This is a genomic window from Sphingomonas sp. SFZ2018-12, assembly GCF_022496715.1.
Classification (GTDB): Bacteria; Pseudomonadota; Alphaproteobacteria; order Sphingomonadales; family Sphingomonadaceae; genus Sphingomonas.
The window spans coordinates 115,482-157,784 of sequence record NZ_WTFM01000005.1 but is presented as its reverse complement, the minus strand read 5'-3'; the positions used below and the strand labels follow the sequence as shown (position 1 = coordinate 157,784).

Below are 42,303 nucleotides of genomic sequence, written 5' to 3'. Positions count from 1 at the left end.
TGCCACCACGACCGCTTGGCCGGGTTGTCGAAAAGTCGCCGTCCCATTCACCCACCTCGTCATCAGATCGGAGGCGATATGGTCATCCACAAAAACGCAGAACAATGTGCGAACTTCGGACGGTTACCTGCCGTCCAAGCGCGCCATCGGAAAGGAAACGAGGAGTTGGCCGGGAAGGGAAAGGGGAGAGATTTATGAGGGCAAGATAAATGCCAGGGCACTTCCGCCTCCCAAGCTCTTGATACAGCTTGGTTTTCGCCGTGCTACCCCGTCGGCCAGCGTGCCGCGTGAAGCATATTTCTCAGTGATTTCAATGCTCTTTGTGGTACCATGCCGCCTTGCTGAGCGGCATTTGCTCTATGTACATGCTGTTGCGACTTACATGTTCGCCATGGTGGAGATCGCGATCATCAACAAAACATCGGCCTCTGAACCGCACTCGCTGGCGGCAATCGCGAAGCGTGTGCGTCCTGGCGACCTTCAGCAAAAGGCGGCATGGATGGAACGCCCGCTCGCTAATTTCTTTGCAGACCGTATAAATAGCGAAGAGATTTGCCCGAATTCTATTGAAACCTTGATCGATGTGGTTCGGTCGGTTTCGCTGCTGGCAGTGCATCGCGACCGGTTTGACTCGCCGCAGCGGTTTCAAGCCGCCGCAGCGACGCTGATCGACGCGGTATCTCAAGGCCTGACTAGACGTGAGGCACATTCATGACCGCCGAAAGCCGTGTTGCTCGCGCCTTCGGGTTAGATGAAGTGGGCTGGGCTCGCCACGCCAATCCGTGGAGCGGGTGGACCCGGTTCACGACCTGCCTACCGCTGCTCGTGCTCGCCATCTGGAGTCGCGTCTGGCTGGGCTGGTGGTCGCTTGCGCCCATTCTTCTGGCGCTGCTTTGGATATGGCTGAACCCACGCGCATTCGGTCCCGTTCGTGACGATCGCGATTGGATCGCCAAGGGCGTTTTCGGCGAACGGTTATGGTCAAACAGGCATCGTGTCGCGGTACCGAACCGCCACAAGGTCATGCCAAATGTGCTCAATATCGCATCTCTGATGGGGTTTCCCTTCGTGGTTTGGGGTCTCGTCACGCTCGATCTCTGGCCAACGGTTTTCGGCATAGCCGTGATAACGATCGGAAAGCTCTGGTACATTGATCGCATGGCCATCCTCTACGAAGACATGATCAGCAGTCATCCGGAGCTCCGCTATCGGCCACCCCAATCATATGCGGTATCGACCGGGCGGTGACAGCTTCTGGAAGCGAGCAAGATCGTTACGAACCGCATTTTAGGGTCAAGAGCCGCCGTTTGTGTCGATCCAAGGCTGAGAGGCGGCAATGCGCCCTCATCTCGGTCATTGCGGCTCGCCCGCTCACTGCCTGGAAGCGGATATAGTTGCCTTTCACCAAGGGGACGGGGTTTGGGACATTCTGGCTGTCCAATAGCAACTTCGACGACGGCGGGTTGTGCCGAGAGCCGACAATTCTTGATTATTGAGAGGGATCGCCAGAAAGCTTCGGATGATTTTTCGATGACTCCAGGGTCGTGAAAAGCTGTCTGCGTACGGCGGGCATCCTTGTTTTTGAAGCGCGCCGCTCTTGAACTGGCGTGCTGTTGAGCCTCCTAGGCAATGCGATTGTCTCGACCGTCTAGACGCATTCAGCTCTCGTAGGTCGCGCCGCACGAGCAGCTTGAGGCCGATCTGCCCGAGCGCCAGGCCTTGATTCTTGATCGAAACATAAACATAGTCTTTAGATGGCAAGAACCCGCGAATTTGATCTCACCGCTGCGCTCGATCAGGCGATGCGCGTTTTCTGGCGCAAGGGATATGCGGCAACCTCGATGTCCGACATCTACGCCGCCACGGGCCTCAAGCCGGGCAGCATTTACGCCGCGTTTCGTGACAAGGAAGGCCTGTTCCAGCAGGTGTTCGAACATTACGCGAGCTTCTTCCGGACCACCCTTCCGACGGACACCGAGGGTTTGGCGGCGATTCGCGCCTGGATCACGCTCCAGGCCAAGCTCGCCTCGGACGATTCCGACCGCGCGGGCTGCCTGATCATCAACACCGTGGCCGAACGCGAGGTCCATTCCGCAGCCACACAGGCGCTAGCTCAAGGGCGGATGCGCGAGATCCGAGACTTTTTCGTCCGTAATCTGATGATCGCCGCGACGGCGGATGATCTGCCGCCGGAAACCGACCTCGATCTGCGCGCTGATGCTCTGGTCGGCGCGGTCGTGAGCATCATGACCCTGGGGCGCGCCGGGGCGGATGCGTCCACCATCAAGCATGTTGCAAAGGCAGCGCTGGAGCCCTTCGCATTCGAAAAATGATCGATCGTTCATTTTATATATTGATCGATCGATCCTGAATACCTAGATGGGCGAGGCGGCGATGGGCCGCCTCGCTTGCGAAGGAAATCATCATGCACGGACAGAACGTCGTCGTGATCGGCGGCAGCAAGGGCATCGGGCTGGAAGTCGCCCGTCAGGCACTGGCGCGCGGTGCGCGCGTCACCATTGCGGCCCGCGGGGAAGCGGCGCTTGCGGCCGCCGCCGCAGCCATACCCGGACTCGAAACCGCCGTTGTCGACGCCGCGGACGCCGCCTCGGTCCGCGCCCTGTTCGCGCGCTTCGACACGGTCGATCACGTCTATCATTCGGCCGGCACCTTTGTCGGCGGCCCTGCAAGCGGTGACGTCGCCGCCTATCGAGCCGCGATCGAGCCGCGCATCTTTGGCATCGCGCATCTCGTCGCGGCGACCGAGGGCAAGATTCCGGCTGGTGGCTCGATCACCCTGACGGGCGGCGTGTCTACCGACCGTCCGGCCAAGGGCGCGTGGATCACCAATGTCGGCACAGCCGCTGCCGAGCAGAGCGCCCGCGCGTTGGCCCTTGATCTAGCCCCTGTGCGGGTAAATGCCGTCGCCCCCGGCTGGACCGACACGCCGATGTGGGAAGGCCTGTTGGGCGAGGATCGCCACGCCGCCTTTGCCGATGTCGCCGCCAGGCTGCCGGTGGGCCATATCGCCGCCGCGGCCGACGTCGCCGGTGCGGTGCTGTTCCTGATGAACAACTGCTCGGTCACCGGCGAGATCGTCCATGTCGATGGCGGCCACCGGCTGATCTGACGCTGAATCGCATCAACGCTGAGGATGACGAACATGCGTTACCGTTTGCTTGGTCGCACCGGCCTTTATGTCTCCGAGCTTGCGCTTGGGACGATGACCTTTGGTGGCGGGGATTTCTGGCGCTCCATCGGGGAGCTCAATGTCGCCGCCGCCATGCCCATTTTGCGCGATGCGTTCGATGCGGGGATCAATCTGATCGATACCGCCGATGTCTATGCCCATGGCCGCTCGGAGGAAATTCTGGGCCAGGCGATCCGTCAGCTTGGCCTGCCGCGCGACGAGCTGATCCTTGCGACCAAGGCCTATGAACGGGTCGGCCCCGGCCCCAATGCCGGGGGCTCCACCCGCCGCCATCTGATGTGGAGCGTGGATCAGAGCCTCAGGCGGTTGCAGGTCGATCACATCGATCTGTTCCAGCTGCACGGGGTCGATCCGGTCACCCCGCCCGAGGAAATTGTCGACGGGCTGGCGGCGCTGGTCCGGTCGGGCAAGGTGCGCCATATCGGCCTGTGCAATCATCCCGGCTGGCAGGCCGAGCGCCTGATCGGCATTGCCGCGCGCACCCATGCACCGGCGGTTGCCGCCAATCAGGTCTATTATTCGCTGGCCGGCCGCGATGCCGAGCGCGAAGTGCTGCCACAGGCCGAGGCTGCCGGGCTCGGCATCCTGGTATGGAGTCCGCTCGCGGGCGGGCTGCTGTCGGGCAAGTTCGATCCGCTCGCGCCCGAAACAGGTCCGGCGGATGCGCGGCGCACGGCTTTCGACTTTCCGCCGGTCAATCGCACCCGCGCTGCCGCGGTGATCGCTGCCGCCCGCCCGATCGCGGCGGCGCACGGAGCCAGCATCGCGCAGGCTGCGCTCGCGTGGTTGCTCACGCGCCCTGCCGTCACCAGCGTCATCATCGGTGCCAAGCAGCCCCCACAGCTGGGTGACAATCTGGGCGCGGTCGAACTCGCGCGCGCTTTGACCGCAGAAGATATCGCGGCGCTCGATCAGGCATCGCAGCTGCCGGGCGAATACCCCGGCTGGATGGTCTCCTATCAGGCCGCAGGCCGCGCTCCGGGCGGCAAACGACCGCCAGCCTGAGGTCCGCTCGCCCTTTTTCCATTTCGGTGCGCGTCCGCTCCCGCACGTGCCGACTGTCCCCGAGGGAGCGCCCCCAAGGAGAACCCCCATGAAAGATCTCTACGTCGCCCGAGTCAGCATCACCCACGGCCGCGACGGCACGGCACGCTCCGCCGACGGCAATCTCGACGTCAAGCTGGCGTTCCCCAAGGAACTGGGCGGCAATGGCGTGGGCACCAATCCCGAACAGCTTTTTGCCGCGGGCTTTTCGGCCTGCTTCGCCAGCGCCATCCGCTTCGCCGCCGGGCAGATGAAGCTCGATGCCGGCGAGGTCAGCATCGACACCGCCGTCACGCTGTTCGTGCGCGAGGATGGTCGCTATGGCCTGCGCGCCGACTTTGATGTCAGTGTTCCAGGCCTTTCCGGCACGGATCGCGACGCGGTGATCGCCGAAGCCAAGCGAATCTGCGCTTACACCAACGCCACATCGGGCAATGTCGAGACGCGCTTCACCATCAAGGATGCGTGACGCGATCCTGTCATTGATCTTCAAATATCGCTAGTTACTGCCAGTCGGCGCGCGCAGGGCGTCCCGCACCGCCGGCTGGCAGCGCCTTACAGACGAGGTTTCCGATGCCAATCACTGCCCCCTTGCGCCGCGCCATGCTGCTTGCAGCGATGCTTCCCTCGCTGGCCATGGCGCAGGAACCCCAGGTTATGCGTCTCGAGGCGACAACCGCCGAGGTCGGTATCGAGATCGACGGCAATCTGCTCGGCAATTGGCAGCTCGATCCGAACAGTTATCCGCGCGATATCGCGCTGCCGGTCGAGAAGGCGGAGCCTTCGACCATTTGTTTCCTCAACGAAACACAGCGCGCCTGTGCCGATTTCATCCCCAACCAGTCCCGACCGCTCGAGATTGCGTTCAAGGGCGCACGGATCGCTACCGTCATCCGCGCTCAGCGCAACACGCCGCCGGCCGTATTCGATGCCGCCTACCAGGCGGCGTATCGCGGAAAGACCGTCGTCGAAGTGCCAGAAGTCTATGAACTGGTGAACATCGCCATCGCAATCTCGCCCTTTGGGCAGGGAGATCGCGACATGGTCTATCACGACAGCCCCTATTACGCGGCGGTCCAGACTCATTTCGCCCCTTTCGTCGATCATCCGCTCATCAAGCGGGTGGACGCCATGCTGCGTCAGGACCGGATGGACTATTTCTCCTTCAAGATGAACGGCTATGCCTTCGTCTTCGACGCCGAGGGGCGCATCGTGCGCAGTCCGGTGTATGACCGCACCGGCTTTGCCGGATCGCTCGACAACGCGGTGCTGCCCTATCTCGAAGACCTTCAGGACTTCGCAAATGTCAGCAGCTTCCGCGCCTTCTATCGCGAGCATCAGGATCTCTACAAAAAGCAGATCCGGTTCTTCGATCATGAGGCGCAGGTCGCGCGGATCAGCAGCTGGCTGGGCGAGCGCTTTCCCTCGGTGAAGCCCTATGACGGGGTGAAGATCGTGTTCTCGCCGCTGGTCGCCTATAACCAGTCGCTCACCACGCTGGAGGCGAATGGCTATCGCGAGCTGCAGCCGCATGTGAACTATCCCTACGGTGCCAATCGTGGCCTTACGCCCCAGGGCGCCGCGATCGAGCGTTCGGCGATCCTGTTCACCGAAATGAACCACGGCTTCATCAATCCGGTGGCCGAGAAATATCGGGAGCAGATCGCCAAGGCTCTCACCGATCGGCCCGCCTGGGCTGACGATACCAAGGCTCCGGGCAATTATCCGGGGGCTGAGGCGCTGTTCGATGAATACATGAACTGGGCGCTGGTCAGTCTCTACTACCGCGATCTGATGACAGACCAGGATTTCGCCATCTCGCACGCCGCTGTCGTCGACAACATGCAGAATGGTCGCGGTTTCCTCCGCTTCGCGGCATTCGATGCCGAGCTTCTGCGACTGTACGCGGCGCGCAAGCCCGGCCAGACAATCGAAGACCTCTATCCGGCGATGCTAGATTGGGTTGCCGCACAATAGGCGAAGGTGCTGACAGTCTAATGCGCACTCGTCTCCACCGGAAGGAGCTGTTGCTTTGGGCGCGGCGGCTTAGCTTGCGATGATCTGCCACTCAGCCAGGGCGGCTGAGCGGCGCTCCTCCACGCGATTATTCGCGTGACGGCCAATGTGCTGCTTATCGCGATTGCCGAGCTCGTCCATCGCTGCCCCGTAGGAGCGCAGGCCGTCGGTGGTGATTGCGGGCTAGGCGGCAGGGCTCGAGATTTGCGGATGATCCCTCCGGGCTATCACCGCGCCCCAGGCCCTGCCTCATTCGTCTGACAGAGCCGCCAGCAGAGTTGCGGTTCTCCGTTGACGATCAAGCCGCAGCGTTGAATGACCTTAAACATGGCTGACCGACAACGAAGGACAACGATCGTCGACGTAGCGCGCGCCGTGGGGGTATCGGCGAAGTCCGTGTCCCGCGTCCTCAATGGCGAACCCAACGTCAGCCCCGACTTGCGCGACCGCGTGCGCGAAGCGGCGCGAAGCCTGAACTACCATCCCAATGCCCTTGCGCAGGCGCTGGTGCGCCGTCGGTCGTATCTGCTCGGCCTGGTCTATGAAAATCCCAGTCCGAGCTATTCGGTCGAGCTTCAACTGGGTGCGCTCGATCGGCTGAAGGATGAGCGGTATCATCTGGTGTCTCTGCCGATTCGGTCGGTGCGCGAGCATGCGGACGAAGTCGTTCCCCTGCTGCGCGCAGCTGCACTCGACGGCGTGATCCTGGCGCCGCCCGCTTCCGACCACCCGACCGTCCTGGACGCGCTGGATGCAGTCCAGCTGCCCTATGCCCGCATCGCGTCCACCACAATGCTGGAGCGGGGGCCGAGCATCGTGCTGGACGATGTCGAGGCGGCGCGGACCATCGCCGAGCACGTGATCGGGCACGGCCATCGGCGGATCGGCATCATCAAGGGCAATCCCGCCCACCCGTCCAGCATGGCACGCACGCTGGGCTATACGCAGGCAATGGCGGGGGCGGGGATCGAGCTTCGAGCCGACTGGGTCGAACAGGGCTTCTACACCTTCGAATCCGGATATGAGGCGGCGCAGCGCTTGCTCGCCCGCGCCGACCGGCCAACCGCGATCCTGGTGCAGAATGACGAGATGGCAGTCGGCGCGCTGATGGCGGCGCGCGAACTCGGCCTGGCGCTGCCCGAACAGCTGTCCATTGTCGGCTTCGACGATTCGGAGGTATCGCGCGTTGCCTGGCCGCGGCTCACCACGATCCGCCAGCCGGTCTATGACATGGCGGTCAGCGCAGTCGACGTGCTCATCCGGCAGTTGAGCGGTGAACCGTCCCAGACTTTGACCGCGCACCGCTTCGAGCTTCTCGTCCGCGATTCCGTGGGGCCGCCACCGCCAGCGAACGGGCAGGCTTAACGCGCGCCCATTGCCTGGCGCTGGACGAAATTGGGCCGGCGCGTCTCCGCCGGGTTGAGCAGGCGATCGAGCAGCGCGTCATGTGTCGGCGCTGCGTTTGCATAGGTTCGCATCGCCGCGCCGAGCTGGCGCATCAATGCGCGGATCTCGGCGTTGTCGGGGATGTCGACAAAGGGATCGTGCGCGTCCGGCCGCAATCCCATGCCGACCGCCACGAACCACCAGCTGATGTCGGCGAACAGCTCGCGACGACGCGACACGATCCGGCCGCTCGCCGTGAACAGATCGATTTTCTCGGCAAGGCTGTCCGGCAGGGTCAGCGTGCGCATCCGGTCCCAGAACGGTTCGCCGAACCGCCGATTGGGCACGTAATGCAGCAGCAGAAAGTCGCGGATATGCGCATATTCCAGGTCGACCTCACGGTTATAGGCGCGGGCGAGCGGTGGTGCCATCGTCCGGTCGGGCCAGTAATCCAGCAGGCGGTACAGGCCGGTATGGATCAGGTGGATGCTGGTGGACTCGAGCGGCTCAAGAAACCCGGCGGACAGCCCGATGGCGACGCAGTTACCCACCCACGCGCGCCGCCGGTGACCTGCGACGAACCGCAGGAAACGCGGATCAGCCTCGGCCGGTCCCTCGATCCGGGCAAGCAGGGCCGCTGCAGCATCCTCGTCGGACAGGTGCTCGCTTGCATAGACATAGCCGTTGCCGACGCGGTGTTGCAGCGGAATGCGCCACTGCCACCCGGCCGTGCACGCAGTGGCCGTGGTATAAGGCGGGCGCCCGACGCGGTGGCGGCTGGGTGCGGCGACGGCGCGATCGCACGGCAGCCAGTGACGCCAGTCATGATAGCCCGCCGCCAGCGTTTCTTCGATCAACATGCCGCGAAAGCCCGAGCAGTCGATGAAGAGGTCGGCTTCCAGCCGCTCGCCGCCCTCCAGCACTAGCGCCGCGATCCCCTCGCCGCCGTGGCGGGCGCCGTCGCGCTCGCCGCCCATCACGCGCCGGTCAAGCCGCACGACGCCGCCACGCTCCGCCACTTCACGCAGATAGGCCGCCACCAGTCCCGCGTCGAAATGCAGCGCATAGGCGAGCCCGCCGCCCGGGAAGGCGCCATCCGGCGGCGGGAACGCGAACTTGCCCGCTTCCGCCAGTGCGATGGCGGGACAAACATCAGCCAGTTCCTCCGTGCCGCCATCGGCGACGTTGCGCCACCACAAATGGTGGAACGGCCGCTCGTTGACCGTCAGCCCGAAGGTGCCGAACGGATGCCAATAGGCGTGACCCAGCTCAACCCAGTCGCAGAAGCGGATGCCCAGCTTCATCGTCGCGCCGGTGCGGCGGATGAACTCCACCTCGTCGATGCCGCAGAAGCGAAGGAACTCGAAGATCGGCGGGATGGTCGCCTCCCCGACGCCGACCGTCGCGATGCTCGACGATTCGATGAGGGTGATCGTCGTCCCGCTGCCTTCCAGGCGCTTGGCGAGCAATGCGGCGGCGGACCAGCCAGCGGTCCCGCCCCCCAGGATGACGACCGATCGCAGCGCCTGCCCGTCCCTCATGTCCCAGCCCTTCCGCTATCTTCGCCACGCATCGGGCGAGCCGCTGGCGTGCGACTCGCCGTCCGCGCGGACGGTCAGAAGTTGAAGCGTACACCTGCGTAGATGCGCCTGGAGCCGGATTCGAAGCGAAGCGGCAATTCCCGGAACTGGAGAAACGCGGACTGATCAGACTTGGTGAGGTTGATGCCTTCCATGAACACGTTGAACATCGGGGTCACCTGATAGCTGATTTGCCCGTCGAGCTGGCCGTAAGGGCGCTGATAGATGCCTAGCGTCCGCGTCGTTCCGCCGTCGGAGAACCCGAAATTGCCCAGATAGGCCTCTGATCGCCAGGAATAGGACGCCCGCGCCGCAAAGCCGTAATTCTCGTAATAAATCTGGCCGTTGGCGGAGTGGCGCGACACGCCAGGCAGGGGCAACCCTTCATCAAAGTCGTTGAACCCGTCGGTCGAGGTGTCGGAGAAGGTGTAGTTGGCGGTGAAGCCGATCCCGAACGGGAAGGCATATTGCGCCGCGACCTCGAACCCGCGCACCTGCCCGCCCGTGCCGTTCACCGGTTGCGCAACCGGGCCCAGTCGGCCGCCGGCCTGATCGCTGACGAATGTGGGGACCGTCTGAGTGACAATGAAGGAATCGACTTCCTTCCAGAACCCGGCAATGGACAACAGGCCCTGGCGGCCGAAATAATACTCATAGGCGGCGTCGAACTGATAGGCCCGGTAAGGCTCCAGCTCAGGATTGCCGCGGCTGCCGCTGGTGAAGGTGAACAGATTGGTCTGCGGATCGCGCGTGAAGTCGGTCGCGAAGCCGCGGCCAAGGCTGAACAGGTCCTGGCGCGCGACGACCCGGGCCGCCGAGAAGCGCACCTTCTGCCGGTCGTCGATACTCGCCACGACGTTCAGGCTCGGGAGGAAATCGGTGTAGCTGCGGTCGAAGGTGGTTGTCTCGAAATCGCGGACCACGCCGTTCCAGCTATCCGTCCCGAAATAGACCGGGTCGGCGACGCCCTGGTTCTGATCAACCCTGAGCTTGGTGTCGACGATGCGGACGCCGACATTGACATGGTAGGGATCGTCCTCGCTGCCGATATCAGCCATTACATAGCCGGACCGCGTTTCCTCACGCACGAAGAAGCTTTGGATCGGATCCTCAAAGAACGCGAACGGCTTGTCAGGGAAAAGCCCCTGGATCCAGGCGAGCGCGTCCGTCATCTGGGCGCGGTTCTGGACGAGCACCTGATCGCCCTGGACCACGCCGCCGCCGGCGAAATTCTTGATGAGCTCCACCCGATCGGGTGCGTCGGTGAACGTCTGGAACGGCGTCATGACTGGCGGCGAGTTGCCGAACCGGTTGTCGCAGCCGCGCTGCTGCGGGTTCTGCTGCGCAACCGGGATTTCGCAAGCCTTGAAGCCGATCGCACCGTCGAGGAAGTAGGTATAGGGCGTCCAGTTGTACCCGAGCTGCGAACCGTCGGGCTCACCCATGCCGCTGATGTCGGCGAGATAGCGACCCGAGGTGAAATCGATGTTGCGCCGCCCATACCGGAACCCGGCGCTGACGGTGATGGCATTGGTGTCGCTGTCATCGATGTCCCAGGCCATGTCGGCACGGAATGACTGGCCGTCGATCTCCGACCGATCGCCAAAGGCCCAGTGCGACTTGAAGTACCCATAGGCGGGGTTGGTGAACAGGTCCTGCGGACTGCCCGGTGCGATCCCGAACGATGGAAACTTCCCATCGCGGTTGTCATAGGTGAAATCGAAGGTGGCGGGCGCTGCGGGGTTTGCGGGCTGGTGTGAAAAGCCGGTCGGGCTGGATGGGTTCGCGGTCGGCACGGCATAGGCGGTGTAGCGCACGTCATTGTTCGCGACGTTGCGTGTCAGGTCACCCTGTGAGTAAGTCGCGGCGACGTTCAGCCGGAAATTGCGCTTGTTGTCGAACTTGACGGTGAACTGCGCATTGTCCGACGTGGTGTTCGAAACATCGACGAACGAGATCGCTTCGGCCGACTGGGCGCGCATCGTGCCCTGTTGGAGGACGCCGTCGTCGTCGATCGAGAACCCGCCCTGGAGGCCGCGCGCCTCGCCCTGCGCGAACGGGAATTTGAGCGACGCTTCTCGCGTGTCGACCTTGTAGTCCGAGTGAAAGAACTGGCCGGCGAGTTCCAGCTCGTCGGTCGGCCGCCAGGTGACGCCGAGCGATCCGCCCCACCGCTCCCGGCGAATGTCGCGGTCGGTGACATAGCGATATTCGGGGGCGTAATAGTTCGGCACGGTGGCCGAATCGACTCGGTTGGCGAACGCCCAGTTGCCGCGATTTTCGCCGCCGAGCACATTATTGTGCTGGTTGACCCGGTCATAGCTCAGCGACGCGATGATGCCGAAACGATCGTCAAAGTTGTAGCCCACCACCAATGCGCCGGTGGGCTTCCAGCCGCTGATCTCGCTGCCCTTGTTGACGCGCGCGTTGCCACCCAGCGTCAGGCCCGGCTTCAGGTCGAGCGCGCCGCGAGTTTTGAGGTCGATGATGCCGCCGAGGCCGCCCTCAAGCAGCGACGCGTTGGGCGATTTATAGACGTCCACCCCGCCGATCAGCTCGGACGGCACGCCTTCGAGGCTGTCGTTCCGGGTAAAGTTACCCTCGCCGACCTTGAAGGCTTCGAGGCCGGTGACGAACAATTCGCCGTTCAACACGGTGACGTTCTGGTCCAGGCCGCGAATCCGTACCCGGGTACCCTGTCCGTTTTCCCGGTCGATCTGAATGCCGGGCAGCCGCTGGAGCGACTCGGTAATGTTCTGGTCGGGAAACTTGCCGATGTCCTCCGCCGTGACCGATTCGATGATCAGGTTGGAGTTGCGCTTGGCGTTCAACGCACTTGCAAGCGACTCGCGGAATCCGGTGACGATGATGTCCTGCGTCGCGGCATCGTCCTGCGACGCGGGCTCTTCCTGCGCTGGTGCCGTATCCTGCGGCACCGCCGCATTCGTATCCTGCGCATGTGCGGGCACGCTGCACGCGACCGCGAGGATCCATGTAGCCGATACGATGTTCAGCCGCGCTTTGAATGAAAAGCCCCTCATATATCCTCCTCCCAAGCCAGCCCCGGTCGTGCGCTGCCGGGGTCCACGCCAAATCAACGCGCCTTTTGTCCTACGTTGACATCGCATTGTCAACGCTGTCATTACAGCTCGCAAGCTTAGAGCAGAAAAAGCTGGGAGAATGGAATGCGCCGATCGGCACTGTCATTTTGCGCGATGGGGCTGGCTGTTCTGGCGAGTTTGCCGGCCGTACCGGTCGCCGCGCAGCAGGAGCCAGCCGTGCAGCCCGAAAAATGGCCGGCGCCGACCTGGCCCCGTCCGCGCGACCCTGCCGTGGAGCAACGGATCGCCGACCTGATCGATCGCATGACGCTGGAGGAGAAGGTCGGGCAAGTCATCCAGGCCGACATCGCCAGCGTCACGCCCGAAGAGGTGCGGCGCTATCATCTCGGCTCGATCCTGAACGGCGGCAACAGCGGGCCCGGCGGCGACGATCTGGCACCGCCGGCGAAGTGGCTCGAACTCGCCGACGAGATGTGGACGGCATCGGTCGATCGGACGGGCGGGCGGACGGGCGTTCCCGTGCTGTGGGGTACCGACGCGGTTCACGGGCACAGCAACATCGTTGGTGCCACGCTGTTCCCGCACAATATCGGGCTTGGCGCCGCGAATGATCCCGATCTGATCGAGCGGATCGGTCGCGCCACCGCGATCGAGATCCGCACCACCGGACAGGAATGGACCTTCGCACCGACACTGACCGTGCCACAGGATTACCGCTGGGGCCGCGCCTATGAGGGCTATTCGTCCGACCCCGCGCTGGTCAGCCTCTATGCCGACCGGATGGTCCGGGGGCTTCAGGGCGAACCGGGCGACACCCCGCTGCTCGACGGGCCGCACGTCCTGGCCAGCACCAAGCATTTCATCGCCGATGGCGGCACCACCGAGGGCCGCGACCAGGGCGACGCGGCGATTTCCGAAGACGATCTGCGCCGCGTCCACGGTGCGCCGTATCAGCAGGCGATCTCCGCCGGCGTCGGCACGATCATGACGAGCTTCTCCAGCTGGCAGGGTACCAAGATCGCCGGCCACAAGGGGCTTGTGACCGACGTGCTGAAGAAGCGCATGAATTTCGACGGCTTCGTCGTGACCGACTGGAATGCGCACGGTCAGATCGCCGGCTGCACCAATGCAAGCTGCCCACGCGCGATCAACGCCGGGGTCGACATGTACATGGCGCCCGATACCTGGCGCGCGCTGTACGACTCGCTGCTTGCCCAGGCGAAAGACGGCACCGTGCCGATCGCGCAGCTGGACGAAGCGGTGCGCCGCGTCCTGCGGGTCAAGGCCTGGATCGGGCTGCTTGACGCGCCCAAGCCATCCGAACGGGCGTTCTCCGGGCGCTTCGAGCTGCTGGGCGCGCCCGATCACCGTGCCCTGGCGCGCGAAGCCGTCGCCAAATCGCTCGTCCTGCTCAAACGCCGGGACGCCGTGCTGCCGCTTCGCCCCGGTGGCCGCATCCTGGTGGTTGGCGAGGCTGCGGACGATATCGCTCGCCAGTCCGGCGGCTGGACGCTGTCGTGGCAGGGCACCGGGCTGACCAACGCCCACTTTCCCGGCGCGACATCGATCTGGTCGGCGATCGCGAATGCCGCCCGGCAGGGTGGCGGCACTGCGACGCTTGCCCCGGATGGCCGCTGGCAGGGCCCCAAGCCCGATGTGGCGGTCGTCGTGTTCGGCGAGACGCCTTATGCCGAGTTCCAGGGCGACCTGAAGGCACTGCAGCTTCGGCCCGAGCTGCGCGGCCATGTCGAGGTGATGCGCCGGCTGAAGTCGGCGGGCATTCCAATCGTCGCGGTGATGCTCACCGGACGACCGCTGTTCATCAATCCCGAACTCAACCTGGCGGACGCACTGGTCGTCGCGTGGCTCCCCGGTTCCGAAGGCGCGGGGGTCGCCGATGGCCTGTTCGGGCGCACACCCTTTACCGGTCGGCTTCCGGCGGACTGGCCGCTTACCGCACAGGCCGACGGACCCGTCCTGTTTCGGCGCGGCTTCGGCCCGGCGCCGGCAGCGACGTGGCGGCCGCTGCCCGAGGCCTCCGGCGTGGCCGAGACCGGCGCCGTCGGCGTCTTCTTCGACGCTGGCCGACCGTCGCCGTCCTGGTCGTTCCAGATCAGCGACGCGACGGGCAACAGCACCCGCGTCACCCAGGTGCCGACCGTCGCGCCGGATAGTCGCGTGCAGGTGACGGCAGTCGATCATCTACGCCAGGAGGATGCACGTCGCGTCGCGATGGCGGGCGGTGCCGCGCAAATCGTCGAGCTGACCACCCAGATGCCTGTCGATCTGTCGCGTGAAACGAATGGCGACGTGATGCTGGTCCTGACGATTCGCGTTGAGCAGCCGTCCTCGGCACCCGTGCAGTCGCTGGTCGGCTGCGGAACCGGGTGCGGCGCAGCGGTGCCGTTGCCAGAACTGTCGCAGCCCTCGCCCAAGGGCTGGCAGCGGATCGGCATCCCCCTCAAATGCTTCGCCCGGGCCGGCGCGGACATGAGCCGGATCGACGCCCCGTTTCGGATAGCAACCGCTGGCGCGCTGACGTTCAGCCTGTCGCGTGTGGCGCTCGGGACGGATGCGGACGTGATCTCCACATGCGGCGACAGGCCAAAGTAGCTGCATCGAACGAAACCGGTCGACATGCGAACGGCGTCGAAACAATACGCACCAGTCCAACACCCGCCGTCAGTAATCGGCCGCAAATCTGTCGTCCATGCGCCCCATAGCGATTGTCTGCTTTCCGGGGCTGACTGCCAAAAGCGGCCTATCGGCTGAGGGCCCAGTAGCTGCCATCGTAGCGTCGGGGCCCGCTAAATGGCGGGAAGTGGGCCGGAACCGGACTAGCAGCTTTAGGAGCGGGCAGACCGCATCGACCGACCGCTTCCGATCCCAAAGAGGCCGCGTCGATGAACAGGAAAGTTGCAGCGCCGGGGGTGACATACGTCATGTCGTTGCGCTGACGTCGGGCACTGCTGCGCCATGTGGTGGCGGGCTAGATCGGGCTCCACAGTCAGGAGGACGATCATGCTGCCCAACCCCTCATCGACCATCGCTTCGCTTGAAGCCGCGACCAAGGCATATGGCGCGCACAGGGTGCTTGATGGTTTCGACTTCGCGCTTGAGGCCGGATCGGTCACTGCGCTGCTTGGACCCAATGGTGCGGGCAAATCCACCGTTGCGGGGCTGCTGACCGGTCGCTTGCGAGCCGATGCAGGCACGGTCAACCTCTTCGGCCGCGATCCCTCTGACCCGTTGGCCCGGGCGCGCATTGGGGTCATGCTGCAGGCGGGTGGCCTGCCCGACACCCTGACCGTGGCCGAAGCGGTCAATCTGCACGCGGGCTATTTCGCCCGCCGCCTGCCGACCGCAGCGGTGCTCGAACAGGCGGGCCTCACCGCACTGTCGGGCCGCCGCTGCGATCGGCTGTCGGGCGGCGAGGCGCGCAAAGTACAGTTCGCCATGGCGATTGCCGGGTCGCCGGATCTGCTGGTGCTGGACGAACCGACCACCGGCTTCGACCCCGAATCCCGCCGGGCGATGTGGGACGTTGTCCGCGCCAAGGTTGATGTGGGCACCGCCGTCCTGCTCGCCACGCACCATATGGACGAGGCCGATGCGCTGGCTGACCGTATCGTGGTGATCGCCGATGGCCGCATCGTCGCCGATGGCGCTCCGGCCGCGATCAAGGCGAGGGTGGCGGCGACCGCGATCCGGCTGCGCACGCGGCTGGCGGCAGACCGCTTCCGCGCGCTGCCCGGAGTGGTCAAAGCCGAGACAGTCGGCGCAGACCTTTCGCTGCTGACCACCGCGCCGCGCCTGACGCTGGAGGCCGCCTTCGCGATCGACCCGGCCCTCGCCCATTTCGAAGTCACCGGGGCAAGCCTTGAAGATGCCCTCGCCAATCTTGTCCAGTCCAACCGCACAACCGCTCTGAAGGAGGCCGCATGATGACCACCGCGCTGATCGCCCCCGCACCCGCCGTCTATGCCCGCGAAAGCTGGGCCGAGATCGTCAAGTCGGCGCGGATGCCGCAATTCATCATCCCCACCATCGCCCTGCCGCCGGCCTTCTACGCCCTGTTCGCGCTCGCGATGGGGCAGGGCAGCGCGGAAGGCGCGACCCGCGCGCTGGCCACCTTCGGGGTGTTTGCGGTGATGGGCCCGGCGCTGTTCGGCTTCGGCGCGAACATTGCTGCCGAACGGGAAAGCGGGCAGCTTGAGCTGAAGCGCCTCTCGCCCATGCCCGCAGGCGCGCAGATCGCCGCCAAGCTGGCTGCGACCGCGGCCTTCAGCTTGGTCGCCTTCGTGCTGCTTTATGGGCTGGGACTGGCGGGGGGCGTCGCCCTTACCGCATCGCAGTGGGCGATGCTCGTTTGCGTCCACACCCTCGCCATCATCCCCTTCGCGCTGATCGGGCTTGGCATCGGCTACCGGCTTGGCCAGAAAGGCGCGATTGCGGTGGCCAATATCGTGTTTCTGGCGCTGGCCGTGCTGGGGGGCCTGTGGATGCCGATTGCCGTGCTGCCCGATGCGATGCAGGCCATCGCCTGGGCCCTGCCGTCCTATCACCTTGGCGAAATGGCGCTGATGGCGGCAGGTCAGCGTGAAGCGTCCAACCTGTCGCTCCACGCCGGGCCGCTGGTGCTGATCACGCTGGCCGCTGCGCTGTTCGCCTGGACGGGCGAGAAGGCGCAGGCGAGGTAAGATGGCCAAGGCCGAGCAAAACGCGAAGGCTGGGGGCCGGGTGCTCAGGTGGGAAGCCATCGACCATCCGGCCATCTGGCTTGCCTACCTGCCGCTGTTCTTCATCCCATGGGCCATCAAGCTGCCGAGCACGGTGCAGATGATCGCAGCCGGGATTGGCTTGGCGATGTTTCTGGGGGTCTATTTCCTGTCGCTGAAGGCGGGGGGCTGGCAGCTGATCGGCTTTGCCTTGGCCGCCTTGCTGCTGTCCTTCGCGCTGGCCTTCACGGGCAGCAACTGGACGGTGATCGCGGTCTATGCGGCTGCGATGATCGCCGAACTGCGCCCGGCCTGGCGGGCGGGCCTCGGGGTTGGCGCCTTTGCGGCGGCCAGCGCGGGGCTGGCGTTGGCGACGGGGCAGCCGGCGTTTTACTGGGTGCTGGGGGTGTTCCTGATGATCATGGTCGGCATCGGCAACATCTCGCGCGGCGCCTTGCAGGACAAGAACCGCGCGCTTGCCGCCGCACAGGGCGAGGTGCGCCAGTTCGCCGCCGCGGCCGAGCGTGAGCGGATCGGGCGCGATCTGCATGATCTGCTGGGCCGCACGCTGACCCTCATTGCGCTCAAGGCCGATCTCGCCGCCCGGCTGGCTGACAGCGCGCCTGACAAGGCGGCGGACGAAATGCGCGACATCGCCGCCGCCGCGCGCGAGGGGCTGGCCGAAGTGCGTGCCGCTGTCAGCGGGATGACGGGCGCGAGCCTTATGCGTGAGATCGCCGGGTCCAAGGTGGCCCTCGCCGCCGCCGGGATCGCCTGCGAGGTCGAGGGCGAGGCCGAGGCCATCGATCCCGGCACCAGTGCAGTGCTGGCCATGGCGCTCCGCGAGGCGGTGACCAACGTGATCCGCCATTCGGGCGCGCGCACCTGCCGGATCGCGCTGATCCAGCGGGCGGGCGGGCTGGAGCTGAAGGTCAGCGACGATGGCGATGGGCAGGCGGTGCGCCCCGGCGGCGGGCTGGCAGGCCTGACCGCGCGTCTCACCGCAGCAGGCGGCGAACTGGCGGTCGAGGGCGACCCGTGCGGCACCCGCCTCACCGCGCGCCTGCCGCAAGGGGCGCTCGCATGATCCGCCTCGTGATCGCCGAGGATCAGGCGCTGGTGCTGGGCGCGCTGGCAACGCTGCTCTCGCTGGAAGGCGATATCGACATCATCGCCCGCGTCGGCGATGGTGCCGCCGCGCTCGAAGCAGTGCGAGAGCATAAGCCCGATATCCTCCTCTCCGATATCGAGATGCCGCAGATGACCGGCCTCGACGTCGCCGAAGCCATCGCGCGCGAGGGACTGACGTCTCGCGTGCTGATCGTCACCACCTTTGGCCGTGCAGGATATTTGCGGCGCGCGATGGATGCAGGCGTGCGCGGCTATTTGCTCAAGGACACACCCGCCGATGCGCTGGCCGCCGCAATCCGCAAGGTAGCCGCAGGAGGGCGAGCGATTGCGCCGGAACTAGCCGAACTCGCCTGGGACGCGCCCGCCAACCCCCTGACAGACCGCGAGCGCGATGTGCTGCGGTTGGCCGATGAAGGCCACTCGAACAAGGAAATCGCCCGCCAGCTTGATCTGTCCCCCGGCACGGTGCGCAATTATCTATCCGAAGCCTCGGCAAAGCTTTTTGCCGCCAGCCGCATCGAAGCCGGCCGCGTCGCGCGCGAAAAAGGCTGGCTTTGACGCGCGCCATGACGCTTGTCACCTGCGCGCGCTGACACCCCGCACTGCCGCCGCCGCCGCAGATGCGGCACTCCCTCAAGCAATAAGGGAGTTTGCCGATGAGATGGAAGAACGCAGCGATGGTGACGGCGGGGATTGCCGCCTTGCTGGGCGGGGCGGCGCTGTTCAAGGGGCTGGCGCCGAATCGCTACGGCCTGCCGGAGATCGAGGTGCTTGCCCCCGGCGCGACCGGCAAGCGAATCGCGCAGGGCGAGCTTTTCGGCAACTACTTTCCCGCGCAGGGCCCGGATGCCGGCCCCGGCCCGCACCCGGCGGTTCTGCTGCTCGGCGGATCGGAAGGGGGTCTGGGCAGCGGTGCGCGCCAGATGGCGCTGGCCCTGCAGCAAGAGGGCTTTGCGGTCTTCCAGATCGCGTACTTCGGCGCGCCGGGCCAGACCGATGCGCTTGAGGGGATCCGGCTCGAATTGTTCGACAAGGGGCTCGATTGGCTCAAGACCCAGCCCGGGGTCGATGCAACGCGGATTGCGGTGATGGGCGCATCCAAGGGAGCGGAGGCCGCGCTCCTGGTCGCCGCGCGCCGCTCGGATGTGGCCGCCGTGGTCGCTGGGATGCCGACCAGCGTGGCTTGGAATGGGATCAACTGGGCCAGCGGCGGGCAGAGCGACCGCTCCTCGTGGACAGCGGGCGGCAAGGAAGTGCCGACCATGCCGTTTGGCGACTGGGATCAGGCCGATGGTATCATCAGCGTCTACCGCACGATCGAGGACCCGGCGCGTCAGACCGAGGCGGACCGCGCCGCGATCCCGATCGAACGGGGCCGGGCCGAAGTGCTGCTGGTGTGCGGCGAGGCGGAAACCATGTGGCCCGCCTGCCCGATGTCGCGGCAGGTCGCCGCGCGCAGCAAGGCTCGCGCCGGTCCGCCTGTCACCGTCCTTTCCTACAGGGATGCCGGCCATTTCGTGTTCGGCCCGCCGATCGCGCGCGATCATCGCTTTTATCCGCGGCTTGGAGAATATGGCGGCAGCGTGGAAGGCAATGCCGCAGCCCGCGCCCATAGCTGGCCGCAAGTCATCGCTTTTCTGAGGCGCGCTATGGTGGATACCTGAACAACTTCGGCAAGGCTGATCCGGCGCTGGTACGTGAAGGCCGACGATCCGTTCGCGGTCGTTCGATCGGCCCACCGCAGCGCGCGCGGTCCGCAGCCAACCCTCGACGCGTCACACGGTGCCGACCTGATAATGCGGCTTGCGGACCACGAGATCATCCTTGATCGAACCGCCGACAGCGTCGCCGTCCTCTTGCTGATTATCTCCCCGCCAGCGGAGGTCGTCATCTCGTCGTTCCAGCGCAACGACATCCGCCACAGCCTGATCGGGTGCTGATCGCTGCACTGCGCAAGGCGCATGCCATACTCGGCGCAGAGCGCGGATTGCCGACCCTGGATACCGCACCGACCTCGCCCTACGACCGCAACATCCCGCGGCTCGCATTCCTCGCACCTGACATCCAGCGGGCGATCCTCGATGGACGCCAGCCGCGCCATCTCAACCTGGAAGCACTCAAGCATGTCGAGCTGCCGCTGAACTGGTCGCGGCAGCGCGAGATGCTGCGGTTCCGCAAGTAGCAGAGTGCCTTTTCCTGCGAACAAACAATCTGATATTGTCGATTAAATGCCCTGTTCGGGCGATTAACAGGAAAACGTCTTTTCTGCCGCGGAGAATACGGAAAAGGCGGAGTTTTCTCAGGCCACACCGCGAACGAACTACTCAGAACGGCCTGATCTGGGCCTCAAATTCACTTTTTTCCCCTGTTATTTCTTGTTTATCAGGGAAACCAAACCGATGCAGGGGCGGCCAGAGACGGGCCACGCAAATGCCGCTTGATATCGCGGAAGAGACGGCCAGATAGATGCGGCCATTACGGTTTGGCGATCGCAAACCGGCCTGTTCCGCGGCTTTGTAGCATTTCCCTCAAAGCGGAGACGAGTGCTGGGGGTGGGTGGCGGAGCGGGAGGGATTCGAACCCTCGATACGGTTTTGCCGTATACTCACTTTCCAGGCGAGCGCCTTCGACCACTCGGCCACCGCTCCGCATCGAACCTGGTCGGTCGCCGCATGGAGCGGGGAGAGACCCGGGTTCGCAATTCAATCGCGCTGGAAGCGGCTGCACCTATCGTGCGGGGCGGGCTTTCGCAAGCGATTGCCGCGTGCCATGCTGACGGCCATGTTCACGCTCTCGCTTGCCATGCTGCTTGCCCTGCAGAGCCAGGCCCAAGCCGCCACGCCGCCACCGGCTGCGCTCGCGCCGACCGAAATCGTCGCGGCCGCGCCGGCAGCAGAGTGGCGGGCGATCGCGCCGGATGATCTGCTGGTGATGACGCTCACGCCCGACCGCAACGGGTCGACCCGTGGTGTCGTCATCCAGCTTATGCCCGCGCCTTTTTCCCAGCCCTGGGTCGCCAACATCCGCACGCTTGCCCGTGCACGCTGGTGGGACGGGCTGGCAGTGGTGCGCGTCCAGGACAATTATGTCGCCCAATGGGGCGATCCCGATGGCGAGGACCCCGTCAGGGCCAAGCCGCTGCCGGCGGCGCTGATGAAAGCCACCGAAGCGGAATATTCGGTGCGACGCGCCGCCTTTTTTGCCTGGACGCAACATCTGCGGGAAGCTCGTGCTGAAATGGCGGGGTCCGCAACAGATACCTTGTCCATGGAAGATCGGCTCAAACGCCTAGCCGAGACATCGCGCGGCGATTCGTTCGCCTTTGATGCGGGCTGGCGCGACGGATGGCCTATCGCCGCCGACTTGACCCGGATGTGGCCCGTGCATTGTTACGGAATGGTGGGTGTCGGTCGCAATCTGTCACCCGATACCGGCAGAGGGGCGGAACTCTATACGGTCATCGGCCATGCGCCCCGCCACCTCGACCGCAATATCGCGCTGGTCGGCCGCGTGATCGAGGGGATCGAGCATCTGTCCAGCCTGCCGCGCGGCACTGGCTCGCTTGGTTTCTATGAAAAGGCGGAAGAGCGCGTGCCGATCCTGTCCGTCCGGCTGGCAAGCGAGTTGCCGACCGACGCGCAGCCCAAGTTCCAGGTGCTGGACACCGACAGCACAAGCTTTCTTCGCTATGCGGAGGCGCGCGCCAATCGCCGCGACCCATTCTTCATCCGGCCGGCCGGCGGTGCCGATATCTGCAACATACCGGTGCCGGTGCGCCGGGCGCGCTGACGTCCAGGGACGCGGGCGCACCCGGCAGGGCGATTGCGAAGGGCTATTCCGCCGCCACGCCGGCGCGGCTGAACATGTCGCCTTCGCTGCCGGGATCCTCGTTGGCGGCGGGCGCCACCTTGATCTTCTGGCGCTTGTCGAAGCTCGCCCACACCTCGTTCCAGTTGCCGCGCGTCGCCGCCTTCGAATATTCGGTCGCGCGGGTTTCGAAGAAATTGGCGTGCTCGACCCCGTTGAGCAGCGGCGCGAGCCAGGGCAGCGGATGCTCGTCGATCAGATAGATCGGCTTGAGCCCGAGCTGGCCCAGCCGCCAGTCGGCGATGTAGCGGATATACTTCTTGATTTCCTTGGGCGCCATGCCGTTGACCGGCCCCATTTCAAAGGCGAGGTCGATGAACGCATCCTCCAGCCGCACCGTCGTCTGGCACATGTCCATGATCTCGTCCTTGACCGACTTGGTCAGGCAGTCGCGTTCCTTGACAAAGGCGTGGAACAGCCGGACAATCCCTTCGCAGTGCAGGCTTTCGTCGCGCACCGACCAGCTGACGATCTGCCCCATGCCCTTCATCTTGTTGAAGCGCGGGAAGTTCATCAGCATCGCGAACGACGCGAACAGCTGCAGCCCTTCGGTAAAGCCGCCGAACATCGCCAGCGTCTTGGCGATGTCCTCGTCATTGTCGACGCCGAACTTCTGCAGATAGTCGTGCTTGTCGCGCATTTCCTGATATTCCAGGAACATGCCATACTCGCTCTCGGGCATCCCGATCGTGTCGAGCAGGTGCGAATAGGCGGCGATGTGCACGGTTTCCATGTTGCTGAACGCCGCCAGCATCATCTTGATCTCGGTCGGCTTGAACACCCGGCCATATTTGTCGTGATAGCAGTCCTGCACCTCGACATCGGCCTGGGTGAAGAAGCGGAAAATCTGCGTGAGCAGGTTGCGCTCATGCTCGGTCAGCTTCTGCGCCCAGTCGCGGCAATCCTCGCCCAGCGGCACTTCCTCGGGCATCCAATGAATCTGCTGCTGACGCTTCCAGAACTCGTATGCCCACGGATATTCGAAGGGCTTGTAGGTCTTGCGGGCTTCGAGAAGGGACATGGGATTACTCCGAGATAACTTTGGAAAAGATAATGAAGATCACAAACAGAGTGCCACAGATCGGAGATGTGACCATCAGCGTTCTGCCGCGCGATCGAATAGTCTCAACGCTCAATCTTGCGGGGATCAGCCCCGGCGCGGGCGTGCGGAACATGCCGCCAGCGAAGGAATCCCGCCATGGATTATGATCGAGCCGGCTCCAGCGGTAACCTAGCGTCATATTGGCCACCGCGATCGCTGCGACGAACGCACAAAAAATGATCGCGCTCATGACGCGCTTGCCCATAGGTAAATCAAGCCAAAGCCGCCGAGGAACAGGCCGAGCGCGGTCAGCATCATGCCGGCGATGCGGGCGGCATAGTGTGCCGGTTCGCTGCGAATGCCGAATGCGGCCGGCCGGGCGAGCAGCGCAAGGCCGCTGGTCCCGGCGACGGCGGCGACGCCGAACTGGATGGCGAGCGCACGGGTCACCGGTCGTTCTCGATCACGCGGCTGCGCCGGGCGGGCACGAAACGTTCGACATAGACAGTGCGCGACTGGCGCGCGCCGACCCCGAACACGACGATGCCCAGGCGAGCGGAAAGATGAAGCCGTGCCACAACCCGAGCAGGAACCCCGGCGCATCGGGGACGACAGCGCTCCCCACCTGCCGCGCGCATGCGGCGAGCGGGAGGAGCGCGATCATCGACACCGCCCGGGTCATTGACCGCTCGTCTCATTCGGCGCCAGCCGCCGGCTCTCCGTGACCGGTAAGCCGGCTTCGGTCGGCACATAGATCAACGTCGCGCGGCTGGATTCCAGCGCCTGAATCTGAAGGTAGCGAAGATAGCCTTCCGGTCCGCCAAGGCTGTTCTGAAGGATGGCGTTGGCTTCCGCTGCACCCTTGGCGCGCGTGACTTCTGCCTCCGCCAACGCGATCGCGCTTTCCTTTTTCGCGCGAGCCTCCAGGATCGCCACCTGGCGGGAGGACTGAGCCTCCGCCAATGCCGCCTCGCCAGCAAGGCGCTGCGAATAGACCCGATATTGGGGATAAGCGAACAGGGAGGCCAGCCCTGCCACGACGACAAGCACCGCAGCGATCAACGCGCATCCCAGGTTGCGGTCCATTGCTATCGCTCCCAGCTATCGCTCACTGGCACGCCAGGCATTCGTCGTAATCGGTGCTCTCGCCCAGATCGAACTTCGGCTTCTCGATCGTGTTGTCGGCCTCCACCCCGCCGGCGAAGCCTGCGCGCTGGACCGACTTTGAGCGCAGATAATAGAGCGACTTGATGCCCAGTTCCCACGCGCGGAAATGGAGCATCAGCAGATCCCACTTCTCGACATCGGCCGGGATGAACAGATTGAGCGACTGCGCCTGGTCGATATAGGGCGCACGGTCGCCGGCGAGTTCGAGGATCCAGCGCTGGTCGATCTCGAACGACGTCTTGTAGACATCCTTCTCCTCGGTGCTGAGGAAGTCGAGATGCTGGACCGACCCGCCCTTTTCCAGGATCGAATTCCACACCGCATCGGAATTCTTCGACTTCTCGCTGAGCAACCGCTCGAGATACGGGTTCTTGATCGAAAAGCTCCCCGACAGCGTCTTGTGCGTATAGATATTGGCCGGGATCGGCTCGATGCACGCGCTGGTGCCGCCGCAGATGATGCTGATCGACGCGGTCGGCGCGATCGCCATCTTGCAGCTGAAACGCTCCATCACCCCCATGTCGGCGGCGTCAGGGCACGGCCCGCGCTCGACCGCGAGCTGCATCGACGCCTCGTCGACCTGCGCCTTGATCTGGCGGAAGATCTTGAGGTTCCAGCTCTTCGCCATCGCGCCTTCGAACGGCAGCCCGCGCGCCTGGAGGAAGCTGTGAAAGCCCATGACGCCCAGCCCCACCGAGCGCTCGCGCATCGCCGAATAGCGGGCACGCGCCATTTCCTCGGGCGCACGCTCGATATAGTCGGTGAGCACATTGTCGAGGAAGCGCATCACGTCCTCGACGAACTGCTTGTCGTCCTTCCACTCGTCCCAGGTTTCGAGGTTGAGCGAGGACAGGCAGCACACCGCGGTGCGATCGTTGCCGAGATGGTCACGGCCGGTCGGCAGCGTGATTTCGCTGCACAGGTTGGAGGTCGAGACCTTCAGCCCCTGCTCGCGGTGGTGGCGCGGCATCGCCTTGTTCACATGGTCGCTGAACACGATGTACGGCTCGCCGGTCGCCAGCCGGGTTTCGACCAGCTTCTGGAACAGTGCGCGCGCGTCGACCTTGCCGCGCACCGACCCGTCCTTGGGGCTTTTCAGCTCCCATTCGGCGCCGTCGCGCACCGCTTCCATGAACGCGTCGGGAATGAGGACGCCATGGTGCAGGTTGAGCGCCTTGCGGTTGAAGTCGCCGGAGGGTTTGCGGATTTCCAGGAACTCCTCGATCTCCGGGTGCGAGATGTCGAGATAGCAGGCAGCCGATCCGCGGCGCAGGCTGCCCTGGCTGATCGCCAACGTGAGCGAGTCCATGACGCGGACGAACGGAATGATGCCGCTGGTTTTGCCGTTGAGGCCGACCGGCTCGCCGATACCGCGCACCGCGCCCCAATAGGTCCCGATGCCGCCGCCGCGCGAGGCGAGCCAGACATTCTCGTTCCAGGTCTCGACAATGCCCTCCAGGCTGTCGGGCACCGAGTTGAGATAGCAGGAGATCGGCAGCCCCCGGCCGGTACCGCCGTTGGACAGGACCGGCGTCGCCGGCATGAACCACAGCCGGGAGATATAGTCGTACAGCCGCTGGGCGTGCGCGGCATCGTCCGCGTAGGCCGACGCGACGCGGACGAACAGGTCCTGGAACGTCTCACCGGGCAGCAGATAGCGGTCCTTGAGCGTTTCCTTGCCGAAATCGGTCAGCAGCGCGTCGCGCGAATGATCGACCTCCACCGGGTACATGCGCGGCGCAATCGATTTTGAATCGGCGACCGGACGCGCCGTGTCGGCAGCAGCGGGCGCATTGGTGGTAATGGTGTCGTTCACGCGCTCGTCCTGCGTTTCCCTGAAATCCATGCCTTCCACCCCGTTCCTTGTCCGTTCGACTCGGGGCCTGTGCCCCATGCTATGCTCTTGGCGGGGGAAGCGCGAGAACAAAAAGTGTCCATCGCCGTGCCGGAGGGCGCGTTCGCCCTTGCCCGCGATATAGGATCGCGGACAAGCGTTTACCAGCAATTGGGTCGTTTCCCCCGTCCCAACCACTATAGATTGTGCCAACACGAATCCGGGCGCAAGACGGTAAATGACAGATCAGGGACTCGGCCATGCTCGGGGCGCATCAGCGCCGACACCCGGATTCCGCGACGCGCGGACTTCTGCGGCTTTCAGATTTTTCAAGAGAACATTGGTCGAACGAAAATAAATCGGCGACGGCGGAACGCGTCGAGTCAAACCGTGCGTCGGGCTGCAGATCAAGCGGTGCGCATCATGGTCGATGCGCCGAGCCGGGCGGCGTTGCGCAATGGCTCGACCGACCGTCGCACCCGCGCCAGGATCAGGCCGCCTTCCAGCGCCGCGATCGCCAGGTCGGCGCGCGCCGCAGCCGCTTCCTCATCATGCCCCGCCGCTTGCAATGCCGGGATCAGCCGCGCCGACCAGTCGGCATAGGCGGCCAGCACCGCTTGATGGATCAGGGCGTCTTCCGGTCCGGTTTCCTGGGCGATCACCGAAATCAGGCAGCCTTCGCGCCAGTCCGACTGGGTCAGCCAGCCCCCCATCGCGTCGGCGATCTGGATCAGGATGTTACCCGGCGCGACGCCGTCCTGCACGCGCCGGTCGATCAGTGCGGCGACCTGTGCGGCAAGGAACGCGACCGCCTCGGCGGCGAGCTGCGGCTTGCCGCCGGGAAAATGGTGATAGAGCGAGCCGCGCGGCGCGCCGGATGCGGCGATGACGTCGTTGATGCCGGTGCCGGCATAGCCACCGCGCTGGAACAGGCGGACCGCCGCGGCCAGGATACGCGCGCGCGTGTCGCGCGGTGGCTTCACGCCCGCAGCGTCGGCTCGCGTGTCACTGCCACGTACAGCGCCGGGTCCGGCCATGCGTCGTCCGCCTCCTCAAAGCGGAAGGTCTTAGGCCCGACACGGGTCGGGTCAAACCCCTTCGCCGCCCAGGCGTGGAGCGCGGGGTCATGGCCGAACCGGCAATCCGGTCGGCCGATGCGATAGGTCAGGCCCTTATAGTAGATGGGCAGCAGCGGCAGTTCGGGCGAGACGAAGGGCGGTGCGACGCTGGTCAGCGCGGCGTCCGGGCCGCAGGCGTGGATCGCGGCGAGCAGTTGCGCGCCGTCGCCGGCGGCATCGACGACGATGTCGAAGAGGGCACCGTCCAGTTCGGCGACATCGGCCATCACCTGCGCGCCATAGTCGCGGGCTATTCCCCGGCGCGCCGGGTCGGCGTCGACATAAACGGTGCGTCCGGCCCCGAGCACGACCGCGAGTGCGGCGGCGAAAATGCCGATCACCGGCACCATGCCGCCGATCACCAGCACCGTGCCGCCCGGCCGCCGCGCCAGTTGCGGGCCGACCGCGCGCCAGGCGTCGGTCGCCATGTCCGCCATGCCGATCATCGCGGTCAGATCGACGCCGGCGGGCAACGGCACCAGCATCGCGGCCGCGAACGGCACGCGCACCAGATCGGCGACCCCGCCGCCATAACCGCCGGCGCGGCCCATGCCATAGCTGGCCCCCAGCGGCACGCGCTCACACCGCCCGGTCGCGCCCGCCCGGCACATCCGGCACTCGCCGCACGAAATCTGTGCGGGCACGATCACCCGCTGGCCGATCGTCAATCGCTGCGCTGCACGCTCGCCCAGGTCGACAATCTCGCCGATAATTTCGTGGCCGATTGGTTCGCCGACCGCCAGCGGCATCCGTCCGGCGAGATACAGCGTGTCGAGGTCGCAGCGGCCCATGACGAGCGGCCGCACGATCGCGGCATCGTCGCTGTCCAGCCGGGGATCGACGGCCTCGCGCCACTCGACCCGTCCAGGCCCCGCAAAGACCAGGTGGCGCATCAGTTCGCCACCGGCGCGACCGAGGCGAGCATGACTGCGACCGGCGCGCCCCAGTCGTCGCCGCCGTCGCCGGCATGCACCTTGACCTCGACGCTCACCTGTCGCCGCCCTGCCTTGAGCACGGTGCCGACGGCGCACAATCGGGTACCGCGCGCGGCCTTGAGGAAGTGGATGGTATAGCTGGCGGTGCGGACATCACCCGCCACCGTCGCCGCGGCCCAGCTCGCCGCCGTGTCGGCCAGCGCGCCGACAATCCCGCCATGCGCTGCGCCATGATGCTGGCTGAGTTCCTCGCGCAGCTCGATCTCAATGGTCACGCCGCCGGTGTGGAGATCGACGATGCCGACCTTGAGCCAGGCATTGAAGCCCTGGCTGGCGGAAACCTGTTCCAGCGCGGCGCGGACGAGTTGGGGATCGGGTGAGGTATTCATTCCGAGTGACTAGACCGACCAGTCTAGAGAGTCGAGTCGGATCAGTAATTCATGTTGGCGCTTGACTGGTTTGACGTCAAACTATACAGGTTCGACATCGAACTTAATCAGCGAGTCGGGGAGTTGGCCTGTCGACCCGCATGACGCCGGGAGACCGCTTGTGAAAACTGATCCGATGCGCACCGAACTGCGCGCCTTCCTGACCGGCTTTATCGGCACCTTGCTGCCGCTGGTGCTGGTCATTGCCCCGACGCCTGATCCGCTTGCTGCTGGCGCCGCCCGTGGCGAGGCGGTGGCGCGATGAGCCCGCGGATCCTGTTGCTGGCGACCGCGCTGCTTCCCGGCGCTTGCATGAGCGGCGGAGCGGGATTGGGCGCGCTCGGCGGTGGGGGCGGCGTGCGCGGCGAAACCGCGTTCCGCGCGACCGGCCATGCCAGTGTGTTCCAGTCGGCGCACGCCCCCGAAGCCGTTGCGCAATGCTTTCGCGACCACGCGCAACTGCCGCCCCATGCACTGGTCGCCCCCGATCCGATCGACGGCGCGCCGCTCTATCGCCTGCGCTATCAGGATTACTGGTTCGAACAGATCGCCTTTCGTCGCAGCGCAGATGGGGGTACCCGGATCGAAATCCTGTCCTCCGCCGCCTATGACGCGGCGTGGACGGGGCGGTTCGTGCGCGACCGGCTGGAGCCGCTCGGCCGGTGCATGGGCCGCGACACCGATCAGGCCGGCACGCAACTGGCGGCACGGCGATGAGCAGCGTCCGGACGCTGTCGCGCGGGTCGCTGGGCGTGCTGGTCGCGGCGTCGCTGCTGCTGGCGGGCGCGTGCGCCTATCGCCACGAGGGGCTGGATCGCGGCCAGGCTTTTGCCGCTCGCCACTTCACCGACCGGCCGAACGTCGTTCACCCCGCCGACAATCCCCCGACCCCGGCCAAGGTCGCGCTGGGCCGCGACCTGTTCAACGACGCGCGCCTGTCGGCGGACGGCGCGCGGTCCTGCGCCTCGTGCCACCGCGCCGATCGCGGCTTCGGCGACGGCGTCGCGCGCGCGCCGGCGCGCAGTGGCGGGCAACTGCTGCGCCACACGCCCACGATCTGGAACGTCGCCCATGCGCCGTCGCTGTTCTGGGACGGCCGCGCCCCGACGCTGGAGGCCCAGGCGCTGATGCCCGTGATGGCGGGCGAGGAACTGGGACGCCACCCCGCCGCATTGATCGACCCGATCCGCGCGGATGCCGGCTATCGCGCGCGCTTCGCCGCCAGTTTCCCCGAAGAGCCCGAGATCAGCGAGGCGACCGTGTCAAAGGCGATCGCGGCCTATGAACGCACGCTGGTATCGGGCACCGCGCCGTTCGATCGCTGGGCGGCCGGAGATGCAAAGGCGATCAGCCCGGCGGCACAGCGTGGCTTCGCGGTCTTCGCCGGGCCCGGCAATTGCGTCGCCTGCCACCGCGGCGCGATGTTCACCGACGGCCGGTTCAAGGATATCGGGCTGCCCGACACCGATCTCGGCAGGGGCGGCATCACCGGCAACCGGCTTCGCGATCATGCCTTTCGCACGCCGTCGCTGCGCGAGATCGGGCAGACCGCGCCCTATATGCATGACGGCTCGCTGCCGACGCTGGCCGCGGTCGTCGATCATTATTCCGACCGGCTCGTCGAACGCCCGCTGGGCGCGCGCCGGGTGCAGCTGTCCCCCGATCAAAAGCGCGATCTGGTCGCGTTCCTGCTCACGCTCGACAGCGATCCGTCGCCCGCCGGCGATGATTAACCGAAAGGAGCCGAACCATGGCACTGCCCCGACGTCAATTCATCCGCCTCGCCGGCGGCGGCATCGTGCTGGCGGCGGGCGGTGCGGCCGCATTCGTCGCCACGCGGACGCCCGAACGCGCGCTGGAACCGTGGCGCGACGCGGCGGCGGATCACGATGCCGACCCGCGCCGGTTCGCGCTGGCCCATGCGATCCTGGCCCCCAACCCGCACAACCGCCAGCCCTGGATCGCGGATATACGCGCCCCCGGCGAAGTCACGTTGCGCGTCGACCGCACACGGCTGCTGCCGCAGACCGATCCGTTCAATCGCCAGATCACGATCGGGCTCGGCTGTTTCCTGGAGCTGATGGTCATTGCCGCCGCCGAGCGTGGCCAGCGCGTCGACCTGACGCTGTTCCCCGACGGCGAGGATGCACGCGGGCTGACCGACGGGCGGGTGGCGATCGCGCGCTTTCGTGCCGACGCCGCGGTCACCCGCGACGCGCTGTTCGCGCAGATCCTGGCGCGGCGATCGAACAAGGCGCCGTTCGACACCACCCGCCCCCTCGCCCCGGGCATGCTCGCGCCGATCCTGGCGAGCGCCCGCCACGGCCCCGCCGTCGGCGGATCGGTGGACACCCGCTCGATCGCCCGGCTGCGCGAATTGACCGTGCGGGCGCTGCGCATCGAAGTGGCGACGCCGCGAACCTATCGTGAGAGCGTCGACTTGTTCCGCATCGGCCGGGCGGAGATCGAGCGCAATCCTGACGGGATCGACTTTTCCGGGCCGTTGTTTGAAAGCCTTGCCCTCGTCGGGCAGTTCAACCGCAAGACGCTGGCCGACACGTCGTCGTCCGCCTACAGTCAGGGGATGCAGGCCGTGCTCGCCAACCCCGCCACCGCAATGGGCCATGTGTGGATGGTCAGCCGCACCAACACCCGCGTCGACCAGATTGCCGCCGGGCGCGACTGGGTGCGCCTCAACCTGGCGGCGACGCGCGATGGCATCGCCATCCACCCGCTCAGCCAGGCGCTGCAGGAATTTCCCGAGATGGCCGACCCGCATCGCGCGCTTCACGCCCTGCTCGCCCCGGGCGGCGGCACGGTTCAGATGCTGGCACGGATCGGCCACGGTCCGGTCGTGCCGCCCAGCCCGCGCTGGCCGCTCGCCGCCAAACTGGTCCGGGCATGACCGCGCACGGCCACCCGAAGGCGTCGACCGCCAGCGCCGCAGGCGAGCCGGGCGAACTCGGCCTGTTCGCCTTCTTCAACGAAATCGGCATCATCAACCAGCTCGCCTCGGCATTCTTCACCCGTCTGCTGCCGGATGGCGTCCATGTCGCGCACTTCGCGATCCTGAACCACATGGCCCGGCTGGGCGATGATCGCACGCCACAGCAGCTCGCATCGGCAATGCAGGTGACCAAGGCGACGATGACCCATTCGCTCCAGGTGCTGACGGCACGCGGCTTCATCACGCTTCATCCCGATCCCGATGACGGCCGGTCCAAGCGCGTCCGCCTGACCGACCGCGGCCGCGCCTTTCGCGACGCGGCGATCGCGGCGGTCGAAACCGGTTTCGCGCCGATCGCGGCGCAGCTGGCGGCCCTGCCGATGGCGGCGGTCACCGAAACCCTGCGCAAGGTCCGCATCGTCCTGGATGAATCGCGTTGACCCGCCCACCGGTGCCGCAGGGCCAGGGCGACATTACGACGAACGCACACCATATGGAAAATGACGGCGGGATCGGAATCGAGTGAGTGACGCAAGGATGACGGCCGTTCCCCATATCAACGCGATCGGCACGGCGGTGCCCGGCCATGACGTGCACGCAAGCTTCATCGCGTGGGCGGAGGCACGGCTGAGCGATCCGCGCCTGCGAGGGATTTTCCGCCGCATGGCCGGCCGCTCGGGCATCCGCCATCGCTGGTCGGTGCTGCCATATGCGCCCGGCGGCGGATCGCCCGTCGATCATGGCGGGTTTTACAATGGCGGCGGGGTGCCCGGCACTGCGCGGCGCATGGCCGTCTATGCCGAACAGGCCCCCGCGCTGGCGCGTGCCGCCGTCGATGCGCTGGCCGCGAAACACCCGCCGCACGATATCACCCATCTGGTGGTGGCGAGCTGCACTGGCTTCGTCGCCCCCGGGATCGATCAGCTGCTCGCCGCCGATCTCGGCCTGTCGGACCGCGTCGAACGCGTGCTGGTCGGCTTCATGGGCTGTTATGCCGCGGTCGCCGCGCTGCGTACCGCAAGCCATATCGTCCGTTCCGAACCCGGCGCGCGGGTGCTGGTCGTGACGGTCGAGCTTTCGTCGCTGCACCTGCAGTATGACGACCGGATCGAGCCGCTGCTGGCCATGCTTCAGTTCGGCGACGGCGCGGCGGCGGCACTGGTGACGGGCGATGCGGCGGGTTTCGCGATCGACCGTCGCTTTTCGCTGGCGATGCCCGACAGCGGCGACCTCATTACCTGGACCGTCGGCGATGCCGGTTTCATCATGGAATTGTCGGGCGAAGTGCCCGGCCGCATCGCCGCCGCGCTGGGCGATGCGCGGGTCCGCGATGCGATCCTGGGCGACCGGCCTGCCGACGCGATCGACGCATGGGCGGTGCATGCCGGCGGGCGATCGATCCTCGACGCGGTCGGGCACGGCCTGGGGCTGGCCGCCGATGGACTCGATCCCTCGCGCAGCGTGCTCGAACGCTTCGGCAACATGTCGTCGTCGACGCTGATGTTCGTCCTCGCCGACATGCTGGACGACCCCGCGAAGCGCCGCGGCATCGGCATGGCGTTCGGCCCCGGCCTCGCGGTCGAGGGCTTCGGCTTCCACCGCGCACCATGATGTCGCTCGCCACCCGCGCCCGGATCGAGGAACAGATGGACGCGCCCGACATCGCGCCCGCGACCTATGCCGCAGTGCTGCGCGACCTGTCGCGGGTCAACTGGTGGACGCGCACCGCCGCGCCGACGCTCGCCTTTCTCGATCGGGTCGCGCGGCCGGGCGAGCGCTTGCGCGTCCTGGACGTCGGATTTGGCGCCGGCGACATGCTGCGCGCGATCGCCGGCTGGGCCCGGGCGCGCGACATCGCGGTCGACCTGGTCGGCGTCGACCTCAACCCGCTGAGCGCCGATGTCGCGGCGGCGGCAACCCCGGCGAACGTCGCGATCGAATGGCGAACCGGCGACTATGCCGACCAGCCCGGCCCGTGGGACGTCGTGATCAGCAGCCAGGTCGCGCATCACATGACGCCCGCCCAGCTCGACCAGTTCATCGCCTTCATGGAAACGACCGCGCGGCGCGGCTGGATGATCAGCGACCTGCACCGCCACCGCATCGCGCATCTTGGCTATCCGCTGCTCGCCCGCCTGCTCGGCGTCCATCGCATCGTGCGCGAGGACGGCCAGCTGTCGATCGCGCGCAGCTTCCGCGTCGCCGAATGGCGCGAAATCCTGGTGCGCGCGGGTGTCGCGTCCTTCGCGCGCATCTCATGGCACATCCCGTTCCGGCTATGCGTCACCCGCGCGCGCTGATTATCGGCGGTGGGCCCGCCGGGGCGGCGACCGCAATCCGCCTGGCGGGGGCGGGCGTCGAGACGCGGGTGCTCGAACGCAGCACGGGGCCGCACGATACGGTGTGCGGGGGGTTTCTGGGCTGGGACGCGCTAGCGGCACTCGACCGGCTGGGCGTTTCTGCCGCCCGCCTGGGTGCGCACCCGATCCGTCGCCTGCGACTGGCGCATGGCCGTCGCGTGCGCGAGGTCGCCCTGCCCTTTGCCGCCGCGGGCTTGTCACGGCGCGTGCTCGACGAGGCCTTGCTCGCTCGCGCTTCTGCGGCGGGGGCTGGTGTGACGCGCGGCGTCAAGGTGCGATCGGTCGACCCCGATACCCGCAGCGCCGAACTGGCCGACGGCACCCGCATCATCGGCGAGGCGCTGTTCCTCGCCACCGGCAAGCATCCGTTGCGCGGCGCGCCCGCGCGCGGCGAGGCAACGCGCGACGGTGCACTGGGACTGCGCATCGGCTATGTGCCCGATGCCACGACGCGCGCGGCGCTGGACGGCGTCATCGAGCTCCATCCGTTCGACCAGGGCTATGTCGGCCTGCTGCTGACCGAGGACGGCCGGGTCAACCTGTGCCTGTCGAGCGCGCCCGCGCGACTGCGCGCGGCGGGAAGTGCGATGGCGCTGATCGGTGAGCTCGGCGGGGAATGTCCGCTGCTGGGCGAGCGCGTCGCCGGCCTCGCGGGTCAATGGTCCACGATCGCGGGCGTCCCCTATGGCTGGCGCGCGGCCGACGGTATCCACGGCGTGTTCCGGCTGGGCGACCAGGCGGCGGTGATCTCGTCGCTTGCCGGCGACGGTGTCGCCATCGCACTGCGGAGCGGCGAGCGCGCCGCCGCCGCGATGATTGCGGGGGGCGCACCGGAATCGGCACGCTATCAGCCGAGCTTTGCCCGTGAAGCAAAACGCCCGATCGCGACGGCGGGGGCACTGCGTTATGCCGCCGAACGACCGGCGCTGCGGCCGCTGCTTTTCGGCGCGATGGGGCTTGGTCTCGGGCTGGGACCCTGGCTGTCCGCCGCCGCCGCACGGCTGACCCGTATCGGATAGCCGGCGGCACTGGCCGACCCCGACCTTCGCACCCCTTGCCATCGCTGCAGCGCTGCGCCAGCCTTGACGCGACACGATAACATGGGGGTTTGCGATGCGATCGACTTTGCGGGGCGTGGCCGCCCTTTCCCTGGCTTGTGCGCTGCCGGTTCTGCCCGGCCAGGTCCAGGCGCAAACACAGGCGGGCGTCGCGGTCGAGGAACTGTCGATCGAAGACCTCCAGACCCAGATGAAATCGGGCAAGTCGACGAGCGAGGCGATCACCGCCGCCTATCTGGCGCGCATCGCGGCGATGGACCGCGCCGGGCCGACGCTGCGCAGCGTGATCGCGGTCAGCCCCGACGCGCTCGACCAGGCCCGCGCGCTCGATGCCGAACGCCGTGCCGGCAAGCTGCGCGGGCCGCTCCATGGCATTCCGGTGCTGATCAAGGACAATATCGAGACGCGCGAGCTGCCGACGACCGCGGGCAGCCTGGCGCTCAAGGACAATATGACGGGTCGCGACGCGCCGCTGGTCGCGCGGCTGCGCGCGGCGGGCGCGGTGATCCTGGGCAAGACCAACCTGTCGGAATGGGCGAACATCCGATCAAGCGACAGCATGAGCGGCTGGAGCGCCGTCGGTGGCCTGGTGCGCAACCCCTATGCGCTCGATCGCAGCGCATGCGGGTCGTCGAGCGGGTCGGGCGCGGCGGCGGCGGCCAGCCTGGCGGCGGCGACGGTCGGCACCGAAACCGACGGGTCGGTTGTCTGCCCCTCGTCGATCAACGGACTGGTCGGGCTGAAGCCGACGGTCGGCATGATCAGCCGCACCCATGTCGTCCCGATCAGCCATACGCAGGATACGCCGGGGCCGATGACGCGCAGCGTGCGCGACGCAGCGATCCTGTTCGCCGCGATGGCAGGCAGCGATCCCGCCGATCCCGCCACCGCCGATGCCGACCGGCTGAAGCGCGACTATGCCGCCGGCCTTTCCACCACGGCGCTGGCCGGCATGCGCGTTGGCGTCGTGCGGCCGAACATGCGCAAGGAGCTGGCCGAGCGGTTCGATGCGGCGCTGGCGGTACTGCGGGCGGCGGGCGCGACGCTGGTCGATGTCGAGCCGATTCGCCCCCAGGGGCTGGGCGAGGCCGAGTTCCTGATCCTCCAGACCGAGCTCAAGGCGGATTTAGACGCCTATCTGGCGACGACGCCCGCGACCGTCACCGCACGCACGCTCGACCAGTTGATCGCGTTCAACACCGCCCATGCCGCGACCGAAATGCCCTATTTCGAACAGGACATTTTTGATGGCGCGGTCAAGATGAAGGGGCTCGACGACACGGCCTATCGGGAAGCGCTGGCCAAGGCGGCGAAGCTGGCCGGGCCGGAAGGCATCGACGCGATGCTCGCCAAGGCGCGCGTTGCGCTGATCGTCCAGCCGACCACCGGGCCGGCATGGCTGAGCGACCCCGTGCATGGCGATCAATATGCAGGGCCGAGCGCCAGCCAGCTGCCCGCCGTGTCGGGCTATCCGCACCTGACCGTACCGATGGGGCTGGTCAGCGGGTTGCCGGCGGGGCTGTCGTTCATCGGACCCAGGCATTCCGAGCAATTGCTGCTCAACGCCGGCTATGCCTATGAACAGCGCGCAAAGGCGCGGGCAAAGCCCGGCTATGCCGCGACGGTGGCAACGGGCAAGGGGCTGGAGGCCGCGGCGCGCTAAGCGTGGCTCAGGACCTCGCCTGCCGGGCGACGCGCGCGTGCCAGAACGTCAGCAGCGGCACGACGCCCAGTTCGATCGCCAGCCCGGCGAGATGCCCGACCGACGGCGCGCCGACGACGACCAGCGACGCCAGCCGGCCCAGCCCGCCGGCGACGACCAGCGCCGCGAGCAGGCGAAAGCGCGGGCCGCGTCGCTCGATCGCCGGGATGCACGTCGCAAAGCCGATGCCGAGCGCGAGGAAGATGCCCGACAGATAGCGGAAATGACTGTCGAGATCGGTCGATCCCCCGCCACTGCCGAGCCAGTCCGGCCCGCGCCACAGGCTCAAGGTCGCCGCGCTGAGCGGGACGAGGCAGGTGAACGCGACCGCAAGCTGGAGCAGCCGGCGTTCGATGTCCGCCCTCACGCGCGGTCGCGTTCGAGCAATTCGGCGCGCACATGGATGGCGCGCAGCGAAATGCGCACCTCGACCAGGAACAGGATCAGGCCGGCGACCAAAGCCAGCATCGCCGCGATGAACAGCGAGGCGACGACAGTGCCGATCTTAAGCTTGACCAGCTCGGCGACGAACAGCATCGCGACGACCAGCGAGATCATGACGGCGCTGGCGACGCACAGCGACAGTGCCGCGTTGATCACCGTGATCCGCCGGTCGAGGATGCGCAATTCCCACACGTGGCGGTCATGTTCCGGCCCGGTCGAGCGCGGATGGAGCTGTTCGAGCGTGCGAACCCGGTCGACGATGCGCGCCAGCCGGCCCGCCAGCACGTTGAGGATCGCGCCCAGCCCGGCGAGCAGGAACACCGGCGCGATCGCGGTCTGGATGGTCGAGGCGACGGTCGAGATGCCGGGCGTGATGAGCATGGCTGGCGCTATGCGGTCGAAAACGCACGCGCGGCAAGCGGAATAACCGCCCGCTTCCACCCATTGGTAACGCCTGTTCGGCTAAACCCGGCGCGATGACGAAGCCAATGCCGCTCGCCCAGTTCACGCGCCTGCCGCCCGCACTGCATGTCGAGGCGCTGGCGGGCCTGTCGGGCGCGATCGACCTGGTCGCGGCGCGTGCGCCGGAAAGTCACCGTTTCCTGCGCTATGGCTGGTACGATGCGGCGATCCGCACCTATGGCGGCACCGCGCGCACGCTGATCGTGCAGTGCGAGGGCGCGCCGGTCATCGCGCTGCCGATCGCGGCCATGGGCGCGCCGTGGACCGGTTGGGCGCGCGTACCGGGAAGCTATTGGCCGTTCCGCAGCTTTCCCGCCGCCGCCGACGCCGGGCTGGCCGCGTTCGATGCGCTGCTCGGGCAGCTTGCGCGCGAAGCCGTCGTCCTGCGGCTCGGACCGATCTACGACGACGATCCCGTGCTGCACCCGATGCGCCGCGCCGCACAGGCGGCCGGATGGACGGTGATCGACCGCTTCGTCGCCGACAGCTACCGCCTAGACATGGCGGCGGCAGCGGCGCAGGACGGCGGCTGGCCACGCGCATCGACGCGCAAGAAGAACCGTTTCCACGAAAAGCATCTGGCGACGCACGGCGCGATCGAATGGTCATTCGTCACCGGCGCTGAGTGGTCGGCGGCGCGGTTCGACGCGCTCGCCGAGATCGAACGGCAGAGCTGGATCGCCACGCGCACCGACGGCCGCGACGCCAAGTTCACGCTCGACGGCCATGGCGGCTTCTGGCGCGCGGTGGCGGACGACCCGGTGATTGCCGACATGCTGTGGGCGGCGGTGCTGACGATCGACGGGCGCCCGACCGCCTTTTCCTTCGACCTCAACACCGGCGCGCTCAAATATGCGATCGCCAACAGCTACGATCCGGTGGTGGGCAAGCATTCGCCCGGCAAGCTGCTTTACTATCGCAACCTGATCCGCGCGATGGCGGACGGGATCAAGATGGTGGACTGGGGCGCTGGGGACAGCGGCTATAAGCGCACGATCGGTGCCGTCCCCGGACCCGCCATCCGCGACTGGTTGTTCGTGCGGCCCGGCGCCGCGGCATCGCTGGCACGGCTGCTGGCCGGGTGGTGGGCACGCAGCGGAAATAGCCGCCACGGCACCGCGGCGGAAGCTGAAAACTGAAGAACCGACCTGCTTGCGCGGATCAGCCGCGGTTGCGCCGATCCTGCTGGCGACGCTCGGGTCCGGCGTAGCTCGGGTCCTGCGCGACGCGGCGATCGCTGCGACGGCGTTCGTCGGACGTGCCGGTGGCGTTCGGCGTGGGCTTCGGGTCCATCACAAACCTCCTGGTGCGGGAAGCGGAGTATGGCCGAAAAAGGTTAAGTTCCCGTTCCGACCCCCGGAAGTGCCGGCCACAGCCCCGCAATGACCGTCAGGGTGCCCAGTCCCGCCGACAGCGCGACGCGCAAACGCAGCCACCATCGCGGCACCAGTCCCGCCGCGGCGAGCCGTGCGTCGACCAGCGGAGAAGCCAGGATCATCACCCCGATCGCCAGCGTCGAGGGTTGGGGCCAGGGCTGACCGATCAGCCAGGGAACGCCGCTCGCCAGCGCGATGAGCGAGGGGAGGACTGCCGCGATCCACACCCAGCCCGGCGTTTCACGCGCCGCTGCCGCCGCCAGCCCCCACCACATTCCACCCAGAAAGGTGAAGATCAGCGCCGCATAGGCATAGGCAAGGGTGATCGCGACAAAGCGCCATTGCGGATCGCCCCCGACCAGCAGCGCCACCGCGACGATTTGGGGCAACAGGCCGGCAAAGCCGAGCAGGCGGGGCATGGCGGGGATGGCGGTGACGGGGGCTGTCGCGTCGACGGGTCGGGTCATGGCGGCGACATTATCCGCGCCGATCGCGATGCAACAGCTGGCTTGAAGGACAGGCGCGTCGGCGTGGCCATAATGGGTGGCAATCCCGGCGCAGGCAGCATAGATAGCGCGCTGTATCCGGCAACCTGCGCCGCGCGGGCGGGAACGCCGCCAGCCGAGCATGCGAGAAAGGCCCTCCCGATGAGCACCCAACCCAGCGCGCTGCACATGGTCCAGCCCGACGGCTTCTTCACCCGGGCGCTCGCGGACGCCGACCCCGAAATCTTCGCGGGCGTCGCTGACGAGCTCGACCGCCAGCAGCATCAGATCGAACTGATCGCAAGCGAGAACATCGTGTCGAAAGCGGTGCTGGCCGCGCAGGGATCGGTATTCACCAACAAATATGCCGAGGGCTATCCGGGCAAACGCTATTATCAGGGCTGCGCGCCGTCCGACCGGGTCGAGACGCTGGCGATCGAGCGTGCAAAGCAGCTGTTCGGTTGCAGCTTCGCCAACGTCCAGCCGCATTCAGGGGCGCAGGCCAATGGCGCGGTGATGCTGGCGCTGACCAAGCCGGGCGACACCATCCTGGGCATGAGCCTGGATGCGGGCGGCCACCTGACCCACGGGGCCAAGGCGGCGCAGTCGGGCAAGTGGTTCAATGCCGTCCAATATGGCGTGCGCGCCGACGATCACCTGATCGACTATGACCAGGTCGAGGCGCTGGCGCGCGAGCACAGGCCGCAGCTGATCATCGCGGGTGGCTCCGCCTATCCGCGCATCATCGATTTCGCGCGCTTCCGGGCAATCGCGGACGAAGTCGGCGCGCTGTTCCTGGTCGACATGGCGCATTTCGCGGGCATCGTCGCCGCCGGGCTGCATCCGTCGCCCTTCGGTCACGCGCATGTCGTCACCACGACCACGCACAAGACGCTGCGCGGGCCCCGTGGCGGCATGATCATGACCAATGACGAGGCGATCGCGAAGCGGATCAACTCGGCGGTGTTCCCCGGCCTGCAGGGCGGCCCGCTGATGCATGTCATCGCTGCGAAAGCCGTCGCGTTCGGCGAAGCGCTGGAGCCGCAGTTCAAGAGCTATATCGCCGCGGTGCTGGAAAACGCGAAAGTGCTGGCCGCGACGCTCAAGGAGCGCGGGGCCGATCTGGTCGCGGGGGGCACCGACACCCACCTGGCGCTCGTCGACCTGCGTCCGCTGGGCGTCACCGGGCGCGACGCGGACGAGGCGCTGGAGCGTGCCGGCATCACCTGCAACAAGAACGGCATCCCGTTCGATCCGCTGCCGCCGCTCAAGACCAGCGGCATCCGCGTCGGCACGCCCGCCGGCACGACGCGCGGCTTCGGCCCCGCCGAGTTCCGCGAAGTCGGCCACATGATCGCCGACGTGCTCGACGGGCTGCGCGCGAAGGGCGAGCATGGCGATGCGGATGTCGAGGCGGCGGTGCGCGGCCGGGTGCGGGCGTTGTGCGAGCGCTTCCCGATCTATCCGGAGGCGTGATTGCGCTGCCCCTTTTGCGCGCATGACGACAGCCAGGTGAAGGACAGCCGTCCGAGCGAGGACGGCACCGCCATCCGCCGCCGCCGCCAATGTTCGGCATGCGGCGCGCGCTTCACCACCTTCGAGCGCATCCAGATTCGCGAGTTGACCGTGCTCAAGAGCGAAGGCAGCGGCAGCGAGCCGCGCCGCGAGCCGTTCGATCGGGAAAAGCTGTTGCGATCGGTGTCGATCGCGTGCCGCAAGCGCCCGATCACCAGCGTCCAGATCGACCGGCTCGTCTCCGGCATCCAGAGGCAACTGGAAACGATGGGCGACGGCGAGGTTGCCAGCCAGACGATCGGCGAACTGGTGATGGAGGGGCTGAAGGGCTTCGATTCCGTCGCCTATATCCGCTTCGCCAGCGTCTATAAGGATTTCCGCGAGGCGCGCGATTTCGAGGAGTTTGCCGGATCGGTGAGTGAGGTGGCGCGCAAGTGAATCCGCCCGCGATCGTCCTCGTCCGCCCGCAACTTGGCGAGAATATCGGCAAGGCGGCGCGCGCGATGCTGAATTTCGGGTTGACCGACCTGCGGCTCGTCGCCCCGCGAGACGGGTGGCCCAATCCGGCCGCCGGCCCGGCGGCGAGCGGCGCGGATGTGGTGCTGGAGCGCGCGCAGGTGTTCGACACGCTGGCCGATGCGATCGCCGACTGCGCGCATGTCTATGCGACCACGGTGCGCAAGCGCGGCGTGACCAAGCCGGTCGAGACGCCCGAGGTGGCCGCGCGCGCCATTCACGCTGCCGCCGGACGATCGGCGATCCTGTTCGGGCCGGAGCGATCGGGGCTGGAGACCGACGATGTTGCGGTCGCGCGGACGATCATCACCGTGCCGATCAACCCCGAGTTCGGATCGCTCAATTTGGCCCAGGCGGTGATCCTGGTCGCCTATGAATGGTCGAAACACGTCCCGAGCGGTGTCGAGGGAGGGGTTGCACTCGCCAGCCCGCCGGAGGTCGAGCTGGACCCGCCCGCGTCGCAGGCGAGCCTGGACGGCCTGATCGCCCATCTCGACGCGATGCTGGAGGGCGCGGGCTATTTCTTCCCGCCCGACCGCGCGCCCGTGACGCGCCGGACGCTGCGCACGCTGCTGACCAAGCCCGGGTGGAACGAGCAGGAAATTCGCACCCTGCGCGGGGTGCTGAGCACGCTGGAGCGGCCGCGGGAGCGGTGAGGTTGCGCTGCGTCCTTCGATACGCGCCTTCGCCAAGCTCAGTCGCTACTCAGGATGAGCGTGAAGGGATGAGGGATTGATTTCCGACGAACCGCTCATCCTGAGTAGCCGCTGAGCTTGCCGAAGCGGTGTATCGAAGGACGCAGAGCAACCTCACCGCCGATCGAACGCCTCGAACTCGTACGCGATCGACGCTTCGACCAGCCGCTCCCACAACTCCGCCACGGCAGCCTCCGGGATGCC

At 66.5% G+C, this 42,303-nt stretch carries 46 protein-coding genes and 1 tRNA gene (1 of these 47 cut by a window edge); 30 read left to right on the top strand and 17 right to left on the bottom strand.

Annotated elements, in window-relative coordinates; translation table 11 throughout:
* From GO308_RS16130 to GO308_RS16095, 8 genes are all read left to right on the top strand, one after another.
* Positions 1-715: hypothetical protein (locus GO308_RS16130; RefSeq protein ID WP_240886166.1), on the top strand; the 715-nt coding region annotated here is incomplete at its 5' end.
* The gene (locus GO308_RS16125; protein ID WP_240886165.1) at positions 712-1,248 is read left to right on the top strand and encodes a DUF6653 family protein; all 537 of its coding nucleotides are present in this window, start codon (positions 712-714) and stop codon (positions 1,246-1,248) included. The genes GO308_RS16130 and GO308_RS16125, both read left to right, overlap by 4 nt.
* A gap of 506 nt (positions 1,249-1,754) precedes the next feature.
* Entirely contained in the window at positions 1,755-2,333 is a 579-nt protein-coding gene (locus GO308_RS16120) for a TetR/AcrR family transcriptional regulator (protein WP_066548849.1), read from the top strand.
* Between the two features lie 92 nt (positions 2,334-2,425).
* Positions 2,426-3,130, top strand: a complete 705-nt coding sequence (locus tag GO308_RS16115; protein WP_240886164.1) for an SDR family oxidoreductase — start codon at positions 2,426-2,428, stop codon at positions 3,128-3,130.
* Positions 3,131-3,163: 33 nt separating this feature from the next.
* Positions 3,164-4,216, top strand: a complete 1,053-nt coding sequence (locus GO308_RS16110; protein ID WP_240886163.1) for an aldo/keto reductase — start codon at positions 3,164-3,166, stop codon at positions 4,214-4,216.
* Positions 4,217-4,304: 88 nt separating this feature from the next.
* Positions 4,305-4,724 carry an Ohr family peroxiredoxin gene (locus GO308_RS16105; RefSeq protein ID WP_240886162.1) on the top strand — a complete coding sequence of 140 codons (420 nt, stop codon included), beginning with the start codon at positions 4,305-4,307 and terminating at the stop codon, positions 4,722-4,724.
* A 104-nt stretch (positions 4,725-4,828) separates the two neighbouring features.
* The gene (locus GO308_RS16100) at positions 4,829-6,232 is read left to right on the top strand and encodes a DUF4932 domain-containing protein (RefSeq protein ID WP_240886161.1); all 1,404 of its coding nucleotides are present in this window, start codon (positions 4,829-4,831) and stop codon (positions 6,230-6,232) included.
* 354 nt (positions 6,233-6,586) lie between these two features.
* A complete protein-coding gene (locus tag GO308_RS16095; protein ID WP_346769096.1) occupies positions 6,587-7,636 on the top strand; it encodes a LacI family DNA-binding transcriptional regulator in 1,050 nt (349 codons plus the stop codon).
* Here GO308_RS16095 and GO308_RS16090 read toward each other — a convergent pair.
* The gene (locus GO308_RS16090) at positions 7,633-9,198 is read right to left on the bottom strand and encodes a tryptophan halogenase family protein (RefSeq protein WP_240886159.1); all 1,566 of its coding nucleotides are present in this window, start codon (positions 9,196-9,198) and stop codon (positions 7,633-7,635) included. The two genes, GO308_RS16095 and GO308_RS16090, sit on opposite strands and share 4 nt — an antisense overlap.
* Positions 9,199-9,272: 74 nt before the next feature.
* A complete protein-coding gene (locus tag GO308_RS16085; protein ID WP_240886158.1) occupies positions 9,273-12,278 on the bottom strand; it encodes a TonB-dependent receptor in 3,006 nt (1,001 codons plus the stop codon).
* A 144-nt stretch (positions 12,279-12,422) separates the two neighbouring features.
* Between GO308_RS16085 and GO308_RS16080 the strand changes: the two genes are divergently transcribed.
* From GO308_RS16080 to GO308_RS16045, 8 genes are all read left to right on the top strand, one after another.
* A complete protein-coding gene (locus tag GO308_RS16080; protein ID WP_240886157.1) occupies positions 12,423-14,912 on the top strand; it encodes an exo 1,3/1,4-beta-D-glucan glucohydrolase in 2,490 nt (829 codons plus the stop codon).
* A 408-nt stretch (positions 14,913-15,320) separates the two neighbouring features.
* Positions 15,321-16,244: an ABC transporter ATP-binding protein gene (locus tag GO308_RS16075; protein WP_240886156.1), complete on the top strand. Its 924-nt coding sequence runs from the start codon at positions 15,321-15,323 to the stop codon at positions 16,242-16,244.
* Positions 16,241-16,999, top strand: a complete 759-nt coding sequence (locus tag GO308_RS16070) for an ABC transporter permease (protein WP_240886155.1) — start codon at positions 16,241-16,243, stop codon at positions 16,997-16,999. Before GO308_RS16075 ends, GO308_RS16070 begins: the two co-directional genes overlap by 4 nt.
* A 1-nt stretch (position 17,000) precedes the next feature.
* The gene (locus GO308_RS16065; protein ID WP_240886154.1) at positions 17,001-18,104 is read left to right on the top strand and encodes a sensor histidine kinase; all 1,104 of its coding nucleotides are present in this window, start codon (positions 17,001-17,003) and stop codon (positions 18,102-18,104) included.
* On the top strand, positions 18,101-18,706 hold the full coding sequence (locus GO308_RS16060) for a response regulator transcription factor (protein WP_066548830.1): 606 nt from the start codon (positions 18,101-18,103) through the stop codon (positions 18,704-18,706). Before GO308_RS16065 ends, GO308_RS16060 begins: the two co-directional genes overlap by 4 nt.
* Before the next feature lie 143 nt (positions 18,707-18,849).
* A complete protein-coding gene (locus GO308_RS16055; protein ID WP_240886153.1) occupies positions 18,850-19,812 on the top strand; it encodes an acyl-CoA thioester hydrolase/BAAT C-terminal domain-containing protein in 963 nt (320 codons plus the stop codon).
* A 33-nt stretch (positions 19,813-19,845) separates the two neighbouring features.
* Entirely contained in the window at positions 19,846-20,088 is a 243-nt protein-coding gene (locus GO308_RS16050; protein ID WP_240886152.1) for a hypothetical protein, read from the top strand.
* Positions 20,082-20,330, top strand: a complete 249-nt coding sequence (locus GO308_RS16045) for a hypothetical protein (protein WP_066672729.1) — start codon at positions 20,082-20,084, stop codon at positions 20,328-20,330. The genes GO308_RS16050 and GO308_RS16045 overlap by 7 nt, the downstream gene beginning before the upstream one ends.
* Before the next feature lie 375 nt (positions 20,331-20,705).
* On the opposite strand, the gene GO308_RS16040 is transcribed toward GO308_RS16045, so the two are convergent.
* Positions 20,706-20,796 (bottom strand) — tRNA-Ser (locus tag GO308_RS16040).
* A 121-nt stretch (positions 20,797-20,917) separates the two neighbouring features.
* Between GO308_RS16040 and GO308_RS16035 the strand changes: the two genes are divergently transcribed.
* The gene (locus GO308_RS16035; RefSeq protein WP_240886151.1) at positions 20,918-21,937 is read left to right on the top strand and encodes a peptidylprolyl isomerase; all 1,020 of its coding nucleotides are present in this window, start codon (positions 20,918-20,920) and stop codon (positions 21,935-21,937) included.
* A gap of 43 nt (positions 21,938-21,980) precedes the next feature.
* On the opposite strand, the gene GO308_RS16030 is transcribed toward GO308_RS16035, so the two are convergent.
* From GO308_RS16030 to GO308_RS15995, 9 genes are all read right to left on the bottom strand, one after another.
* Positions 21,981-23,036, bottom strand: coding sequence for a ribonucleotide-diphosphate reductase subunit beta (locus GO308_RS16030; protein WP_066477928.1), 1,056 nt, complete (start codon positions 23,034-23,036; stop codon positions 21,981-21,983).
* 4 nt (positions 23,037-23,040) lie between these two features.
* Positions 23,041-23,307 (bottom strand): hypothetical protein, encoded by a 267-nt coding sequence (locus GO308_RS16025; protein WP_156454219.1) that lies wholly within the window; start codon positions 23,305-23,307, stop codon positions 23,041-23,043.
* Positions 23,304-23,507 carry a hypothetical protein gene (locus GO308_RS16020; RefSeq protein WP_066548814.1) on the bottom strand — a complete coding sequence of 68 codons (204 nt, stop codon included), beginning with the start codon at positions 23,505-23,507 and terminating at the stop codon, positions 23,304-23,306. The genes GO308_RS16025 and GO308_RS16020 overlap by 4 nt, the downstream gene beginning before the upstream one ends.
* Positions 23,504-23,635 (bottom strand): hypothetical protein, encoded by a 132-nt coding sequence (locus GO308_RS18680; protein ID WP_276616618.1) that lies wholly within the window; start codon positions 23,633-23,635, stop codon positions 23,504-23,506. Before GO308_RS18680 ends, GO308_RS16020 begins: the two co-directional genes overlap by 4 nt.
* A gap of 100 nt (positions 23,636-23,735) precedes the next feature.
* Positions 23,736-24,143 carry a membrane protease subunit gene (locus GO308_RS16015; protein ID WP_240886150.1) on the bottom strand — a complete coding sequence of 136 codons (408 nt, stop codon included), beginning with the start codon at positions 24,141-24,143 and terminating at the stop codon, positions 23,736-23,738.
* A 22-nt stretch (positions 24,144-24,165) separates the two neighbouring features.
* The gene (locus GO308_RS16010; protein ID WP_066548811.1) at positions 24,166-26,070 is read right to left on the bottom strand and encodes a ribonucleoside-diphosphate reductase subunit alpha; all 1,905 of its coding nucleotides are present in this window, start codon (positions 26,068-26,070) and stop codon (positions 24,166-24,168) included.
* Positions 26,071-26,465: 395 nt separating this feature from the next.
* Entirely contained in the window at positions 26,466-27,041 is a 576-nt protein-coding gene (locus GO308_RS16005; RefSeq protein WP_066548808.1) for a TetR/AcrR family transcriptional regulator, read from the bottom strand.
* The gene (locus GO308_RS16000) at positions 27,038-28,069 is read right to left on the bottom strand and encodes an alcohol dehydrogenase catalytic domain-containing protein (RefSeq protein WP_240886149.1); all 1,032 of its coding nucleotides are present in this window, start codon (positions 28,067-28,069) and stop codon (positions 27,038-27,040) included. Before GO308_RS16000 ends, GO308_RS16005 begins: the two co-directional genes overlap by 4 nt.
* Positions 28,069-28,500, bottom strand: a complete 432-nt coding sequence (locus GO308_RS15995) for a PaaI family thioesterase (RefSeq protein WP_240886148.1) — start codon at positions 28,498-28,500, stop codon at positions 28,069-28,071. Before GO308_RS15995 ends, GO308_RS16000 begins: the two co-directional genes overlap by 1 nt.
* Positions 28,501-28,675: 175 nt before the next feature.
* Between GO308_RS15995 and GO308_RS18675 the strand changes: the two genes are divergently transcribed.
* The 9 genes from GO308_RS18675 (at position 28,676) to GO308_RS15955 (ending at position 36,567) form a co-directional block, all read left to right on the top strand.
* On the top strand, positions 28,676-28,804 hold the full coding sequence (locus tag GO308_RS18675) for a hypothetical protein (RefSeq protein WP_269454190.1): 129 nt from the start codon (positions 28,676-28,678) through the stop codon (positions 28,802-28,804).
* Positions 28,801-29,256: a hypothetical protein gene (locus GO308_RS15990; RefSeq protein ID WP_240886147.1), complete on the top strand. Its 456-nt coding sequence runs from the start codon at positions 28,801-28,803 to the stop codon at positions 29,254-29,256. The genes GO308_RS18675 and GO308_RS15990 overlap by 4 nt, the downstream gene beginning before the upstream one ends.
* Positions 29,253-30,272 (top strand): cytochrome c peroxidase, encoded by a 1,020-nt coding sequence (locus GO308_RS15985; protein ID WP_240886146.1) that lies wholly within the window; start codon positions 29,253-29,255, stop codon positions 30,270-30,272. Before GO308_RS15990 ends, GO308_RS15985 begins: the two co-directional genes overlap by 4 nt.
* A 17-nt stretch (positions 30,273-30,289) precedes the next feature.
* Entirely contained in the window at positions 30,290-31,444 is a 1,155-nt protein-coding gene (locus GO308_RS15980) for a hypothetical protein (protein WP_240886145.1), read from the top strand.
* On the top strand, positions 31,441-31,926 hold the full coding sequence (locus tag GO308_RS15975; RefSeq protein ID WP_240886144.1) for a MarR family transcriptional regulator: 486 nt from the start codon (positions 31,441-31,443) through the stop codon (positions 31,924-31,926). The genes GO308_RS15980 and GO308_RS15975 overlap by 4 nt, the downstream gene beginning before the upstream one ends.
* A gap of 97 nt (positions 31,927-32,023) precedes the next feature.
* Positions 32,024-33,097 (top strand): type III polyketide synthase, encoded by a 1,074-nt coding sequence (locus tag GO308_RS15970; RefSeq protein ID WP_240886143.1) that lies wholly within the window; start codon positions 32,024-32,026, stop codon positions 33,095-33,097.
* Positions 33,094-33,786: a methyltransferase domain-containing protein gene (locus GO308_RS15965; RefSeq protein WP_240886142.1), complete on the top strand. Its 693-nt coding sequence runs from the start codon at positions 33,094-33,096 to the stop codon at positions 33,784-33,786. The genes GO308_RS15970 and GO308_RS15965 overlap by 4 nt, the downstream gene beginning before the upstream one ends.
* Positions 33,765-34,865 (top strand): FAD-dependent monooxygenase, encoded by a 1,101-nt coding sequence (locus GO308_RS15960; RefSeq protein WP_240886141.1) that lies wholly within the window; start codon positions 33,765-33,767, stop codon positions 34,863-34,865. The genes GO308_RS15965 and GO308_RS15960 overlap by 22 nt, the downstream gene beginning before the upstream one ends.
* Positions 34,866-35,007: 142 nt before the next feature.
* A complete protein-coding gene (locus GO308_RS15955) occupies positions 35,008-36,567 on the top strand; it encodes an amidase (RefSeq protein ID WP_276616633.1) in 1,560 nt (519 codons plus the stop codon).
* A 7-nt stretch (positions 36,568-36,574) separates the two neighbouring features.
* On the opposite strand, the gene GO308_RS15950 is transcribed toward GO308_RS15955, so the two are convergent.
* On the bottom strand, positions 36,575-36,973 hold the full coding sequence (locus tag GO308_RS15950; protein ID WP_240886140.1) for a DUF4345 domain-containing protein: 399 nt from the start codon (positions 36,971-36,973) through the stop codon (positions 36,575-36,577).
* Complete coding sequence (locus GO308_RS15945) at positions 36,970-37,431, bottom strand: DUF2721 domain-containing protein (RefSeq protein ID WP_240886139.1); 462 nt, start codon at positions 37,429-37,431, stop codon at positions 36,970-36,972. The genes GO308_RS15950 and GO308_RS15945 overlap by 4 nt, the downstream gene beginning before the upstream one ends.
* A 95-nt stretch (positions 37,432-37,526) precedes the next feature.
* Here GO308_RS15945 and GO308_RS15940 point away from each other — a divergent pair, with 95 nt between their 5' ends.
* Positions 37,527-38,651 carry a GNAT family N-acetyltransferase gene (locus GO308_RS15940; protein WP_240886138.1) on the top strand — a complete coding sequence of 375 codons (1,125 nt, stop codon included), beginning with the start codon at positions 37,527-37,529 and terminating at the stop codon, positions 38,649-38,651.
* Between the two features lie 22 nt (positions 38,652-38,673).
* Here GO308_RS15940 and GO308_RS18670 read toward each other — a convergent pair whose 3' ends face one another.
* Together GO308_RS18670 and GO308_RS15935 are read right to left on the bottom strand one after the other, a co-directional pair.
* Positions 38,674-38,805 (bottom strand): hypothetical protein, encoded by a 132-nt coding sequence (locus GO308_RS18670; protein ID WP_269450161.1) that lies wholly within the window; start codon positions 38,803-38,805, stop codon positions 38,674-38,676.
* Between the two features lie 43 nt (positions 38,806-38,848).
* Complete coding sequence (locus GO308_RS15935) at positions 38,849-39,355, bottom strand: DUF3429 domain-containing protein (protein WP_240886137.1); 507 nt, start codon at positions 39,353-39,355, stop codon at positions 38,849-38,851.
* A gap of 180 nt (positions 39,356-39,535) precedes the next feature.
* Here GO308_RS15935 and glyA point away from each other — a divergent pair, with 180 nt between their 5' ends.
* Genes glyA through GO308_RS15920 form a run of 3 tightly spaced genes read left to right on the top strand, consistent with a single transcriptional unit; the run spans position 39,536 to position 42,060 of the window.
* Entirely contained in the window at positions 39,536-40,849 is a 1,314-nt protein-coding gene (gene glyA, locus GO308_RS15930) for a serine hydroxymethyltransferase (protein ID WP_240886136.1), read from the top strand.
* Positions 40,850-41,326 (top strand): transcriptional regulator NrdR, encoded by a 477-nt coding sequence (gene nrdR / locus GO308_RS15925; protein ID WP_240886135.1) that lies wholly within the window; start codon positions 40,850-40,852, stop codon positions 41,324-41,326.
* Positions 41,323-42,060, top strand: coding sequence for a TrmH family RNA methyltransferase (locus tag GO308_RS15920; protein ID WP_240886134.1), 738 nt, complete (start codon positions 41,323-41,325; stop codon positions 42,058-42,060). Before nrdR ends, GO308_RS15920 begins: the two co-directional genes overlap by 4 nt.
* A 153-nt stretch (positions 42,061-42,213) precedes the next feature.
* Here GO308_RS15920 and GO308_RS15915 read toward each other — a convergent pair whose 3' ends face one another.
* A protein-coding gene (locus GO308_RS15915) for a chorismate mutase (protein WP_240886133.1) crosses the window boundary here: on the bottom strand, positions 42,214-42,303 show its 3' portion. The gene runs 213 nt beyond the window's last position; 90 of the gene's 303 nt are visible here — the last part of the coding sequence; the start codon falls outside the window, past its right edge; its stop codon occupies positions 42,214-42,216.

What these genes read in the sequence shown, in the direction of transcription:
- GO308_RS16125 (WP_240886165.1), top strand. Translation starts at nt 712, where the DNA reads ATGACCGCCGAAAGCCGTGTTGCTCGCGCCTTCGGGTTAGATGAAGTG.
- GO308_RS16120 (WP_066548849.1), top strand. Translation starts at nt 1,755, where the DNA reads ATGGCAAGAACCCGCGAATTTGATCTCACCGCTGCGCTCGATCAGGCG.
- GO308_RS16115 (WP_240886164.1), top strand. Translation starts at nt 2,426, where the DNA reads ATGCACGGACAGAACGTCGTCGTGATCGGCGGCAGCAAGGGCATCGGG.
- GO308_RS16110 (WP_240886163.1), top strand. Translation starts at nt 3,164, where the DNA reads ATGCGTTACCGTTTGCTTGGTCGCACCGGCCTTTATGTCTCCGAGCTT.
- GO308_RS16105 (WP_240886162.1), top strand. Translation starts at nt 4,305, where the DNA reads ATGAAAGATCTCTACGTCGCCCGAGTCAGCATCACCCACGGCCGCGAC.
- GO308_RS16100 (WP_240886161.1), top strand. Translation starts at nt 4,829, where the DNA reads ATGCCAATCACTGCCCCCTTGCGCCGCGCCATGCTGCTTGCAGCGATG.
- GO308_RS16095 (WP_346769096.1), top strand. Translation starts at nt 6,587, where the DNA reads ATGACCTTAAACATGGCTGACCGACAACGAAGGACAACGATCGTCGAC.
- GO308_RS16090 (WP_240886159.1), bottom strand. Translation starts at nt 9,198, where the DNA reads ATGAGGGACGGGCAGGCGCTGCGATCGGTCGTCATCCTGGGGGGCGGG.
- GO308_RS16085 (WP_240886158.1), bottom strand. Translation starts at nt 12,278, where the DNA reads ATGAGGGGCTTTTCATTCAAAGCGCGGCTGAACATCGTATCGGCTACA.
- GO308_RS16080 (WP_240886157.1), top strand. Translation starts at nt 12,423, where the DNA reads ATGCGCCGATCGGCACTGTCATTTTGCGCGATGGGGCTGGCTGTTCTG.
- GO308_RS16075 (WP_240886156.1), top strand. Translation starts at nt 15,321, where the DNA reads ATGCTGCCCAACCCCTCATCGACCATCGCTTCGCTTGAAGCCGCGACC.
- GO308_RS16070 (WP_240886155.1), top strand. Translation starts at nt 16,241, where the DNA reads ATGATGACCACCGCGCTGATCGCCCCCGCACCCGCCGTCTATGCCCGC.
- GO308_RS16065 (WP_240886154.1), top strand. Translation starts at nt 17,001, where the DNA reads ATGGCCAAGGCCGAGCAAAACGCGAAGGCTGGGGGCCGGGTGCTCAGG.
- GO308_RS16060 (WP_066548830.1), top strand. Translation starts at nt 18,101, where the DNA reads ATGATCCGCCTCGTGATCGCCGAGGATCAGGCGCTGGTGCTGGGCGCG.
- GO308_RS16035 (WP_240886151.1), top strand. Translation starts at nt 20,918, where the DNA reads ATGCTGACGGCCATGTTCACGCTCTCGCTTGCCATGCTGCTTGCCCTG.
- GO308_RS16030 (WP_066477928.1), bottom strand. Translation starts at nt 23,036, where the DNA reads ATGTCCCTTCTCGAAGCCCGCAAGACCTACAAGCCCTTCGAATATCCG.
- GO308_RS16025 (WP_156454219.1), bottom strand. Translation starts at nt 23,307, where the DNA reads ATGAGCGCGATCATTTTTTGTGCGTTCGTCGCAGCGATCGCGGTGGCC.
- GO308_RS16015 (WP_240886150.1), bottom strand. Translation starts at nt 24,143, where the DNA reads ATGGACCGCAACCTGGGATGCGCGTTGATCGCTGCGGTGCTTGTCGTC.
- GO308_RS16010 (WP_066548811.1), bottom strand. Translation starts at nt 26,070, where the DNA reads ATGGATTTCAGGGAAACGCAGGACGAGCGCGTGAACGACACCATTACC.
- GO308_RS16000 (WP_240886149.1), bottom strand. Translation starts at nt 28,069, where the DNA reads ATGCGCCACCTGGTCTTTGCGGGGCCTGGACGGGTCGAGTGGCGCGAG.
- GO308_RS15995 (WP_240886148.1), bottom strand. Translation starts at nt 28,500, where the DNA reads ATGAATACCTCACCCGATCCCCAACTCGTCCGCGCCGCGCTGGAACAG.
- GO308_RS18675 (WP_269454190.1), top strand. Translation starts at nt 28,676, where the DNA reads ATGCGCACCGAACTGCGCGCCTTCCTGACCGGCTTTATCGGCACCTTG.
- GO308_RS15990 (WP_240886147.1), top strand. Translation starts at nt 28,801, where the DNA reads ATGAGCCCGCGGATCCTGTTGCTGGCGACCGCGCTGCTTCCCGGCGCT.
- GO308_RS15985 (WP_240886146.1), top strand. Translation starts at nt 29,253, where the DNA reads ATGAGCAGCGTCCGGACGCTGTCGCGCGGGTCGCTGGGCGTGCTGGTC.
- GO308_RS15980 (WP_240886145.1), top strand. Translation starts at nt 30,290, where the DNA reads ATGGCACTGCCCCGACGTCAATTCATCCGCCTCGCCGGCGGCGGCATC.
- GO308_RS15975 (WP_240886144.1), top strand. Translation starts at nt 31,441, where the DNA reads ATGACCGCGCACGGCCACCCGAAGGCGTCGACCGCCAGCGCCGCAGGC.
- GO308_RS15970 (WP_240886143.1), top strand. Translation starts at nt 32,024, where the DNA reads ATGACGGCCGTTCCCCATATCAACGCGATCGGCACGGCGGTGCCCGGC.
- GO308_RS15965 (WP_240886142.1), top strand. Translation starts at nt 33,094, where the DNA reads ATGATGTCGCTCGCCACCCGCGCCCGGATCGAGGAACAGATGGACGCG.
- GO308_RS15960 (WP_240886141.1), top strand. Translation starts at nt 33,765, where the DNA reads ATGCGTCACCCGCGCGCGCTGATTATCGGCGGTGGGCCCGCCGGGGCG.
- GO308_RS15945 (WP_240886139.1), bottom strand. Translation starts at nt 37,431, where the DNA reads ATGCTCATCACGCCCGGCATCTCGACCGTCGCCTCGACCATCCAGACC.
- GO308_RS15940 (WP_240886138.1), top strand. Translation starts at nt 37,527, where the DNA reads ATGACGAAGCCAATGCCGCTCGCCCAGTTCACGCGCCTGCCGCCCGCA.
- GO308_RS18670 (WP_269450161.1), bottom strand. Translation starts at nt 38,805, where the DNA reads ATGGACCCGAAGCCCACGCCGAACGCCACCGGCACGTCCGACGAACGC.
- GO308_RS15935 (WP_240886137.1), bottom strand. Translation starts at nt 39,355, where the DNA reads ATGACCCGACCCGTCGACGCGACAGCCCCCGTCACCGCCATCCCCGCC.
- glyA (WP_240886136.1), top strand. Translation starts at nt 39,536, where the DNA reads ATGAGCACCCAACCCAGCGCGCTGCACATGGTCCAGCCCGACGGCTTC.